A 54,340-nucleotide genomic window follows, 5' to 3' on the forward strand; every position below is an offset into this window, starting at 1 on the left:
CAGTGGAGTTCCACCCGTGGAACTCGCGGCGCGCCGACACCGAGAAGCCCGACGAGTGGCGCATCGACCTCGACCCGATGCCCGGCTGCGGCTTCGACCGCGTCCGCCGGGTCGCGCACGTGGCCCACGAAATCCTCGACGAGCTCGGCGCGGTCGGCTGGCCGAAGACCTCCGGCGGCCGCGGCCTGCACGTCTACGTCCGGATCGAACCCCGCTGGGGCTTCTCCGACGTCCGCCGGGCGGCGCTGGCCTTCGCCCACGAGGTCGAGCGGCGGGCCCCGGACGACGTCACCACCACCTGGTGGCGCAAGGACCGCGACCCGCGGCTGCTCTTCGTCGACTACAACCAGAACGCCCGCGACCACACGATCGCCAGCGCCTACTCGGTCCGCGGCAACCCCGAGGGCACGGTCTCGACGCCGATCCGCTGGGAGGAGATCGACGACGCCGAGCCGGGCGACTTCACCATCGCCACCGTCCCGGCCCGCTTCGCCGAGCTCGGCGACCTCCACGCCGGCATCGACGACGCCGTGTTTTCCCTGGACCCGCTGCTGGAGTGGGCCGACCGCGACGGCGTCGAGGAACCACCCGACCCGGACTGACGTATTTCCGCGCCCGCCCGCGGCTCTGCACGAGGTGAAGGTCGTGCTGTCGGGTTTGGACGCGGGCGCGTGGAGCCTGGTCGCGTTGCAGGTGGTCCTCGAACGCGAGGGCCACGAGGTGTGCGTGGCGGCCGAGGTGCTCGGCGCGTGCCGGCGCGAGCGCCCGGATTGCCTGGTGCTGTCCACCGTGTTCGGCGCGCCGGGTGTGGACGTGCTGCGCCGCGTGCGCGCCGACCCCGCACTGGCGGGCCTGCCGGTGGTGATCGGCGGCCGGCTGGGACGCCCGCGCGCGGAACTGCTGGCGCAGGGCTTCGACGAGGCGTTCCCGGTCGCCGCCGCGGATCCCGGGGGAGCAGTGGCGGCGCTCCGGTCCTACCTGGCTCGGGTGGTCGTGAGTGGTAAGGCGGGTTAGAACCCGCCTTACCACTCACGACGGCCCCGCCCGTACCGCAACGGGAATTCACGGCGCCGGGCCCGATCGGCGAAATCGGGCCCGGCGCCGTTATCCATCCGCGACAACGCAGGAGACGGTCCGCCCATGACGGCGGCCCGTCCACGGTCCTAGGCTGACGGGCGCTTCCCCCGACAGTCCACGAAGGGACCCCGCATGTCCGACCCCGTCGTCCCCACCACGTCCGGCGCGGTCCGCGGTCAGGTCACCCCCGCCGGCGTGGTGCTCTTCCGAGGTATCCCGTACGCCGCCGCGCCCGAGGGCGAGCTGCGCTTCGCCGAGCCCGTCCCGGCGCAGCCGTGGGAGGGCGTCCGTGAAGCGCAGAGACCCGGGCCGACGGCACCGCAACGCCGTCACGACGTGCCCGGGGTCGACCAGGTTCCGCTCACCGGCACCGGCTGGCGGCCGGGCCCGGAGTACCTGACGGTGGACGTCTGGACCCCGCAGCCGGGCGCCGCTTCGCTGCCGGTGCTGGTGTTCGTGCACGGCGGCGCGTTCCTCGGCGGCACGGGGTCCGCCGCGGTCCACGACGGCACCGCGTTCGCCCGGGCCGGCGCGGTGCTGGTGACCGTCCAGTACCGGCTCGGCATCGACGGGTTCCTCCCCCTGGACGGCGGCGCGACCAACCTCGGCCTGCGCGACCAGCTCGCGGCCCTGCGCTGGGTCCGGGAAAACATCGCCGCGTTCGGCGGCGACCCCGCCAACGTCACGCTCTTCGGCTCGGCTTCCGGTGCCGTCAGCGTCGCCTGCCTGCTGGGATCGCCGCTGTCGCCGGGGCTCTTCCACCGCGCCATCGTCCAAAGCGGACACCCGGACATGGTGCGCGACGGCGTCCAGGCGCGCCGGCTCGCGAGGGTGGTCGCCGACGAGCTGAAGGCGGAACCGACCGCGGAGGCGTTCCGGAAGGTGTCGACCGAGCAGCTGCTCGACGCGCAGGACGCCGTCCTGCGGCCGGGCGGCGCCCCCGATCTGCGCGACGCGCTGGGGTACGACCGCGGGTACGGGTTGAGCCCGTTCCTCCCGGTGGTCGGCGACGACGTCCTGCCGCAGCACCCGGGCAAGGCGATCCGGGCGGGCGCGGGCCGCGACGTCGACCTGATCGCGGGCAGCTGCAGCGAAGAGATGCGGCTCTACCTGGTGCCCACCGGCGCGCTCGAAGCGGTCACCGACGACCAGGCCGTGGCGTCGCTGGCGGTGTCGCACCCCGACCCGGCCGGCGTGCTGTACGCCTACGGCCTCGGCTCCGGCCGGACGGCGGGCGAGGTCCTCGTCGAGGCCCTGACGGACCTGGTCTTCCGCGACGGGGTGCGCGACCTCGCCGAGCACCACACCGGCCGGACGTTCCGGTACGAGTTCGAATGGGGTTCGCCCCTGCTCGAGGGCCGCCTGGGCGCGTGCCACGGGCTCGAGCTGCCGTTCGTGTTCGACGCGCTGGACGTGGTGTCCGGGCCGCGCGGCCTGCTCGGCGAGAACCCGCCGCGGGAGCTGGCCGCCGACCTGAACGGCGCTTGGCACCGCTTCGCCACCACGGGTTCGCCCGGCTGGGCGGAGTACACGGGCGAGGACACCCTGTACCACGCGTACTGACCGCAAAGCCGGGCCCGCGGCCGGCCGGATCACGAACCGGTGGCGGCCCCTTGCTCCAGCGGGCTGGCTCCGGGCCGGGACGGTTGACTAGCCCCCCGCCGCGCTGCCAGGCTCAGGCCGCCCGGACGGCCGGATGAATGGGGACCACCGATGCCCGAGGCGGGCTCCGCCGCACCGCCACGCGCGTTCGTCCGCACGCTGCTGCGCAGCGGCACCCCCGCGGAACCTGCCGAGCCCGTTCCCGACAGCGGCGACCTCACCGCGGTCGGCGACGCGACGCTCGCCCGCGCCTCGCGCTACTGGGTCCTGGTGCCGCTGGCGTACCGCATCGCGGCGTTCGTCAAGGTGTTCATCGGGTTCGCCGCCGCGAACGGCGGCCTCGGCCTCGGCCCGGTGCTGGGCGCCACGGTGTTCGCCGTCGCGGCCAACACCGCCGCGGCGGCCTGGGTGCTGCGTTCGGGCGGGTTGCGGGCCCGGGTCACCGGCCGCGCCCTCGGCCTGGACCTGGCCATCGGCGTGGCGCTCAACTTCGTGGTGGCGATGACGGCCCCGGCCGTGGTGCAGCCGTTCGCCGTCGACGTCTCCTGGACCTGGCTGGTCGGCTCGGTCGCCATGTGGGCGGGCACGACCGGGCTGCCCGCGGCGCTGTGGCTGTTCGCGGCGGCCGTCCCGCTCCGGGCGGCGCTGACCCTGGCCGGCGGCCTGCCGCTGGACCACCAGCTCGCCGTGACGCGCTCGATCGGCTGCATGGTGGCGCTGGCGGTGGCGATCGTGCTCGCCGTGGCGATCCTCATCCTGCTCGGCGTCGGCACCCGGTTCGCGGTGGACATCGGGCTCCGGCGCGGGCGCGAGGCCGAGCGCCACCGGACCCGCCGCATCATGCACGACAGCGTGCTGCAGACGCTCGAAGCGCTGGCCATTTCGGCACCGGGCGACGACGCTCAGGCCGTGAAGCGCCTGTCGGAGCTGCGTTCGGTGGCCAAGGCGGAGGCGGCCGAGCTCCGCCGCCGGATCACCGAGCCCCTGCCGTCGGGGCCGACGCGCAGTTTTGCGGTCGAGCTGGCCGACGTCGCCACCGAGCTGGCCCGCGACGGCCTGCGCACACAGCTCGTCGCGGCGGACTTCGCCGACGACCACAAGGTCTCGCAGGACCGGCGCACCGCGTTGTGCGAAGCGGTCCGGGAGGCGTTGCGCAACACGGTGAAGCACTCGGGGACGAAGCAGGTGGTGCTGCGGGTGGAGGAGCGAGACGGCGGCATCGCGGTCGTGGCCCGCGACCAGGGCCAGGGCTTCGACGTCCGCGACCGGCCCCCGGGCTTCGGCATCAGCCAGTCGATCGTGGCCCGCTTGGCCGAGGTGGGCGGCCACGGAACGGTGGACTCCCAGCCGGGCCGCGGCACCCGAGTCACGATGTGGGTACCGGGCTAGGCGGCTGAACCGCCACCGCGAGCGGCACCCGGACCGCCACGAAGTCCGGCCGCTGCCGCAGGGCGAACCCGAGGGACAGGTAGAGCCGGATCGCGGCGGTGTTCCCCGCCGCCGCGTGCATCAGCGGGATCTCGCCGCGGTCGCGGATGCCGGCGGCCACCGCGAGCACCAGCCGCGTCGCGAGGCCCTGCCCGCGGTACGCCGGGTCCGTGCAGACCGCGCTGATCTCCGTGTGGCCCGGCGGGTGCAGCCGCTCGCCGGCCATCGCGACCAGCGCGCCGCCGCGCCGGATGCCGAGGTAGGTGCCGAGTTCGACGGTCCGCTTCCGGAACGGCCCCGGCCGCGTCCGCTCGACGAGGTCCAGCATCTCCGGCACGTCCGCGGGACCGAGCCGCACGGCTTCCGGCTCGGGCGCGGCCGCGACCCCCGCGTCGACCAGCTGCACGCCGGGGATCTCGTCGAGCACCTCCCACCCGGACGGCGGCCGCGCGGCGGTCGCGGCGAGCACGAAGGTCGCGCCCGGCCCGGCGAGCTCGGCGACGTCCAGCCAGTCCTGCTCATCCGGGTCGTCGGGCAGGGCGAGGAACGGTGCGACGTCCTCCGGGTAGCGCAGGACGCGCCCCTGCCGTTCGGCGAAGCGGGCGTGCGGGCCGGTCAGTGCCGCCCGGGTCGGGTTGTCCAGCGGAGAAGCCATGGCTCCAGCATGCGGACGCGGGGCGAGTGGCCGCCGCCACTCCCACATCCTGGGTAGGGTGCGCACGTGGGTTCCCAGGTCCCGGTGTGGATTCCGATCGTCGTCGCCCTCCTCGGCCTCGCCGGGGTCATCTTGACCCAGGTCCTTTCCGGACGGCGGGAGGCCCGGCGGATGCTCGAAGAGGCCGTCCGCGAGGAGCGCCGGTGGCAGCGCGAACGCGAAGCCCGGACCCACGAAACCCGCGCCGACGCCTACGCCCAGCTGATGGGGGTCCTGGAAGCGTTCGACGGCGTGCTCTTCCAGGCCCGGGCAGTCCTCGAAGGGGGCGGCGAACTCGACGAACCCCAGATCGCCGAGCTGCGCGCGGTGCGCAGCGAGACCCAGCACGCGCTCGGGCCGGTTGTGCTGCACGCGCCGGAGGCGGTCCGGCGGCTGGTCAGCGACGCCACGCTGCCGCGGATGCGCCTGGCCGCGATGCTGCTGGACCCCGACGACGACCACACCCGGCTCCGGCCCGCCTGGGACGCCGGCCAGCGCGGCTACCGCGTCATGCGCGCCCGGATGCGGGCCGACCTCGGGTTCGACGCGGAGCCGGTGGACGAGCTGTTCGGCGCTCAGCCGACCGTGGTCAGCTCGTCGTCGGAGAGCACATCGGACCCGGCCGAGACGACCAGCCTGCCGCCGTCGACCCGGTAGCGGTAGTCGCCGTTCACCGCGACGAAGCCGCCGCCCTCGGCCTGGGCCGGCAGCACGATGTGGGTGTCGTCGGAGGCCGCCTGCCCGCGGGCCTGCCCGTCGTAGAAGATCCGGCCGTCGGGGATCCGGCAGATGGTGATCAGCGACTTCGCGGTCTGTGCTACGAGCAGCGCGGTCCCCGTGCCGCCGGGCAAGTAGCGCGCGGCGTCCGGCGGGCACGGCTTCTCCGTCGCCGTCGCCGTTGCCGTCGACGTGGACGGCGTGCCGGGCGGGGTGACGGCGTTCGCGGTCGTCACCACGGTCTTCGTGGTCGGCAGCGCGGGCGTCGTGTAAGCGGGGAACGGTCCCGACGCGGACGGCGGGGGCTCCGGGTCCCCGGTGAACAGCAGCACCCCGCCCACGGCCACGCCGGCGACCACCATCAAGGTCAGCAGCACCCACAGCGCCCGCGCGCGGGCCCGGCCCGGGGCGAGGCCCGCGCAGGTGCCGCAACGCCGGGCGGCGGGATCGTTGACCGCGCCGCACTGCGCACACGTCCAGGGAAAACCCGCCATCGGGCCTCCTTCGGCCCGGCGCCACGCCACGCCGGTCCCTCCATCGTCACCGACGGGGGCACCGGCTGCAACGGCTCGTGGTCAGCCGTGCACGACGTTGACCATCCAGGGGATGCCGAACCGGTCGACGCAGGCACCGAATTCGTCGCCCCACATCTGCTTTTCGAACGGAACCGTGACGGTGCCGCCGTCGCTCAGCTTTTCCCAGTAGCCGCGCAGGTCGTCGGCGTCGTCCCCGCTGAGGCTCACCGAGATGTTCGTGCCGGGGTTGTGCTCCATCCCGGCCGGCGTGTCCGACGCCATCAGGGTGAAGCCGTTCCCGGCCTCCAGCTGGGCGTGCATGACCTTGTCCGCGTCCGCTCCTTCGGGAGAACCGAATTCCCCGAACGTGTTCAGCGTGAGCGTGCCGCCGAAGACACCCTTGTAGAACTCCATGGCCTGCCGCGCGTCGTCGCGGAAGCTCAGGTACGGGTTGAGACGAGAAGCCACGGTCATCTCCTTCGATCGGGCGAGAGCAGCATCCTCGCAGACCGCCCGGCCTGCGCCAATCGGCGGATTTTCAGGGACGGCTCAGCGCACGAACCGCCGCTGCGCGACGGGTTCCAGCGGCAGCGCGCCGCGCAACGCGGCCCGGGCGCGCAGTTCCAGTGCCTGGTCCAGCGGCCGGGCGCCGGGTGCGGCGGTGTGGAACGTGCCGCGGTCGAACAGGTACACCAGCGCGAGCTTCCCTTCGCGGCGCCCGGCCGGCTCGGCGAACTCGACGGTCGCGAACCGCAGGCAGCCGCCGTAACCCGCCCTGGCCAGCCGGTCCGCGACGTCCACCAGGTCGCCGGTCAGCACGCGCAGGTCGCGGTCGCGGCGCCAGCACCGGACCGTCGACCGGCCGTGGAGGTCCTGCGTCACCAGCGGGTGCACCGGCAGCCGCGCCGACGTCGCGGCGATCAGCTCCGCCGCGGTGCGGGCCAGCGCGTCCCCGTCCACTTTGAAGTCGACCGTGCCACCGCCGGTCGGCGTGAGGCCGAGCGCGGCGCGCATCCGCGGGGCGGCCGCGGCGAGGGTGTAGAGGGACTGCAGGTGCGGGCGGGAGGTCCAGCACCGGACGAGCTTGCTGTCCAGCAGGGTCACGAACGTTCCTATCCTGATCTCGAGAAGACCGCCGGACCGGGCGCACTGGCAGTGTCCACTGTGGACGTCAGGCGCGGGGACGCGGGGCCGGAAGGGACAGCATGCGCCCACCCCGGCGATTCCGGACCGCAGCCGCGCCGCCACGCGGCGAACGGCACCGGCCCGCCGCCGAACGGTCGCCGGTGAAACAGTTCGGCCGATCAGCGGTATCCCCCTCGTCTCGCGCGGCCCGGAGGAGGATCTTCCGCCCCGATTCCCCCGTTTCTCGCCAACCAGACATTTAGCGTTGCTAAAGACTCTGGCGCAGAGCTACTTTGGCGGCATGACCGATCTCGCCGACCGGCTGCTGGGCACCGTCCAGGGCATCCGCCGGGTGCTGCGCCGCCGGGTCCGCGCCGGCGTGCCGGGCACCCCGCTGCCCGGCGCCCAGGTCGAGCTCCTGCGTGTCGTCGCCGACCGGCCCGGCATCGGTGTCGCCGCGGCCGCGCGCGAGCTGCACCTGGCGAACAACTCGGTCAGCACGCTGGTGAACCAGCTCGCCGACGCCGGCTTGCTGCACCGCGAGGCCGATCCCGCCGACCGGCGCGCGGCCCGGCTGGAGATCACCGCGGCGGCCGCCGCCCGGATGGCGGCCTGGCGCCGCGCCCGGACCGGGCTCGTCGCCGATGCTCTCGCGGAACTGTCCGAAGAGGACACCACGGCGATCGAACAGGCGTTGCCGGCACTGGAGAAACTCCTGGGCATCCTGAAGGAGCAGCCATGACCGAACCCCCGGCGGTGCGCTGCACCGGCCTCAGCCACTCGTTCGGCACCACCCGCGCGGTGGACGGCGTCGACCTCGAGATCCACCCGGGCGAGGTGTTCGGCCTGCTCGGCCCGAACGGCGCCGGCAAGACCACCACCCTCCGGATGATCACCACGCTGCTGCCCACCGGCCCGGACCGCATCACGGTCTTCGGCGTCGACGTCGCGCGCCGCCGGATGGCCGTCCGCCGGCTGATCGGGTACGTCCCGCAGCAGCTGTCCGCCGACGGTGCCCTGACCGGCCGCGAGAACGTGGCGCTGTTCGCGCGGCTCTTCGACGTGCCTCGCCGCGGACGGGCCGGACAGGTGCGGCTGGCACTGGAGCTGGTCGGGCTGGCCGACGACGCCGACCGCACGGTCAAGACGTACTCCGGGGGCATGATCCGCCGGCTCGAGCTCGCCCAGGCCCTGGTCAGTGCGCCGCGGCTGCTCATCCTCGACGAGCCGACGATCGGGCTCGACCCGGTCGCGCGGTCGTCGGTGTGGGACCGCATCGGCTCGATCCGCGCGGCGACCGGGATGACCGTGCTCGTCACCACGCACTACATGGACGAAGCCGAGCAGTACTGCGACCGCGTCGCCCTGATGCACACCGGCCGGATCCGGGCGCTGGGCACCCCGGCCGAGCTGGAGGCCGGTCTCGGCCCGGAGTCCACTTTGGACGACGTGTTCCGCGCGGTGACCGGCAACCGCCTGGAAAGCGGCGAAGGAGGGATCCGCGGTGTCCGTGCCACTCGCCGTACCGCCCGCCGCCTCGGCTGACCCCGGCCCGCTGCGCCGGCTGCGCGTGCTCGGTGCCCGCGTCGGCGCGATGTGCCTGGTGGAACTGCAGAAGCTGCGCCGCGACCAGACGGAACTGCTGACCCGGGCGATCCAGCCCGCGCTGTGGCTGCTGATCTTCGGGGAGACGTTCACCCGGCTGCGCGCCATCCCGACCGGCTCGACACCGTACCTCGACTACCTGGCGCCGGGCATCCTCGCCCAGTCGGCGCTGTTCATCGCGATCTTCTACGGCATCCAGATCATCTGGGAGCGGGACGCCGGCGTGCTCGCCAAGCTCCTGGTGACCCCGACCCCGCGCGCGGCGCTCGTCGCCGGCAAGGCGTTCGCCGCCGGGGTCCGCGCGCTCGTCCAAGCGCTGATGGTGCTGGTGCTGGCCGCGATCCTCGGCGTCGAGCTGACCGCGAACCCGCTGAAGCTGCTGGCGATGGCCGTCGTCCTCGTGCTCGGCTCGGCGTTCTTCTGCTGCCTGTCCATCGTGATCGCCGGGATCGTGCTGTCGCGGGAACGGCTGATGGGCATCGGGCAGGCGATCACGATGCCGCTGTTCTTCGGCTCGAACGCGCTCTACCCGGTGGACCTGATGCCGTCGTGGCTGAAGGTGCTCAGCCACGTCAACCCGCTGAGCTACCAGGTGGACGCGCTGCGCGGCCTGCTGATCGGGACCCCCGCGCACCTCGGGACCGACTTCGCCGTGCTGGCCGCGGCGACGGTGGTGGCCGTTTCGGTCGCCTCGGCACTGCTCGGCAGGTTGGCCCGGTGAGGCACATCTCTCACCGAACGGAAGCTTTATCGCCCGATGCCTAATCTCGCATTTGTGAAACGTCGCCAGGGTGTGGTCCTTTTTGCCGGGTTGTGTGTGCTCGCCGGAATTTTGGTGGCCGGAACGGTGGCGCCCGCCGCCATCGGGGCAGGCCTGCTGTCGAATCAGGTCAGCGATTCGGTGGACGCCATTTCCGCCCGGCTCGCCGCGGCCGACCTGCCGCTGACCACGACGGTGACCGACCGCGACGGCACCCCCATCGCGACGCTCTACGCGCAGTACCGCCTGCCGGTCACCGCGGCCGGGATCGCGACCACGATGAAGGCGGCGATCATCGCGATCGAGGACCGCCGGTTCTACACCGAAGGCGGCGTCGACCTGCAGGGGATGCTCCGCGCGGCGGTCAACGACAGCGCCGGCGGCGCGCTGCAGGGCGCGTCGACGATCACGCAGCAGGACGTCAAGAACTACCTCATCAACGTCGTCGACCGGACCGACCCGGCGGCCCAGCAGGCCGACCGCGAGGACTCGCTCGCCCGCAAGCTGCGGGAAGCGAAAATGGCCGTCGAGCTCAACAACACCATGAGCAAGGACGACATTCTGGCCAACTACCTCAACGTGGTCGAATTCAGCGGAACCGTGTACGGGGTCGGCGCGGCGGCAAAGGCGTATTTCGGGACGACGGCGGACAAACTGACCGTGCCGCAGGCCGCGTTGCTCGCCGGAATGGTGAACAACCCCACCGTCTACAACCCGTACACGCACCCGGGCAAAGCACTCCAGCGGCGCAACCTCGTCATCGACGACCTGGTCACCAACGGCTCGATCCCCGCCTCGTACGCGGCGACGGCGAAGGCGGCACCACTCGGCCTGCTGCCGGACGGCCCCGTCACGCCGTCCGGCTCCTGCCTGGGCGCGGCGCCGGACGCGGGGTTCTTCTGCGCCTACGCGGAAAGCTACCTGGTGCACGCCGGGTTCACCGCGGACCGGCTGGCCACCGGCGGTTACACGGTCAAAACCACCCTCGACCCGCGCGTTTCGCAGGTGACCAAGGACGCCGTCGACACGAACGTGCCGACCACGCAGGACGGGGTGGCCAACACCTTCGCCGTCGTCCAGCCGGGCCAGGACGGGCACCAGGTGCTCGCCATGGTCGCCAACCGCGACTACGGCACCGACCCGGACCGGGGCGAGACGTCGACCGACATCGTCGCCGACACGAGCAACGAGTTCGGCGCCGGTTCGTCGTTCAAGATCTTCACCTCGGCCGCGGCGCTCGTCTCCGGCAAGGCGGGCCTGGACACGCCTCTGCCCAACCCGGACAGCCAGTGCTTCCCGGGGCCGGACGCGCATTCGTCCTGTTACACCGTCCACAACGACGGCCACTACGCGGACCCGATCACCCTCGCCGACGGGCTGGCGACGTCGCCGAACGTCGCGTTCGTGGGGCTCGAGAGCCAGGTCGGGATGCCCGCCGTGCTCGACATGGCGGACAAGCTCGGGCTGCGGAACACCCTGGCGACCAACGACGCCGGCCGCACGCCGGACCCGGAGTCGGGCAATCCGCAGTACAGCGAGCCGCAGTCGCAGTACTTCCGGAACCTGCTGTCGTTCACCCTCGGCAACAGCCCGGTGAGCCCGCTGGAGATGGCGAACGTCTCGGCGACGCTGATGAGCGGCGGCGTGTGGTGCCCGCCGAACCCGATCCTGTCGGTGACCGACCGGAACGGCAACGCGGTGCCGGTCCGGCAGCAGGCGTGCGAGCGGGTGATCCCGGCGGGCGTGGCGGACACGCTGGAAGCGGGGCTGAGCAAGGACACCACGAGCGGCACGTCCGCCCAGGCGGCCCACGCGGCCGGCTGGACCCGGCCCGACATCGGCAAGACGGGCACCACCCAGCTGAGCGAATCGGTGGCGTTCGTCGGCGGTGTCGACGACTACGCGGTGTCGTCGATGGTCTTCGCCGACGGGCCGCACCCGCGCGAGATCTGCCCGGGCACCCCGGTGCACCTGGGCAGCTGCGGCCACGGCGCGTTCGGCGGCACGGTCGCCGCGCCGCCGTACTTCCACGCCATGAGCCAGTTGCTGGCCGGGGTCCCGGACCGGCCGATCCCCGCGCCGGACCCGGCGTACCTGGCGGCGCGGTCGTGAACTACCGCGGTTCGAGGAAGACGAGCGGGATCTCGCGCTCGGTCTTCGTCTGGTACTGCGCGTAGTTCTTGAACTCGGCGGTGATCTTCGGCCACAGCCGCGCCCGTTCGTTCGCGTCGGCGATCCGGGCACGCATCGGCCGCTTCGGCCCGCCCTTCAGCGAGACCTCGACGTCGGGGTGGTCGCGCAGGTTGAGGAACCACGCGGGGTGCGTGTCGTCGCCACCCCGCGACGCCACGACGACCACGGCGTCACCCTCCTGGTGGGGCGAGGTCAGCAGCACCGACCGCGGCTGCCCGCTCTTGCGGCCGACGGTGGTGAGTTCCAGGACGGGCATGGCGGCCTGCCAGCCCACCCGTCCACCCGTGAGCTTGATCAGGCCGCGGTGCACGGCATTCATCGTCTTCAAGGCGAAGTCGCTCGGCATGATCCCAATCTAGCCCCGGTGCGGCCGGGTACGAGTCGAATGTCCCGTTTGCCGCTTGCCGGCCGGGACGAGTTCCCGGAAACCGCCCCGCCGAGCGGCAACGGTGTGCAAGGCTGCGCGGCGAACGAAGGACCGGAAGAGAGAAGACCGATGCTGATCTGGGGCTGGCGTACCCGCATCTACGTGCTGGCGATGACGACTTTCCTGTGCGGCCGCTGCGGCAACCCCGCTTCGCACGCGGTGCGCAAGGCGGTCACGAAGTTCACGCTGTTCTTCATCCCGTTGTTCCCGATCAGCGTCAAGTACACCGCGCAGTGCACGTTCTGCGGGATCGAGAACCGCATCCCGAAGGAGGACGCCCTCCGCTTGCAGCAGCAGGACGAGCAGGGCCAGGCCCCCCAGGCGGCGACGGGCTACCCGCCGCACCCGTCCCAGCCGGTCCACCCGTCCCAGCCGGCTCCGCAACCGGGGTTCCAGCAGCCGCAGGGTTTTCCGCAGCACCCGTCCCAGCCGCAGGGGTTCCCGCAGCAGGGCCAGTTCCCGCACCAGGGCCAGTAGGAACCGACGAGCGCGGCGGTCCGGCGAGCGAGCCGGACCGCCGTCGCACCTTCCGGGCCAAGGCAGCTGGCGTGGGACGCCCGCCGCCGCGAACCCGCTTTTGGAGGCCCCCGAGCGCCCCAATGTGGCGTTCGGTGCGTCCAACGCACCCAATGTGGCGTTCGGTGCGTTGGACGCAACCAACGCCACATTGGGGCGCTCGGGGCGTTTTGTGCCGTGGGTGCTGTCGCGCCGCCTCGGCCGCCGCAGCCGCAATCCGCGCCTGACCGCTAAGCCCCCACCGCCGCGAACCCGGCAGCCCGCCGGCCAACCCGGACCGCCGTAGCGTGAACCGCCCGTAAACCGCTGCGAGCAAAGCAAGCTCGACCGCCACCCCCTCACATCGGTCCGCCCCACGCGCGCAACTCCCCTCCGGCCGCCCCGGCGAGCGCCACCGCATCACCGAGCCGCGAGCCGTCGCCGCCCACCAGCAGTTCCCGCAACGCCCGCGCGGCGGCCACCGCGTGCCCACCTAGCCGGGCCACCGCAGGCCGCGCGTCCGGCGGCACGGGTCCCCGCGCCTCGGCGCCCTCCCGCGCAAGACCACCCATCCGAGTGAGATCCGCGGCGGCGTGAACCGCGGCCACAACGGCCTTCACCTCCCCTCCCGCGGCGCGTGCAGGACCAGCAGCGCACCCGCCTGGTCCTCGCACGCGGCCCCGAGCCCGGCCACCGCAGCGGCGCACATCCGCCCAGCGTGAGGTCACTTTCCAGCACGCAACGCAGAGCGTGCTCGCGACGAGGTCGCCCAGGTCCCCGGCCGGTGGGCGAGCGTGGCCAGTTCCGTCTGAACCGCCGTCGGCATGGCCGCGCGAAACCAGCCCGGCCGGGTGCCGGCATCCCGTCGCCGGGCCCGGAATTGTCGGACCCCCGTGCTCTCCTCATCGGCGAGACCGGTGCACCCCGCACCCGGAGCAGAAGGAGAGCCCGATGGCAGGCGAAACGACGGTCACCGTGGTCGGCAACCTGACGACCGACCCCGAACTGCGGTTCACCGCCGCCGGCGCGGCGGTCGCGAACTTCACGGTCGCGAGCACCCCGCGGGTGTTCGACCGCGAGTCCGGCGCCTGGCGCGACGGCGACGCGATGTTCCTGCGCTGCAGCGTGTGGAAGCAATACGCGGAAAACGTCGCGGAGTCGCTGGTGCGCGGGGCTCGCGTCGTCGTCCACGGCCGGCTGAGACAGCGGTCGTACGAAACGAAGGAGGGTGAGAAGCGCACCGTGACGGAGCTGGAGGTCGACGAGGTCGGCCCGTCCCTGCGGTACGCCACGGCCAAGCTGACCAAGCTCAGCCGCGCGACGGGTGGCGAAGGGAGCAGTTCCTGGACCCCGGAACCGGTGGCGGCGGGCAGCCCGCCGTTCTGATCCCCATCCGTTCACGGCCGGCCTCCGAACGCCCGTCGACGGGGATTCGACCCGTGCTGGATCGCCTGCGGTGAGGATGAGGGGACGCTCCGGCCCGGCCTGCGGTCGAAATCCCGCCCACTGATTCGACGCAGGGGTAGACGAGGCCGAACCACGAGCGGGAGGGACCGACATGAACGGGAACGAGAAGACCGGCACACGGCCAGCACACCCGGCGGTCAACCACCGGATGCGTGCGATGCTCCGCGCAGTCGGCGCCGGCCGCGGCCGCGTCTCCTGCAGCAGCGAACCGGACCTCTTCATCGACGGCCTGTCGTGCGGCGACCAGTTCGCCGCGCACGCATTGGCCCACCAGGGACTGGTGCGCGCGGCCCGCCCGGGCCGCCCCGGTGAGCTGGTCCCGGCGATCCTGACCCCGGCAGGCCGGGCGATCATCGCCCCCGAACAAAGATCGGCCGCCTGACCCGGCGACCGGCCGATGTTTGACAACTCCACAACGCCGACCACCCGGCTGCACCGGCCCGGGGGCAGCGCCCGCCGAACGGGTGCCCAGCCGCACCAGTGCTTGGCCGCCCGCAACCGGACTCCGCTCCACCCGGGTCCACCGCGATCCCACCCGGCGGCCGTGACCCCGCCCACCCACGACCCGGCGGCAATCGCGACTACCGTGGCGGGCATGAGCAACACCGAGGCCGCTCCCGCCGAGCTCGCCTGTGGCGACCGGCCGGCGGCCACCGACCCCGACCGGCCGGCCGTCGAGGTCCTCACCCCGCGCGAGGTGCCGCTCGGTGGTCCCCGCGCGATGCGGGTCCGGCGCACCCTCCCCCAGCGGTCCCGGTCGCTGATCGGCGCGTGGTGCTTCGCCGACCACTACGGCCCGGACGAGGTCACCGGGCCCGGCGCAATGGACGTGGCCCCGCACCCGCACACCGGCCTGCAGACGGTGAGCTGGCTGTTCGAGGGCGAGATCGAGCACCGCGACAGCCTGGGCACGCACGCGATGGTCCGCCCCGGCGAGCTGAACCTGATGACCGGCGGGCACGGCATCTGCCACTCGGAAGTCTCGACCGCGGCCACCAAGACGCTGCACGGCGTCCAGCTCTGGGTGGCCCTGCCCGAGCGGCACCGCCACACCGCACGAGCCTTCGACCACTACGTCCCCTCGGTGAACCGGATCGAGGGCGCGGAAATCCGGGTGTTCCTCGGCTCGCTGGCCGGCCGGACATCCCCGATCCCGACGTTCACCCCGCTGCTGGGCGCGGAGGTCGTGCTGGGCCCGGACGCCCACATGTCCCTCGGCGTGGACCCCGGCTTCGAGCACGGCGTCCTGGTGGACACCGGCGACGTCGTGGTGGCCGGCACCCGCGTCCGCGCGGCGGAGCTGGGCTACGTCGGCACCGGCGTGCGCTCCCTGACCCTGAGCAACCGCGGCACCGTCCCCGCGCGCTTCCTGCTGCTGGGCGGCACCCCGTTCGACGAAGAGATCCTGATGTGGTGGAACTTCGTCGGCCGCACCCACGAGGAGATCGCCGAGTTCCGCGAAGCGTGGGAAGCCGGGTCGGATCAGTTCGGGAGTGTCGCGGGCTACGCGGGCATGCGGCTACCGGCACCGGCCTTGCCGGCCGTCCGCATCAAACCCCGCCGCAACCCCGGCCAGGAATCCGCCCACCGCTGACCCGAACGCGGGCGCGTCGTCCAGCCACGGGTAGTGCGCGGTCCCGGGCAGCACGACGGCGCGGCCGTCCGGGAACAGCCCGGCGAAGCGGCGGGCGACCGCCGGGCTGGCGATCCAGTCCAGTTCACCGGCGAGCACCAGCACCGGAGCGGTGACGGCCCCGAGCGCGGCACGGGTCGTCCCGGGCTCGAAGGCCCCGGCGGAGTTGTAGATCCGCGCGGCCGCCCCGTTGCGCTGGCCGCGTTCGCCGGCTTGGTGCCGCCGGGCGGCGTCGTCCCAGCGGCCGTAGTACAGCGGCGCGGCGGCGGCCCAGTCGGCGCTGGTCGCCGTCTTCGCGGCGATCGACCCGTAGGCGGCGGCCGCGGCGGCGAACCAGGGAGCACCCGCCCGCCGGGCGACGATCCGCTGCCGTTCCTCGGCCGGCAGTTCGAAGCCGACGGCCCGCGGGCTCGGCGCGATCAACGCGAGCCGTCGCAGGCGCTGCGGGTACCGCGCCGCGTAGAGCACGGCCAAGCTCGCCCCGGCCGAGTGCCCGAGCAGGTCGAGCCGGTCGAGGCCGAGGTGCTTGCGCAGCGCCTCGACGTCCTCGACCTGCCGGTCACACCGGTAGGTGCCGACGTCGGCGGGCGTCTCGGAATCCCCGGTTCCCCGCAGATCGAGGACGGCGGTGCGCCGCCACCCGCCCAGCCCGCCGAGATCCCCGAGATAGGCGCCGGCCCGCATCGGCCCACCGGGCAGGCACACCACCGGAGGCTCGGCCCCGGAACCGGAGAGGTGGAAGGAAAGCCCGGTTCCGTCCGGCGCGGAGAAGATCGGCACGCCCCGACCCTGGCATCCCCCGGCCGGCGGAACAAGCGCCGGCCGGCCATGGAAGCCCGGTGGGAGAAACGGCTCCCTACCGGGGCGAGGCTTACCGGCGGCCCACTTCGGATCACCGTGCCCTCGCACCGAGGGCACTGCAGCCCGCGCGCATTCACGCCACAGGGCCACCCCGCGCGAGCTCCCACTCAAGCGCGCCACTCATTGCTGCCGAAGCGAAGCCTGCCCTGCAGCACCGGGGGTTCCCCACTCCCGCGCAAGTTAGCCCCACAGCGCCCCGGTCACCGCTCCCGGGCGAGGTAAGCCTCCAGCGTCGCCATCCGGTGGCCCCGGGCGAACCGCTCGACCTCCTCCGGATCGCTCCCGCCCTCGATCAGCGCGAGCAACCGCTCGTGCTCCTCGACCGACTCCGGTGCCCGCCCCGGGACCGTCGTGAACGTGCTGTCGCGGACCGCGGCCAGGCGGGTCCAGCACCGCTGCACCAGGTCGACCAGGTTCGGGTTGGGGCAGGCGCTGAACAGCACCTCGTGGAACTCGGCGTTCAGCGCGGTGAACGCCAGCGGGTCGAACTCGGCGAGGCTGCGGCGCATCCGGTCGTTGAGCTCGCGGGCGCGGGCCAGCGCGTCCGCCGTGAGCAGGGGCGCGGCCAGGCCGGTGGCCGCGCCCTCGACGATCGCCACCGTCTGCATCGCGTGCTGGTAGGCGGTGAGGTCGATGGCCACGACCCGGGCGCCGACGTTCCGCTCGAACTCGATCAGCTCCTCGGCCTCCAGCCGGCGCAGGGCTTCGCGGACCGGCACCGCGCTGACGTCGAGCTCGCGGCCGATCTGGTCGAGCACCAGCCGGTAGCCGGGGCCGTAACGCCCGGCGAGGATCCGGGCCTTGATCGTGTCGTAGGCCAGCTGCGACTTGGTGACCGGTCTTCCCGCGGACGCGCCAATCATGTAGGAAACCATATATGGTCCGCACTCAGGAGGCCGCGCCGATGCCGAGTTCCCCGCCGTTCCCGACCGCGGCCGACCTGATCGTCGACGGGCTGCGGGCCCACGGCGTGGACACCGTCTTCGGCCTGCCCGGGGTGCAGACCTACGACCTGTTCGACAGCCTCGCCCGCACGGACGGCGAGATCCGCGTGATCGGCGCGCGGCACGAGCAGACCGTCGCCTACATGGCGTTCGGGTACGCCCAGGCGACCGGCCGCACCGGCGTCTGCACCGTCGTGCCCGGCCCCGGCGTCCTCAACGCGTCGGCCGCGCTGCTGTCGGCGCACGGGGCGAGCGCGCCGGTGCTGTGCCTCACGAGCGAAATCCCGCGCGCCTACCTCGGCCGCGGCCTCGGGCACCTGCACGAGATGCCGGACCAGCTGGCGACGCTGCGCACGATCACGAAGTGGTCCGCGCTGGTCGAGCACCCGGCGGAGGTCCCGGACGCACTGGCGACGGCGTTCCGCGAAGCGGCGGGCGGGCGGCCGCGGCCGGTCGCGCTGGCGGTGCCGTGGGACGTGCTGGGGCTGCGCGCCCCGGCCGGAGCCGCCGGCCCGCTGCCGCTGCCCCGGCCGGCCGTCGACCCGGTCGCCGTCGAGAAAGCCGCCGAGCTCCTCGACGGCGCGAAGCACCCGATGATCATGGTGGGCGGCGGCGCCCGGCACGCCGCCGCCGAAGTCCGGGCGCTGGCCGAGCGGCTGCAGGCGCCGGTGGTGCCGTTCCGCGGCGGGCGCGGCATTGTGGGCGACGACCACCCGCTCGGCTTCACGTGCGTCTCGGGCTTCGAACGGTGGGCCGAGACCGACGTCGTGGTCGGCATCGGGTCGCGGATGGAGCTGTCCTGGTTCCGCTGGCCCGAGAAGCCCGCCGGCCTCAAGACGATCCTGCTCGACATCGATCCGCGGCAGGCGACCCGGCTCGAAGCGGACGTCGCGATCGTCGCCGACACCGCCGACGCCACGGCGGCGCTCACCGGCGCCGTGGGTCCACAACGGACGGACCGGACGGCGGAATTCACGGCGCTGAAAGCCACTGTGGCGGAGCGCTTCAGCGACGTCGGACCGGAGCTGGAGTACCTCCGCGCCATCCGGGACGTGCTTCCCCGCGACGGCTTCTTCGTCGAGGAGATCTGCCAGGTCGGCTTCGCGTCCTACTTCGGCTTCGAGGTCTACACCCCGCGCACGTTCGTCACCTGCGGCCACCAGGGCACGCTCGGCTTCGGCTACCCGACGGCCCTGGGCGTGCAGGCGGCCTTCCCCCGCCGGCCGGTGGTTTCGGTGGCCGGGGACGGCGGCTTCATGTTCGCCGCGCAGGAGCTCGCCACCGCCGTCCAATATGGACTCAACGTGGTGGCGGTGGTGTTCGACAACGGCAGCTACGGCAACGTCCACCTCGACCAGGAGCGGCTGTTCGAGGGCCGCGCGCTGGGCGGGCGGCTGCGGAACCCGGACTTCGCCCGCCTCGCCGAGACGTTCGGCGCGCTCGGTTTGACCGCGCGCACCCCGGACGACCTGCGCGGTGCGCTGGACAAGGCGTTCGCGGCGGGCCGGCCGGCGCTGGTGCACGTGCCGTGCGAGCTCGGCGTCGGCGCCTCGCCGTGGAAGTACCTGATGCCGAAATCGGACCGCAGCTAACCGGCGGCGAGGCGCTCCAGCACGGCGAAGACCCGGTCGACGTCCGCCGTGGTCGTCCGCCTGTTGCTGAAGGCGGCGCGCAACGCCGGACGGCCGTCGTACACCGTCGGTGTGAGGAACGTGGTCCCGTCCTCGGCGATGGCGCGCACGAGGGCGTCGATCCGGTCCTGCGTGACCTCGCCGGCCGGGGTGAAGCAGACGACGTTGAGCCGTACCGGCGCGAGCAGCTGCCAGCGGGGTGAGCCGTCGATCCGCGTGCCCAGGTCCCGGGCCAGCGAGACGCAGCGCTCGACGATCTCGCGGTGCCCGGCGCGGCCGTACGCCACGAGCGAGAACCAGGCCGGGAGCGCGCGCAGCCGCCGGGAGTTCTCCGGCGTGAGGTGCAGGAAGTCGGGGGTCTCCCCGATCTCGCCCAGGTAGGCCGCGTTGTTGCTGAAGACGCGCAGCTGCAGGTCGCGGCGGCGGGTGAACTGGACGGCCGAGTCGTAGGGCACGTTGAGCCACTTGTGCAGGTCGACGACCACCGAGTCGGCTTGCTCGAGGCCGGCGGTGAGCGCCGCGTGCTCCGGGGCCAGCGCGGCGAACCCGCCGAACGCGGCGTCGACGTGCAGCCAGAAGTCGTACCGCTGTTTGAGCGCGGCGATCGCCCGCAGGTCGTCGAAGTCGACGGTGTTGACGGTCCCCGCGTTCGCAACGACGATGGCCGGGCCGTCGAGCGTCTCGAGCGCTTCGGCGAGTTTCGCGACATCGACGGCTTCGCGGCCGGGGAGCACCGGCACCTTCCGCAGCGCGGAGCGGCCCATGCCGAGGAACGACAGGGCCTTCAGCACGCTCGAGTGCGGCGAACCGGACAGCACGGTGACGGGACCGAGCGCGGCGGCGCCTTCGGCGGAGACGCTCACCCCCGCCCGTTCGCCGAGCCACTCTCGGGCGATGGCCAGGCCGGTCACCGTGGACATGGTGGCCCCGGTGACGAACGCGCCGGAGAAGTCCGGCCCCAGCCCGAACAGTTCGGCCAGCCAGCCGACGGTCTCGCGTTCCAGGTCCTGGGCCGAGGAGTCCATCCCGCTGGCGGAATTCTGGTCGTAGGCCGCGGTGAGCCAGTCCCCGGCCAGCGAGGCCGGCGTCGCCCCACCGGTGACGAAGCCGAGGTACCGCGGGCCGGCGCCGGCGGCGAAGCCGGGTTCCCAGCGCCGCGCGAACTCCTCCAGCGCACCCCGCGCCCCGGTGCCATCGAGCGGCAGAGGAGCCGGCTCCACGGCCACGGGCGGAACGGCGGCCGCCCGCTCGCCCAGCCCGGCGAGCGCCTCACCCGCGAATTTGCTCGCGGCATCAAGAAGATCGGGCAGGGAGTTCAGATCATCGGCAAGCCTCGGGTCCATGCCCCGACGCTAGGCGCGCCAACGCCCGCCTGTCGCGGGCCAATCCCCCAAAACTGGCCCGTTCCCCCAGGCCGTGATGCCCGCCCAATCACGCGTGATGCCCCCGCAATCACGCAAGATGCCCCGCCAATCACGCGAGATGCCCCGCCAGGCACGCGAGATGCCCGTCCCCGCACACAAACTCCGGGATCGACCTTCACCCTCCGCAGTGGTCGCGGAGGCCCGGGTGTAGATGCGGGCGCGGCCGCTCGGCGTGCGTCCGGTCACCGTCGCCGGAGGCGGCGGACGCGGCTCTCGGCCGGGTCGAACGTCACCCGGCGCAACGGTCCCGTCAGCAACAGCACCACCGCCATCGCCGACAGCCCCGCCAGCACCATCGCGGCGACGAACTGGGCCGCGCCCGACGTCGCCGTCGACAGGACCGCGAAGCCCGCCAGCACCAGCGCCGGTGGGGCCAGGAAGCCCGTCGACACCGGAACCCACGGCACCCGGTCACCGTCGGGGCGGCGGGCGGACACCACCGCCGCCCCGGCGCAGGTGACCGCCGCGACCAGCAAGCAGCCGCCGACGGTGTCGCTCAACCGGTGCCAGCCCAGGGCCACCGCTGCCGCCGAGACCCAGGCGACGCCGAAGCCGCCCGTCACCAGGGCCGGCAGGCGGTACCTGCGGGGCAGGACGATCGCGAGCGCCACCAGCACGGCCATCGCCGCGCTCACGTGGCCGCTCGGGAAGCTGTTGTGGCCCGCCACGCCGAGGCGGTCGCCGGTGCTCGGCCGCTCCAGGACGTACAGCTTGAGCAGCTGCGCCACCACCAGAGGCGCGGCGAGCAGCACCAAGGCCATCACGCCGAGGGCGAGCCGCCGCCGCACCAGGGAGATCACCACGAGCAGCACCGCCACCCCGCCGAGCACGACCACCAGGTCGGCCTCCCGCAGCGGGGCCGCCCAGTCCACTGTGGTCCCCGCGGACTGGGCACTGCGGACGACGCCGTTCTCGACGCCGCGGCCGGCCTCCGTGCGGACGAAGAGCAGGTAGGCCGCGACGAACGCGAGGGCGAACCCGGCCGCGCTCGCGGCGAGCACCGCCGTGCGGGACGCCGCGCGGGTCACCGGCGCGGAGCCGGCCGGGCGGGCGGCGGGGGGAGCCTCGAAGAAGATCACTGCCATGTCCCCGAGTCTGGGACGCGGTTTTCGAGATCCCGTCAGCGCGATGTCATGGTTTTGCTACAAGATCCGCCCGGGTCGCCATGACGTGCGCTTTTCCGAATAATGGCGCCGTGGCCGAGGTACTGGTGGTAGAGGACGACGCGGCGGTGCGGGAAGGGCTGCAGCTGGCCCTGCGCCGGCAGGGACACGTGGTGCACACCGCGGAATCGGGCGAGCTCGGCATCGAGGTGCTCGTGCACCAGCGGCCCGACATCGTCGTGCTCGACCTGATGCTGCCCGGCATGGACGGCTTCGAGACCTGCCGCCGGATGCGGGCGGCGGGTTCGATCCCGATCATCATGCTCACCGCGCGCAGCGACGACTTCGACGTCGTGGCGGGGCTCGAAGCGGGCGCGGACGACTACGTCGCCAAGCCGGTCGAGCCGCGGGTGCTGGACGCGCGGATCCGGGCGGTGCTGCGCCGGGCCGTCGGCGACCGGCCGGGCGAGCCGGCGGCGGCCGAGGAACGGCACGGCGATCTGGTGATCGACCGGGCCGCGCTCGAGGTCACAAAAAACGGTGCGCCGGTTTCGCTGACCCCGACCGAGCTGAAGCTGCTGCTGGAGCTCTCGCGCACGCCCGGGCAGGTGTACAGCCGCCAGCAGATCCTCTCCGCCGTCTGGGACCACGACTACCTCGGCGACTCCCGGCTCGTCGACGCGTGCGTGCAGCGGCTGCGCGCGAAGATCGAGGACGTGCCGGCGAAGCCGGAGCACGTGCAGACCGTCCGGGGGTTCGGCTACCGGTTCGGCCGGTCGTGACCGCGCCGCAGATCCGGTCGTGGCTCGCCGGCCTGCGGCCCCGGCTGGTCGCCGCCTTCGCGGTCATCATGATCCTCGGCGCCACCACCGCGGCCGGCGCGAGTTACGTCTTCGCGCGCCGGGCCATCCTGGAAGGCGTCCAGGACCAGACGATGCTGAAGCTGCGCGACCAGATCGTCGCGTACCTGCCCACCGTGTCGCTGCCGCCGTCCCAGGCCACGCTCGACGCCTTCGCGACGGCCCTCAAGTCCAGCAACGCGCTCGTCGTCTACCGCGACCTGCACTCGTCGACGGGCCTGTCGATCGACGACGTGCCGGGCGATCTGCGCCAGGCCGTGGCGACGACCACCACCATCCAGTTCCAGCGCGTCGACGTCCAGGGCTTCCCGCTGTTCTACGTCGGCGTCCCGGTGCAGACCGGCAGCGGCAGGCCCAGCGGCCTGGAGGTCTACGCGATGGCGCGGCTGACCGACCAGCAGGAGGCGATCGACGAGCTGGCCCGCAACGCCTGGTTGTACTCCGCGCTCGTCCTGCCGTTCGCGGTCGGGGTCGCGCTGCTCGCGGCCCGGCAGGTGCTGCGGCCGGTGCGCGCGCTGAACACCGCGGCGAGCCAGCTCGGCCGCGGGCGGCTGGACGTGCGGCTGCGCGCGAAGGGGTCCGACGAGCTCGCGCAGCTGGTCACGACGTTCAACCACACCGCCGCGGAGCTGGAGCGCACGGTGGGCACCCTGCGCACGATGGAGGCCGACGCGCGGCGGTTCGTCGCCGACGTCTCCCACGAGCTGCGGACCCCGCTGGCGGCGATGAACGCGGTCACCGACGTCCTCGACGAGGACGCCGAACAGCTGCCGCCGGACACCGCGGTCGCGGCGCGGCTGGTGTCGGCCGAGACGCGGCGGCTGACCCGGCTGGTGCAGGACCTGATCGAGATCTCCCGGTTCGACGCCGGGCGGGCGGAACTGCGCCGGGAGGAGCTCGACGTCGCCGCGGCGATCACCGACAGCCTCGCCGCCCGCGGCTGGGAACCCGGAGCCGACCTGGTCGCCGACTTGCCGCCGGGGATCATCGCCCGGCTCGACCGGCGGCGGCTCGACATCGTCGTGGCGAACCTGGTCGGCAACGCGCTGCGGCACGGCGCGCCGCCGGTCGAGGTGGTGCTGCGGCGGGACCGCGGTGACGTCGTGTGCACCGTCACCGACCACGGGCCGGGGATCCCCGCCGACGTCCTGCCGCGGGTGTTCGACCGCTTCACCAAGGCCGACACCGCCCGCGCCCGGTCCGAGGGCAGCGGCCTCGGGCTCTCGATCGCGCGGGAGAACGCGCGGCTGCACGGCGGCGACATCGTCGCGGCCAACACCGGCACCGGCGCCCGGTTCGAGCTGCGCCTGCCCCGGGAGGCACCGTGAAGAAACTCGCCGTCCTCGCGGTGCTGCTGCTGGTGAGCGCGTGCGGGATCAAACCGACGCCGGTGCTTCAAGCCGGCCCGGCGCCGACCCTGCGGAGCCCGGCGAGCGAGGGCCGCGGCACCGACCTGATCCTCTACTTCGTGCTCGCCGACCGGGTGACCCCGGTGGTGCGGCCCTCCGCCGGAGTGGTGGGCATCGAGTCCGCGCTGACGATGCTGCTGGACGGACCGTCCACCGACGAGGAGGCCGGCGGGTACGAGACGGCGCTGCCCCGCCTCTCCGGCGCGATCACCTCGACCCCCGGCCCGCCGACGACGATCACCGTCCCGTTCCCGCTGCGGCCGATCACCGGCGCCGGGATCAACCAGCTGGTCTGCACCGCGTTCGCGGCGCTGGCCGCCCAAGGCGGGTACACCGTCGACGGCACCGTCGCGCTCGCCGGGCCGGACGTCCTGCTGCCCTATCAGACGTGTCAGGCCTGAGCGCGGATGTCGACATAGCGGCAAGCCGCCTCAGCCGGGGTAGGGCCGCGCCGCCCGGGCCTCGGTCAGCGACCGGGCCCACCAGCCCAGCTGGTCGAGCAGCGCCTTCGCCGCGACGCCCGCCGCGTCGTCGTCCGGCAAGCCGTCCTCGCCGAACCGGGCCTGGGCGCCGTGGAAGCTGACCGTTTCGCGGATGGTGACCGCGTGGAGCTCCGCGAAAACCGCGCGCAGGTGCTCGACCGCGCGCAACCCGCCGGAAATCCCGCCGTAGGACACAAAAGCGACCGGCTTGGCCCGCCATTCGGGCCGGTGCCAGTCGATGGCGTTCTTGAGCGAGGCCGGGTAGCTGTGGTTGTACTCCGGGGTGACCACGACGAACGCGTCCGCGGCTTCCAGCCGCGGGGCCACCTTCGCGACTTCGGCGACGACTGCCGCCGGCGGCGTGGCGCCGAACGCCGGCATGACCAGCGGGAGATCGGGCTCGGCGAGGTCGACGACGTCGACTTCGAAGCCGCCGTGCGCGTCCGCGACACCGGCCAGCCAGTCCGCCACCACCGGACCGAACCGTCCTTCCCGGACACTTCCCACGATCACCGCGACCCGCACCGGTACTTCCGACACACTTCCTCCTCGGCACGCAGGCGTTGTTGCCTTCCGCACCAGGATGAGACTTCAAGTTCGCTTGAAGTCAAGCGTGCCGCTGTGGTTGGGTGTCGGCCATGGTGAACGCCACGGCCCGGCCGCTGCCCGACCTGACGGTCGGCGAACTCTCCCGGCGCAGCGGAGTACCCGCGTCGGCCCTGCGCTTCTACGAGGACGAGGGCCTCATCAACAGCCGCCGCACCGCGGGCAACCAGCGGCGCTACTGCCGGGACACGCTGCGGCGGGTGACCTTCATCCGGATGTCCCAGCGGGTCGGCATGCCGCTGTCGAAGATCCGGGAAGTGCTTGCCCTGCTGCCCGACGACCGCACGCCCACCCGCGCGGACTGGGCGCGGATCTCCCGCTGCTGGCAGGACGACCTGAACGCGCGGATCCGCCAGATGCAACAGCTGCGCGACCAGCTGGACGACTGCATCGGCTGCGGCTGCATGTCACTGGCCAAGTGCCGGCTCGCGAACCCGGGCGACCGGCTCGGTGCCGACGGCCCGGGTCCGCAGCGGCTGGCCGACCACCGCGGCGAGGGCTACGAGGCCTGCTGAGCTACCGGTGCTCGAGCAGGCCGCGGACGTACATCGCCTGCCCGGCGTGCTGGATGTCGTCGTCGAGGACGCTGATCAGGCGCACGCCCAGTGACACCGGCGGGTCCCAGGCCTCGTCGACGATCCGGTCGAGCGCGTCGGCGTCGAGGCCGGAGACGAACCGGACGGTCTGCTCGTGCACGGCGTCGTAGTAGCCCGTGAGCAGGTCCGGCTCGTCGACCCGGACCGCTTCGACGTCGGCCGGGCGGTGGCCGTAGCCGGTGTCCCCCGCCGGGAACGGGAGCCCGAAGCGGGAAAGCCAGTCCTGGCCGGTCCAGACCTGCTCGGTCCCGGCCGCGTCGGCGACGTGGTCGTCCTGGACCCGGGTCAGGTGCCACACCAGCCAGGCGATCGAGTTGGCTTCGCCGGCCGGCCGGGTCCGGAGCTGCTCGGCGGTGAGTCCTCCCACCGCCGAGTGCACCGTGCCCCGGACCCGGCCGAACCCGTCGACGAGCAGATCGGCCACGTTCATTCGGCTGCCTCCCGTTGCCGGCAAGTTCCCCGGCGTGCTACCCGATCATGCCCGCCGCCAAACGTCGCCCGCTACCGCGGCAGCAGCTGGTCGAAGAACGAGCGGTAGCGGCGCAGCGCGATCCGCAGCTCCTCGGTGGCGGGTTCGCCCTGCTGCCACTGGGATTCCAGCTCGCTCTTGTGCTCGGCGAAGGTGGTGGCCAGTGCGCTGATCACCGCGGCGACCAGTTCGTCGGCCTGCCGGACCGCCTGCTTCGGGTCGTCGACGAAGCCGGTCTGGACGTTCTGCCAGCGGTCGCGGAACCCGGTGACCTTCTCCTCGTCGATCAGCGCCGGTGTCTCCACGTCCCCGCCCGATTCCGCGGGCCTCTCCACGTCGCCACCCGACTCCTGGGGCGTCTCGATGTCGCCACCCGACTCCCGGGGCGTCTCGATGTCGCCACCCGACTCCTGAGGCGTCTCGATGTCGCCACCCGATTCGGAAGGCGCTTCCACGTCGCCGCCCGATTCCTCGGGACCGGTGGTGTCGTGCCGCCCGGCGGAGGCCAGGTCGGCGGTGCTCAGGTTCTGGTCGTCGCCCGCCGTGCCCGGCTCGCGGAAAGCGGCCCGGCCATGGCCGGGGACTTCAGCGGTGCTGTCCCCCGCGTAACCGCCGGCCTCGCGGCCCGTCAGGTCCCGGTCGTCCTCGGCGTCGTGCCGCGTCAGGTGATCGGTCATGGTCAACGTCCTCCATTCGACTCGGTCCGCGGGCTCGCGGACGCCTGGCGCTCGGTCTCGTGACCGTCGGTCTCGCGACCGTCGGTGTCGCGCTGTTCGGCGCGGTCGTGGTCGTGCCCGTTCCGGCGGCCGTCGTGGTCGTGGTGCTGCTCGTCGTCGGCACCGTCGGTCAGCAGGTCCTCGAACACGGTGCGGTAGCGCACCATCGCCTCACGCAGGTCCTCAGTGGACGCTCCGTCGCGCTTCTGCTGCGTGGTGTGCGCGGCCCGGTAGTGCTCGAGGGTCTTGGCGTGCCGCACGGAAAGGTCGGCCGCCTGCTGCTCGTAGCCCTCGGTCGGGTACCCGCGCTCGGCCATCAGCGAGTTCAGGAGCTGGTCGGCCTCGGCGACCGCGGCGGCCGGCTGGTCGACGAACTTTTCCTGCACCTGCGCCCATTCCCGGGCGTAGCGCTCGCGCGCCGACGCCGAAAGCGGCCGGATGTCGAGCTCCTTGTGCCGGCGTTCCCGCTCGGCGAGCTCGCGCTGCGCGGCACGGGGGCTGTCCTTCTCCGCGACCGTGCGGTCGTACTCGGGACCGAACCGCTGCTGCAGCCGTTTTCGTTGCATTTCCTGTGTCACCAGCCAGATCACGGCGCCGAGCACCGCGACGGCCACGACGACGATCAAGACGATCAGCCATGTGGGCATTGCGCAAACTCCTTCAAGGATGTCAAGCCCCCGATGCGAGCGGTGTTCCCGGATTAACGCGCCCGAAAACGGGCACGGCCCGCCCGGCCGCCGGATTCGGCCGACCGGCGGCGCCGGTACCGCCGGATGCCGTGCCCCGGGAGGTGATGTAACGACGGTAACAACACTTCGCTAGCAGTGTTACCACTTGCGTGCTATCGTTGATAACAGATCATCAGGAGCGGTGATACGAACCGCCCGGACCGGAAGAAGGAACCGATGAGCACTCCCCACACCCGCGTCGCGATCGTCACCGGCGGCTCCCGCGGCATCGGCCGCCAGGTCGCCGAGCGCCTGGCCGCCGACGGCATGGCGGTCGTCGTCAACTACGCCGGCAACGAGAAGGAGGCCGCGGCCACCGTCGAGGCCATCACCGCGCGCGGTGGCCGGGCGATCGCCGTCCGCGCCGACGTGGCCGACCCGGCCGCGGTCGCGGAGCTGTTCGACACCGCGGAACGCACCTACGGCGGCGTGGACGTCGTCGCCCACCTGGCCGGGGTGATGAACCCGCCGACACCGATCGCCGACACCGACTTCGAGGTCCTCGACCGGGTGCACCGCACCAACATCCGCGGGACGTTCGCGGTGGCCCAGCAGGCCGCGCGGCGGGTGCGCGAAGGCGGCGCCGTGATCACCACCTCGACGTCGGTGCTCGGGCTGAACCTGCCCGGCTACGGCGTCTACAACGCGACGAAGGGCGCGGTCGAGGCGATCACCATGATCCTGGCGCGCGAGCTGCGCGGCCGCGACATCACGGTGAACACCGTGGCACCCGGCCCGACCGCGACCGCGCTGTTCCTCGACGGCAAGGACGAGGAGACCATCACCCGGATGGCCAAGCAGCCGCCGCTGGAGCGGCTCGGGCAGCCGGAGGACATCGCCGAGGTCGTCGCGTTCCTCGCCGGTCCGGCGCGCTGGGTGAACGGCCAGGTGCTGCGCGCCAACGGCGGCATCGTCTAGCGGGTGAACCGGCTGACGATGAGGTGGTCCTTCGTCGGCCCGCGCACCGCCCACTCCTGCCGCCACCGCGCGGCGCCGGTGACGCGGTACTCACCGCGGTAGTGGTCGGCGCGGCAGGGGTGGTCGGCCGTCCAGCAGCCTTCGCGCAGGTCGAGGTCGTGGAAGAAGCCGCCGTGGTCGAAGTGCACCGACGCGCGGCCGGGACCGGCCGGGCGGTAGTGCAGGGTCCGCGTGACCGGCCCGGTGTGACCGCCGAGCCGGAGCTCGCCCTCCTCGTGGTAGACGAGGACGCCCCCGGCCTCGATGAAGGTGGCGGTGCCGGTGACCTCGCCCGCCTGCTCGCCGTCCGCGGTGAGGATTTCCCGGTCCAAGCGCCATTCGCCGCCGAAATACGCGGCGAGATCGGGAACCGGCCAGTGCTGCACGCCCCCAGTCTGCCACCCCGGGGCGGGGCGGGCCGGAACTGTCGGACCCCCGCTCTATAGTCGGCCGGGTGGCAGAGACCGACCTCGCACCCGCGTCCGACGCGCTGGAGATCCTCCGGCGCGTGTTCGGCTACGACAGCTTCCGCGGCGACCAGGCGGCGATCGTCGAGCACGTGATCGCCGGCGGCGACGCGCTCGTGCTGATGCCCACCGGTGGCGGGAAGTCGTTGTGCTACCAGATTCCCGCGCTGGTGCGGCCCGGCGTTGGCGTGGTGGTCTCGCCGCTGATCGCGCTGATGCAGGACCAGGTGGACGCGTTGCGCAACGCCGGTGTCCGCGCCGGTTTCCTCAACTCCACCCAGGACTACGCGGCGCGGCAGGAGGTGGAGTCGGCGTTCCTGAGCGGCGAGCTCGACCTGCTCTACCTGGCCCCGGAACGGCTTTCGGTCGAATCCACCGTGCGGCTGCTCGACCGCGGCAAGATCTCGCTGTTCGCGATCGACGAAGCGCACTGCGTCGCCCAGTGGGGCCACGACTTCCGGCCCGACTACCTCCAGCTCTCCGCGCTGCACGAGCGCTGGCCGGACGTGCCGCGGATCGCGCTGACCGCCACCGCGACCGAAGCCACGCACAAGGAGATCGCCGCGCGGCTGCGCCTCGACGAGGCCCGGCACTTCGTCGCGAGCTTCGACCGGCCGAACATCCAGTACCGCATCGTCGGCAAGAACTCGCCGCAGCGGCAGCTGCTGGAGCTGCTGCGCACCGAGCACCCAGGGGACGCGGGGATCGTCTACTGCCTGTCGCGGAACTCGGTGGAAAAGACCGCGGAGTTCCTGGTGCAGAACGGGATCCCGGCGGTGCCCTACCACGCGGGGCTCGACGCGCGAACCCGCGCGAAGCACCAGTCGCGGTTCCTGCGCGAAGACGGGCTGATCGTCGTCGCGACGATCGCGTTCGGCATGGGCATCGACAAGCCGGACGTCCGGTTCGTCGCGCACCTCGACCTGCCGAAGTCGGTCGAGGGCTACTACCAGGAGACGGGCCGGGCCGGGCGGGACGGGCTGCCGTCCACCGCCTGGCTCGCGTACGGGCTGCAGGACGTCGTGCAGCAGCGCAAGATGATCGACACGTCCGAAGGTGACGAGGCGCACCGCCGCCGGCTGGGCGCGCACCTGAACGCGATGCTCGCGCTCTGCGAGACGGTGGAATGCCGCCGGGTGCAGATCCTCAACTACTTCGGCCAGCAGGCCGGCCCTTGCGGCAACTGCGACACGTGCCTGAACCCGCCGGAGAAGTGGGACGGCACCATCCCGGCGCAGAAACTGCTGTCGACCGTCGTGCGGCTGCGCAACGAACGGCGGCAGAAGTTCGGCGCCGGCCAGGTCATCGACATCCTGCTCGGCAAGTCGACGCCCAAGGTCACGCAGTTCCAGCACGACACCCTCAAGACGTTCGGCATCGGCACCGAGCTGCGCGAGCCGGAGTGGCGGGCGGTGGTGCGCCAGCTGCTGGCCCAGGGCTTGCTCGCCGTCGAAGGCGACTACGGCTCGCTCGTGCTCACCGAAACCAGCGCGGAAGTGCTGGGCGGCGATCGACAGGTGCTGCTGCGCCGCGAACCCGAGCGGGCCGCCGCCGCGAAGGTCCGCAGCGCCCGGAAGGCCACCGCCGTGGTGGACATGCCCGCGGAGGCGGCCCCCCTGTTCGAACGCCTGCGGGCTTGGCGCGCCGGGGTCGCCAAGGAGCAGGGCGTGCCCGCGTACGTCGTCTTCCACGACGCGACCCTGCGCCAGATCGCCACGCAACGGCCGACGTCGCTGGCGGATCTGGGCACGGTCAGCGGGGTCGGCGAGAACAAGCTCGCCAAGTACGGCGAAGGTCTTCTGGAGGTCCTGACCGACGGGTGAGCTACCGGCCGGACGGCCCGGGGTGGCCCGGCTGCCCGGTCACCGAGTTGACCTTGCGGACCGCGCCGGCGATCTGCTGGCGGTACTTGCCCTTGGTCCGGTCATCGACGAACTTCGCGGCCTTGCCGACGACCTGGTTCACCTTTTCGGGGTTCTTCTTGGCGTAGGCACGAGCCGAAGCGGCCGCGCCGGCCAGCATGGTCAGCTTCTTCATCAAAGGCACGGTGGCCCTCCCTCATCTGTTCCGGTCATCCTGACAACGCGGACGAACCACCCGGAGGTTCCCCGTGTGACGCGGGCCAAAACCTCGGGGCGGAGCGTGCCGCGGCGGGAACGCGCCGTGGCGGCCGCCGGAAATTGTCGCGCGGACCGCCGCCGCGCCGCTCTAGGCTCGCGATCATGCGCGACCTCGCCGCCCTGCCGAAGGCCCACCTGCACGTCCACCTGGAGAGCACGATCCGCCCGGCCACGCTCCGCGAGCTGGGCGCAGCGAACGGCGTCGACGTCCCGGGCGAGCCGCCGGTGTTCGACGGCTTCCGCGCCTTCGCCGACTACAACGCGCTCATCCGGTCGTGCCTCCGGCGTCCCGGAGACTTCGAGCGCATCGCGCGGGAATACGCCGAAGACGAGGCCGCCCAAGGCACGCGCTACGCCGAAGTCACGTTCACCGCGGCCTCGCACGGGGAACGGCTGGGCGACCCGGAAATGCCTCTGACATCTGTCCTGAAAGGACTCTCGCAGCACCCGGACCTCGAGTGGCGGCTGCTGCTCGACCACTCCCGGCGCCGTTCGGTCGAACGCGCCGAGCGCACCCTCGAACTCGCGCTGAAGTACGAAGAAGTCTTCGCGATCGGCATGGCGGGCGAAGAGAACCACTCGCTGCGCCCGTTCGCGACGCTGTTCGAGAAGGCCCGCGCCGCGGGCATCCACCTGCTGCACCACACCGGCGAAGACGCCGGGCCGGACAGCATCCTCGAGGCGCTCGAAGTGGGCCGGACCGAACGGCTCGGCCACGGCATCCGCGTCCTCGACGACCCCTCGCTGGTCGCCGAAGTGCGGGACCGGGGACTGGCCCTGGAGGTGTGCCCGTCGTCGAACGTGACGCTGGGGCTGGTGCCTTCGCTGCCCGAGCACCCGCTCCCCCGGCTCCTCGACGCGGGACTGACCGTCACGCTCAACACCGACGTCCCCTCGGTCACGGGCGCGAACCTGGCCGAGGAGTACCGGCGCGTCCAGCAGGCCTTCGGCTACGACGACGCCACGATGGCGGGCTTCGCCCGTGCGAGCGTCACGGCGTCCTTCGCGCCCGAAGCGACGAAGCAGGCGATGCTGCGCGACATCGACGCGTGGCTCACACCGGCAGCAGCCGGGTGACCAGGGTGCCGAGCTGGTGCACCGTGCGGCACTCGTGCATCTCGACGACCTCGGCGTACTCCAGCGCCGCCGAGTCCCCGGTGGACCACAGCGACCGCCGCTCCGGGTTGAGCCAGTGGACGTGCCGGGCGCGGGCCTTGATCGCGCGGACGGCGTCGAGGTTCGGGTCGCCGCCGTTGGTGCGGGCGTCGCCGAGGATCAGCACGGACGTCCGCGGGCCGACCGCGTCGAGCCAGTTTTCGGTGAACTGACGGAGGGAGCCGCCGTAGTCGCTGTGGCCGTCCCAGCGCACGAGCGCCGCTTCGGACAGCATGCGCGCGCCCAGGTGTTCCGGGTCGGCCGCGCCGGTGGTGACCAGGTGGGTGACCTCGTCGGTGCTGTCGACGAAGGCGAACACGCGGATCTTGCTGAACTGGTCGCGCAGCGCCTGCACCAGCAGCATGGTGAAGTTCGCGAAGCCCGCCACCGAGCCGGAAAGATCGCACAGCAGCACGATTTCCGGCCGGCCGGGACGCCGGTGGCGGTAGGCCGGGCGCAGCGGCACCCCACCGGTCGACAGCGACCGCCGCAGCGTGCGGCGCAGGTCGATCTGCCCGCGCGTGGTGCGCTTGCGCCGGGCGGCCAGGCGCGTCGCCAGCTTGCGGGACAGCGGCTGGACGGTGCGCCGCAGCTCGGCGAGCTGGTTCCGGCTGGCGATGAGGAAGTCGACCCGGTCGGGTGCGGGGGCGATGGCGTGCTTGGCGACGCGCTCGCGGCCGCGGACCTCGGCCGCGCGGCGACGCGCCTCCGTGCGGATCTGCCCGCGGAAGCCCTCGACGCGGCGGCGGATCTCGTCGCGGTCGAGCCGGTCGGTGAACTCGCCACGCGCGCCGCCGCCGCGGACCGCGGCCAGCACCCGCGCGATCAGCGTCTGCGGCTGGAGCCGCTCCAGGGTCTGGTGGGCGGAGAAACCGCCGCCCGGGCCGGACGCCGAGCCGTACTGGCCCAGCATGTCCACCGCGAGCCCGGCGAGCTGGGACAACGCCTGCTGGTCACCGTCGGCCAGCGCCGCCGCCAGCTCCTCGCGCAGCTCCTCCAGCGTCGACGGCGGATCTTCGCGGGCCCGCTCGGGCGCACCGACGCCGGCCGGGAAGTACAGGTCGAACGCGGCGTCGAAGACCGCGCGCTGCCCGCCGCGCCGGACCAGGGCGGCCGCCAGGCCTTCCCGGACGAGCGAACGGTCGTCGAAGCCGAGCATCTCCAGCGCCGCGGCGGCGTCGACCGTCTCGCTCGGCCCGGCCGGGATGCCCTGGGCCCGCAGGGCCTGGACGAAGGCGGCGAGCCGCTCCGGCACGCCGCCGGTCACGACGCGTCCAGGACCTGTTCGAGCTTCAGGCCGGCGCCCGCCTTGGTGATGTCGTCCTGGTGCTTGAGCACGACGCCGAGGCTCTCCCGCACGACCTGCTCGTCCAGGGTGGACGCCCCGAGCGCGAGCAGCGTGCGCGCCCAGTCGATGGTCTCCGCGACCGACGGCAGCTTCCGCAGGTCCATCGCGCGCAGCGCGGCGATCACCCGGACGACGGAATCGGCGAGCGCCGCGTCGAGGCCGGGGACCTTGAGCCGGACGATGTCGCGCTCGAGGTCCTCGTCCGGGAAGTCGATGTGCAGGAACAGGCACCGGCGGCGCAGCGCCTCGGACAGCTCGCGCGTGGCGTTGGACGTCAGCACGGCGAAGGGCGCGCGCGTGGCGGTGATGGTGCCCAGCTCCGGGACGGTGACCTGGAAGTCGCCGAGCACCTCCAGCAGGAGGCCCTCGACCTCCATGTCGGCTTTGTCGGTCTCGTCGATGAGCAGCACGGTCGGCTCGTCGGAGGAGATCGCGGTGAGCAGCGGGCGGCGCAGCAGGAACTCCTCGCCGAAGATGTCGGTGCGGGCCTGTTCCCACGTCTCGTCGCGGCCGGCGGTGATCCGCAGCAGCTGCTTCGCGTGGTTCCACTCGTACAGCGCGCGAGCCTCGTCGATGCCCTCGTAGCACTGCAGGCGCACCAGCCGCGAGCCGCTGACCTGGGCGACGGCCTTGGCGAGCTCGGTCTTGCCGACCCCGGCGGGCCCCTCGACCAGCAGCGGCTTGCCGAGCCGATCGGCGAGGAACACGGTGGTCGCCACCGCCGTCGACGCGAGGTAGCCGGCGCCGGCCAGCTTGGCCGAGACGTCGTCGACGGAGGTGAAGAATCCGGTGCCCACCACGTGCCTCCTAAGCGGTTGCTCACCCGGAGCGTACCCGACCTTCGGGCTAGCATCGGCCGCGTGACCTACGTTGCCGCTCCCGGCCGATACGACTCGATCCCCTACCGGCGCTGCGGGCGTTCCGGGCTCAAGCTGCCCGCGATCTCGCTCGGGCTCTGGCACAACTTCGGCCACGACCGGCCCCTGGAGACCCAGCGCGCCATCACCCGCCGCGCCTTCGACCTGGGCATCACCCACTTCGACCTGGCCAACAACTACGGCCCGCCCTACGGCTCGGCGGAGGAGAACTTCGGGCGGCTGCTCGCCACCGACTTCAAGCCGTACCGCGACGAGCTGGTGATCTCCAGCAAGGCCGGCTACGACATGTGGCCCGGGCCGTACGGCGAGTGGGGCTCCCGCAAGTACCTGCTGTCCTCTCTGGACCAGTCGCTCGGCCGGCTCGGCCTGGACTACGTCGACATCTTCTACTCGCACCGCTTCGACCCCGAGACGCCGCTGGAAGAGACCGTCGGGGCGCTCGACGCCGCCGTCCGCGCCGGAAAGGCGCTCTACGTCGGGATTTCGTCGTACAGCTCCGAGCGGACGGCCGAGGCGGCGCGGCTGCTGCGCGAGCTCGGCACGCCGCTGCTGATCCACCAGCCGTCGTACTCGATGCTCAACCGCTGGATCGAGGAGGACGGCCTCCTGGACACGCTCGAGCAAGCGGGCGCCGGCTGCATCGCGTTCTCCCCGCTGGCGCAGGGCCTGCTGACGGACAAGTACCTCAAGGGCGTCCCGGCGGATTCGCGGGCCGCGCAGGGCAAATCGCTGGACCCGGACACCCTGGACGAGAACCGGCTGGGCCGGGTCCGCGCGCTGAACGACGTCGCCGCCCGCCGCGGGCAGTCCCTGGCGCAGCTGGCGCTGGCGTGGGCGCTGCGCGACAGCCGGGTGACGTCGGTGCTGATCGGCGCGAGCAGCGTGCGGCAGCTGGAGGACAACGTCGGCGCGCTGGGCAACCTCGAGTTCTCGTCCGAGGAGCTGACCGAGATCGACGGCCACGCGACCGACGCGGACATCAACCTCTGGAAGCGTTCCTCGGACGCCTGAGCCGCGGGGGCGCCCCGCGGGGGCGCCCCCCGTTTTCCACGCTACCGGCGGGCACCGACAGTTTCGGCCGGGGCCGCGCCCTGCGCCTCCGCCGACAGGTCCTGCCATTCGGCCCAGGTCGCCAGCCGGTCCGCGTAGACCTGCTGGATCATCGGGTAGAAGCCCTGTCCGAAGAGCACCCGCAGAGGCGGGTTGGCCGAGTCGACGACCTTGAGCAGGGCCCGGGCGGCGGCGGCCGGGTCCCCGGCGGGCTGCCGGCCCGCGACGTCGGCCAGCCGGCGGCGGAGCCCGTCGTAGACCGGGCTGGTTTCGGCGACGTGCCCGTTGGCGAGGGGGTCCGGGTTCTTGCCGTCGCGGGTGGCGTAGCCGCCGGGCTCGATGATCGTGACCTTGATGCCGAAGCCGGCGACCTCCCGGGCCAGGGTTTCGTTCAGGGCTTCGATCGCCCACCGGGACGCCTGGTACGCCCCGCCGAGCGGCATCGCGATGATGCCCGCGGCCGACGACAGCTGGACGAAGTGGCCGGAGCGCTGTTCGCGCAGGTAGGGCAGGGCGGCCTGGATGACCCACACCGGGCCGAACACGTTGGTCTCGAGCTGGTCGCGCAGCTCGGGCTCGGCCAGCTCCTCGATGGCGCCGATCTGCGCGTAGCCGGCGTTGTTCACGACGACGTCCAGGCGGCCGAAGTGCTCGGCGGCCCGCTTGACGCTGTCGAACACGGCGGCCTTGTCGGTTACGTCCAGCTCGAGGGGGAGCACCGCATCGAAGTTTGCTGTAGCCGCGCGGTGGCCGCCACCCGATCGCCTCGGGAGAGGGCGGCCTGACGAAGCAGCGCCCCAAGCCGCGCGACGAACCCGTCACGAACCAGACCTTGCCCATGACACCCCGACACTGGACCAAGCGACGTTTGACCAAATTTCGAATTTGGTCATAAGATGGCACCATGCCCCCAGCCGAAGACCGCGCCGAACGTGCCGAGCGGATCCTCGACGCGGCCGCCGGGCTGCTGCTGCGCGCGGGTTACCGGCGGACGACGATCGAGGACGTCGCCGAGCGGGCCGACGTCGGCAAGGGAACCGTCTACCTGCACTGGAAGAACCGTGAGGAGCTGTTCCTCGCCGTGCTGCTGCGGGAGTCCGTCCGGACCCTCGAAGACCTCGTCCACACCCTCGCGGCCGACCCGCTCGCCGCCCGGCTCTCGCGGCTGACCGAGATCCAGTACGCCAACGTGCTGAAGCGCCCGCTGCTGCGGGCCGGGTACGCCGACGACGCCGACACGCTCGGCAAGCTGCTGCCCAAGCTGCACGGCAAGCTGGATCCGCGCCACGCGGGCGCCTTCGTCGACTACCTGGAACTGCTGGCGTCGAACGACCTGCTCCGCACCGACCGGCCGGTCGGTGAGCTCGTCGTCGCCTACCAGGCCGTGCTGAACGGATTCCTCGGCCGCACGCCCCCGCCCGAACCCGCCTTGATCGCCGACATCGTCGCGCACTCCTTCGAGCCGCTCGCCGTGTCGACGAGGCAGCTGCGCGCCGTGGCGCCGCGCGCGCTGGAGCTGTTCACCGAAGCCGTCGCGCTCGACCGCAAACAGCTCGAACGCGCGTACTGAACCTTGGAGGTCCCATGCGCACCGGAATCCTGATCGACGAGCTCGGCGTCGGCTTCGACGCCATGACGGCACAAGCCCGCGAAGCGGCGAAGCTCGGCTACGGCACGCTCTGGGTGGCGCAGCGCGGCGGCTGGGACGCGCTCACGGCGCTGCCCGCGCTCGCGGCCGCCGCCCCGGGCGTCGAACTGGGCACGTGCGTCGTGCCGACGTACTCGCGGCACCCGATCACCATGGCGGCGCAGGCCCTGACCGCGCAGGCGGCGGCCGGCGTGCCCGTCCACCTGGGGGTCGGGCTGAGTCACAAGTTCATCGTCGAAGGCGAGTTCGGCTACTCCTACGACCGCCCGATCCGTCATCTGCGCGAGTACCTCCAGGCCCTGAACCCGTTGCTACGCGGCGAAAGAGCGGACGTCCACGGTGAGTCGCTGACGGCCGCGGGTGCGGTGAACGCCCCGGGCACCCAGCGGCCCGCGGTGCTGGTCGGCTCGGTGAGCCCGCAGTCGACGCGGCTGGCCGGCGAGCTGGCCGACGGCGTGATCACGACGTGGGCGGGCCCGCGGGCGATCGGCGAGTTCGTGGTGCCGGCACTCGGGCGCCCGGCCCGGGTGGTCTCCGGCCAGCTGATCTGCGTGACGTCCGAAGTGGACGAACGCCGCGCGTGGCTCGACGAGACCTACGGCGGGGTGGCGGGCATCCCGGCGTACCGCGCGATGCTCGACCGCGAGGGCCACGAGCGGGTCTCGGACGGCGCGATCATCGGCGACGAGGAAACCGTGCGCCGCCAGGTCAAATCACTGGAAGACGCGGGCGCGACGGAACTGCTGGTGATGCCGATCGGTTCGGCGGAGGAGCAGGCCCGCACCCGCGAACTGCTGGCCACCTAGCGCTGCCCCGGGCTCCCGGCACCTCTGATCGAGGTCCCGTGCCATGCCGGTACCGGGAACGACGGTGGATCTCGGCGGTCACCGGGCTAACGCGGCGCCGGCAGGTGGGTCGCCTCCGGGAAGAGGTTCAACGCCCGCAGCGCCGCGCCCAGCTCGGCGATGTCCGCCGGGTTCGTCAGCGACCGGCCCAGTTCCTCCGTGATCCGCTTCAACCGGTGGCGGATCGTGTTGGGGTGGCAGAACATCCGCTCCGACGTCAGCTTCGTCGAACCCTGGCAGTCGAACCACGCGCGCAGCGTCAGCAGCAGCACGTTGCGGTCGTCGCCCGGGAGGTCCAGGACCGGCTGGAGCACGTGGTGGGCCAGCTGCACCGACGCCTCCGGGGCGCTGGCCACCAGGCCGGCCAGCGGTGACTCGGTGAACTGCACCAGCCCCGGCGTGCCCGGCGTCATGCTCGACAGCGCCACCCGCGCGAGGTGCAGCGCGCGGGCGGTGTTGCCGAGGCCGGTGAACACCGGGCTGATCCCGACCCGGCCCACCGGGTGCTCGCGGACCAGTTCCACGATCGCCTTCGAGGCCTGCGGGTCGCGCAGGGAGACCACGCCGACCTGCAGGTCCGGCGTCAGGCGCCACGCCGACGCGTGGTGGCGCGAGCGCAGCCGGGTCTCGATCTGCGGCAGCGGTTCCTGACCCAGCCGCGGGGTTTCCGCCGCGACCACGACGAACGTGCCGTCCAGGGACAGGTCGAGCACGCGGGCGATGTCCCACAGCGTGCCCTCGGTGGCCGCGCCGCCCGCGAACAGGGCCTCCACCAGCGCCGAGCGCCGGTTCTGGTGCGCCACCATCATCTCCGCGGTCGTGTCGCGGTAGGACGTCGTGAGGGCTTCGGCGAGGTCGTCGATCAGGGCCCAGATCGCCGACGTCGCGGCCACCAGCGCGGCGAGGTCCTGCTCGCGGGCGGTCAGCTCGACGAACCGGTGCCACACCTCGGTGAGCCCGATCCGGTACGCCCGCAGCAGCTCCGGCAGCGGCGCGCCCTGCAGGGCGCGGGCCCGCCCGGTCGCGCTGGCCTGGGAGAGGTCCGGGACGTCCGCGCCGCGCAGCGTGCGCATCACGTGTTCGAGGTTGACGCGCACCGAGCTGCGCAGCTCGGCGAGGGAGACGAACCGGGCGTCGGCGTAGACCGGCATTTCGGCGCGGATCTGCCGCACGGTGCTTTCGACGAGTTCCGGCAGCTTCCGCTCGACCTCGGCGGCGAGGACGCCGACGCGCGGTGCCCGTCCGTCGGACAAAAGCGCCTGGTAGTGCATGGTGCCCTCCGGTCCCCGACCTCCTCGTCGAGGTCCGAGACCGACATCTAACCCGACCGCACCGGCCACGGACGGGTGAACTTTCTACAGGAACCGCGAATGCGGAGGTTCATCTGTAGAACCTCCGCATCCGCGGCCCGCACTTTCACGTGAAAGTGCGGGGTGGTCAGGCCAGCTTGGCCGCGGCGCTCTTGATCGCCTCCCGGATCCGGAAGTAGGTGCCGCAGCGGCACACGTTCTGGATGGCGTCGATGTCGGCGTCGGTCGGGTTCTTCGTCTTCTTCAGCAGCGCGACCGCCGCCATGATCTGACCGGGCTGGCAGTAGCCGCACTGTGCGACGTCCTGCTCCAGCCAGGCCTCCTGGACCGGGTGCAGCTCGTCGCCGTCGGCCAGTCCCTCGATCGTGGTGACCTCGCGCCCGGCGCACTCCGACACCGGCGTGACGCAGGGGTTGAACGCCTCGCCGTCGAGGTGGCTGGTGCAGGCCTTGCAGACGTTGATGCCGCAGCCGTACTTCGGCCCGCGGACCTTGAGCTTGTCGCGCAGCGCCCACAGCATCGGCAGGTCGGCGGGCGCGTCGACGGTGACGGTCTTCCCGTTCACCACGAAGGTGTAGTTCGGCATGGGGGCTCTCCTCAGCGCGGGAACGGGTCGAAGTCGACCGGGAAGGTGATCGGGAAGCTGCGCGGCTTGATCCCGGTGGCCCGGGCGTAGGCGTTGGCGATCGCGCCGACCGGCGCGGGCACACCCAGCTCGCCCGCGCCGCCGATGTCCGCCCCGGTGGCCGGCATGACGTGCACGGTGACGTCGGCCGGCGAATTCTTCTGCCGCGCGTAGTGGAACTGCGAGTAGCTGCCTTCCAGCGGCAGGCCCTGGTCGATGTGCAGGCCCGCGGTGAGCGTCGTGGAGATCGCGTCGGTCAGGCCGCCGAGCATCTGCGCCTGGATCCCGCGCGGGTTCACCGGCTTGCCCACGTCGACGGCGATGGTCGCCTTGGTGACCCGCGGGTGCTTCGGGTCGCGCGCGTCCAGCTCGACCAGGCACGCGGTGTAGGACTTGTACTCGCCGTGCACCGCGATGCCCTGCGCGAACCCGGCGGGCATCTTCTTGCCCCACTCGCCGAGCTCGGCGACCTTGTCGAGCACCGCGCGCTGCCGTGGCTCCTTGATGAACTCGCGGCGGAACCGCACCGGGTCCTTGCCGAGCTTCTTGGCGATCTCGTCGACCATGATCTCCTCGGCGCCGCGGGTGTTCGCCGAGTAGACCGACCGCCACGCCGAGGTGTGGAACTTCAGCGGCACCTCGTTGAGCAGCTGCGTGGTGACGCCGAAGTTGTACGGCGACTTCACCGTCAGCAGGAACACCGTCTGCGCGAAGCTGAGGTTGCCGCCGACGGGCAGCTTCGCCGCGAACGCCGTGAGGATCTCGCCGAGGCCGTGGCTCCAGTCGGTCTCGACGCCGGCGACGCGGTGCTCGAAGGTGAGCACCTGCCCGAGCGCGAAGGTCGCGCGAATCCGGTGGTAGCTCGCCGCGCGGCCGCGGCCGTGGCGCATGTCGTCGATCCGGCTCCACATCAGCCGGACGGGCTTCTTCATCGCCTTCGAGATGTGCGCGGCTTCGAGGGCCGCGTCGAAGAACAGCCGCCGCCCGAAGGACCCGCCGCCCTGCTGGACGTGCACGGTCACCTTGTTCTCCGGCAGCCCCAGCTCCTGCGCGATGGTCTGCTTCGCCACGATCGGCGATTTCAGCCCGGCCCAGATGGTCGCGCTGTCCTCGCGGACGTCAACGACCGCGGAGTTCGACTCCATCGGCGCGTGGCTGGCGAAGGCGAAGTCGAACTCGCCGTCGACGTACTGCGTCAGCAGCGGCGGCACCACGAACGGCAGCGCGGCGGCCCGCAGCTTCTTCTTGATCGTCTCGTTGTTCTCGCCGTCGACCGTGCCCGGCCCCCAGGTGACGTCGAGGGCGTTCTTGCCGTCGAGGGCCTGGCCGAAGGTCTCGGCCATCACCGCGACGCCGGTCTTCACGACCGCGAGGTCGATGATCCCGGGCATGGCGCGGACGGCGGCCTCGTTGTTGACCTTCTGCACCGTGCCGTTGATGGTCGGCGGCCGGCGCACCATCACCGGGTTGGCGCCCGGGACGTCGAGGTCGAGCGTGTAGACCTGCCTGCCGGTGACCATCGCGCGGGCGTCCTTGCGCGAGGTCGGCGTCCCGACGAGCGTGTGCGCCGACTCGGCCTTCGGCCGGATCGCGCCGACGCTCAGGCCGGAGCGCGACGCGGGCCCAGCGAGGACGCCGTAGGAGGCGCTGCGCCCGTCCGGCGCCCACACCGCACCGTCGCGTGTGGACAGCCGCGAGGCGTCGGTCCCCCACTGCGCGCCGGCCGCGGCGACCATCCGGGCCCGCGCGGTCGCCGCGGTCCCGCGGACCGGGTCGTAGAGCGAGCGCATCGTGTTGGAGCCGCCGGTGAGCTGGTTGAACAGCAGCTCGGTGCGGGCGTCGGAGAGCACGACGTCGACGCGGTCGAGCGGCAGGTCCAGCTCTTCGGCGACGAGCATGGCGGCCGCCGTCGTGATGCCCTGGCCGACCTCGGCGCGCGGCAGCTGCAGCCGCGCCCGGCCGTCGGCGGTGATCTCCAGGACAAGCATCCCGGCGGTCGGCGCGCAGGACAGCGTCAGCACGTCGCCGAGGTCGAGGATCTCCGCCGGCTGCGGCAGCGTGGGGACGACGGCTTCGGCACTGGCCGGGGCGACCGCGTCGGCGGTCAGCTTCGTGGCGACGGTGAGCGTGGGCGCGGCGACCAGGTAGGTCAGGAAGCGGCGGCGGCCGACCTGCCCGGGCTCGGGCTGTTCGGTGGTGGGACTGGCCATCGGGAATCCCTTGCTGGGTGGTGGCGGGTGCGCGCCACGCTAAGGACCCCTTGACAGCCCGTCAACGCGCAGTAGCCGCGTTCGCCCATCTCTGTGACGAGATGACAGCCGAAGCCGCCGAATGTGTGCGCCGCCACAGCACCGGACGGCGGAACGGGCTGGTTCAGCCGGCGCCACGGGCACGCCGCGCCTGGATCAGGTCCTCCCGGGCCCGGGCGACGCGGGAGCGGACGGTGCCGACCGGGCAGCCGCAGACATCGGCCGCCTCGGCGTAGGACAGGCCCAGCACCTGGGTCAGGACGAGCACCTCACGCCGGTCCGGCTCCAGCCCGTCGAGCAGCAGGCGCAGTTCGACGAGGTCCTCGAAGCCGGCCGCGGGGTCGCGGGTGCGTTCGGCGGCGGCTTCCCAGTCGGCGTCGGCGATCTTCGGCCGCGCCGCGGCGGCCCGGATCTGGTCGACGACGACCCGGCGCGCAATGGACAACAGCCACGTCCGCGACGACGAGCGCCCCGCGAAGCGGCGAAGGCTGCTGAAGGCGCGAAGGTAGGTCTCCTGCGTCAGGTCGTCGGCCGCGGCGGCGTCGGCGAGGTGGGCGAGGAAGCGCCAGACGTCGACCTGGGTGGCCCGGACCCACTCCTCGAGCGCACGTCGATCGCCCCGGCCCGCCGCCATCGCCAACGCCGTGACGCGTTTGTCGTCCTCACCGCGAGTCATGATCGGTAATCTAGCAGTGACCGGTTCCCGCCGGTCCACTATGGACCCGCAACGTATAGGTCGTTATACGCGGTTCAGGCGAACTTCGTCTTCGGGCGCTCCTGCCGCACCCCGTCGACGTGGACGTCCACCTTCTCGTCGAGGAACGCCACCAGGCCGGCGACGCGGGTGCTCTCGGGCAGCGGCGCCGGGTAGCTCCAGGCGAGGTCTTCGTGCCCGGCCACGTCGAAGTGTTCGGCGGCGCCCTTGTACGGGCAGTGCGTCACGACGTCGATCTTTTCGAGCAGGTCCATCCGGACGTCCACGCGGGGCAGGTAGTACCGGGTCGGCAGGCCCGTCTCGAACAGCAGGTGCGGGCGCACCGAGTCGGCCACCGTCACGCCGCCCACTTCGATCCGCACGTGGCGGGAGCTCGGCAGGATGTCCACGCGGACGCCGGGGTCGCGCGGGTGCGTGAAGATCTGTTCGTCCTCTTCGAACCAGTCGAACGCGCCGAACTCGAACCGGACGTGGCCGCGCAGCTCTTCGATCGGCGAATCCGGGTACTCCAGCGCGCCGTCCACCGCCTCGGCTCGGCCACCCTTTATCGTCGACAGAACAGCTTCTCCGCGACTCGGCGAGTGCGTCGTCCGGCCGGAGGGGGTGAGAACACCGCTCACGACGTCCGCGCGCGGGATGTAGTACGTGGGGTAGTACGGAACTTCCCACACCAGGAGGGGGTGCACCGTGTCCGCGACGACCTGCCCGCCGAGGAACACCCGTACCCGTTTCGCGCCGTGTGCCACGCGGACCCGGCCGCGTACCGGAGTGCTCATGCTCCGGTCAACGGGCCCCGAAGTGCGGGTATTCCGGCGGACTCAAGGGCGGGACGGCTAGCGTGGCGGGCAGCACGAGGACGACAGGAGGCGGGCACCGGTGGCCGGCGTAGAAATCCCCACGGTCGGTACCCCCGCCGGGATGCGCAAGATCAACCAGCGGGCGGTGCTGGACCTGCTGCGCCGCGGCGGACCGGCGACCCGGCCGCAGGTCGCGAAGGACACCGGGCTGTCGAAGCCGACGGTCAGCCAGGCGCTGCTGGCGCTGGAGGCGGCCGGGCTGGCGCGCCCGACCGGGCAGACGTCCACCGGCACCGGGCGATCGGCCGTGCTGTACGAGGCCGACCCCACCGCCGGGTACGTGCTGGGGGTCGACATCGGCCGCGAGCACCTCCGGGTCGCGGTCTCGGACCTCGGCCGCGCGCTGGTGGCGCGCCGCGACGAGCGCAACACGGCCCGCTCCGGCGCGGCGCTGGTCACGGCGGTCGGGAAGATCGCCGCCGACGCCGTGGCCGAAGCGGGCCTGACAGCTTCCGACATCGTTGTCCGCGTGGTCGGCTCCCCCGGGGTCGCCGATCCGGACAAGCGGTGCTTCCGGCACGCGCCGAACCTGCCGGGCTGGGGCCGTGCGGGGCTGATCGACGACCTCGAAGCGGCGCTGGGCCCGGACCTGATGGTCGAGAACGACGCGAACCTCACCGCCGTCGGCGAGTGGGAGAGCGGCGCGGCGCGCGGCGCGTCGGTGTTCGGCTGCATCACGATCGGCACCGGCGTCGGCATGGGCCTGATGGTCGACGGCCGGGTGTTCCGCGGCGCGACCGGCGCGGCGGGCGAGATCGGCTACCTCCCGTACGGCCGCACGCGCGCGGCCGACGAGCCCGGCACCCCGCCCGCGCGCGGGCACCTCGAAGAGGCGACGGCGGCCCAGTCGGTCGTCCGCGGCGCCCGCGAACTCGGGCTGGGCACGGCAAAATCGGCCCGCGAGGTCTTCCGCTTGGCCCGCGAAGGCGACGAGCTGGCCCGGCGCGCGGTGGAGACCGAAGCCGATCGCCTGGCGTACACGGTGGCCTCGGTGGCGGCGGTGATCGACCCGGAGCTGATCGTCCTGGGCGGCGGCATGGGCACGGCCGCGGACCTGCTGCTGGAGCCGATCGACCGCGCGCTGCGCGCGTTCACGCCGCTGGTCCCGAAGGTGGTGCAGGGCGAACTGGGCGAGGACGCGGTACTGACCGGTGCGATCAGCGTCGGTCTGCGGGCGGCCGAAGGCCTGGTCTTCGACCGCCGCGTGGGTGCCGCCTAAGCCGCCCGCCAGGCTTCGCCGCCCGTCGACAGGCGCCAAGGCGTCAAGCGCAGCACCGTGATCTTCGGGTCGCGGTAGTCCTCGCCGCCCAGGATCTTCGGGTCGTAACCCAGGGGTTCCGGCGTGGCCGCGAACAGGTCCCACAGCTCCTTGCGCGTCTGCTCGTCGTCGGCGAATTCCGCCCGGCACTCCGCCACCGCCACTTCGTGCTGCGCGTCCCAGTACGAGCACGAAACGTACGGCGACGCCGCCAGGTGCGCGAGCTTCAGCGGCGTCGGGCGGGTGAACAGCCGGCCCGTCAGTCCGTCCGGGCCCTGCTCCCAGATCGGGTGGACGACCCGCGAGCGCGGCCGGCCCCGGCGGTCGACCGTCGCCAGCGTGCACCAGACGATCCGGTGCGCCACGCGCACGAACGCTCCGGCCAGTTCGGCCGGCACTGTGCTCGATTCCACCACGATGCTAGATTCCACAACCATGGTTGTGCATCCTAGCACCCTCGACCTGTCCCTGACCGCGCTCTTCGCGGGCTGGGCGATGACCGACGAGGTCCAGCGGCGGCTCGCGACCCAGGGCTTCGGCGACCTGCGGTTCAACGACGGCGTCGTGATCCAGCACGTCCTGGCCGCGCCGCTGTCCATCACGGCGCTGGCCGAGCGGATGGGCGTCACGCAGCAGGCGGCGTCGAAGGCGGTCGCGGACCTCGAACGCCGGGGACTGCTGCGGCGCGAGGCCGACCCCGCCGACGCGCGCACGAAGCTGCTGCACCTCACCGCCCACGCGGTCGCCGCCGTCGAGGCGACCCGGGTGCTGCGACGGGAACTCCAGGAGGAACTGGTCGCGGAGCACGGCGCCGGACGCGTCGAGGACGCCCGGGCCCTGCTGGCGGCGGTCATCGGCCGTTACGGCGGCGACGACGCGATCCGCGCCCGCCGGGTCCGGCCGCCGCGCTGATTACCTCCGGCGTAATCGACGCCACTGCCCGGACGGCCGACCATCGGCAGCATGAGCGAATCCGCGAAGAACCGCATCATCGTCGCCGGCTGCCTGGAAAACCTGTTCGTGCACCAGGACTTCGACGCCGCGAAGGCCGCGCTGCACCCCGATTTCGTCACCCACAGCCCCGGGCTGCCCTCCGGCCGCGAGGCGTTCACCGAGGCCGTGAAGAACTCTCCGCTGGCCGGCGCGAACGCGGAGATCAAGCAGATCGTCGCCGAGGACGACCTCGTTGTGGTGCACCTGCACGTGGCCGGGCTCGCCGTCGTCGACATCCTGCGCGTCGAGGACGGCCTGCTCGTCGAGCACTGGGACGTCAAGCAGCCCGTCTAGCGCGTGATCACACAGGTCCCCGACGCCGTGGCCAGCAGTTTGCCCTCGGCGTCGCGGATCTCGCCTTCGGCGAACGCGATCCGCGAACCCTCCTTCACCACGCGGCCCGTCGCCCGGATCTCGCCGCGGCCGGCGTGGATCGCGCGCAGGTAGCTCACCTTCAGCTCCACCGACGCGTAGCCGACGCCGGCCGGCAGGGTCGTGTGCACCGCGCAGCCGACCACCGAGTCCAGCATCGTGGCCGCGACGCCGCCGTGGACCATGCCGATCGGGTTGTACAGCGACTCGTCCGGCTCGACCACGGCGACGACCTCGCCGGCCTCGACCCGCTCCCAGCGCATGCCGAAGTGCTCGGCGATCGGCGCGCCCGGGATGCGGCCTTCGGCGATCGCCGTCATGTACTCCAGACCGGACATCGTGGCGCCGAGCCGGGCCGTCTCCAGCGGGTCCTGCCACGTGATGGTCTTCGAACGGACCGGTGCTTCGACGTCGGTCATGCGGTCTCCTCGATTATGACAGCTGTCTTAACGACAGCGTCGTCCGCGGGAGGAGCGATCGTCAAGCGCGGCGTGACCCAGACCACCGGTGGTCCGCCCGCGCCGCGGGTGGAATCATCCGGGGGTGGACACCGACCGCAAGCTGATCGACCCGGAGCGCGTCGCGGCGGCGGTCGACGGGCTCGGTGACCGCGCCGTCATCGACGAGTGGGCCCGGCGCTTCTCCGTCGTCGCCGACCCCTCGCGGCTGGCACTGCTGGTCTCCATCCACTACGCCCGCGAGATCAGCGTCACCGACCTCGCCGCGGCCACCGGCATGACCGACACCGCGGTCTCGCAGGCGTTGCGGCTGCTGCGAGCGCACGGGCTGGTCACGGCGCACCGCACCGGCCGGGTGGTGCGGTACCGGCTCGCGGACGCGACCGTGCACGAACTCATCCACCGGGTGCGCCCGCACCCCGGACAAACTGTGGAGGACAGCGAACACCGGTAGCGTGCGGGCATGACGGGATTGCCCGAGACCATCACCGCCTGCCTGTTCGACCTCGACGGAGTATTGACCGGCACGGCGATCCTCCACCGCGAGGCCTGGAAGCGGACCTTCGACGAATTCCTCCGCGTCCGCGACGGCGCCGGGTTCGCGGAGTTCACCGACCACGACTACGCGGCCTTTGTGGACGGCCGCCCGCGCGCCGACGGCGTGCGGGAGTTCCTGCGGTCACGCGGGATCGTGCTGCCCGAGGGCGAGCCGGACGACCCCGTGGACGCCCCGACCGTCAACGGCGTCGGCAACCGCAAGAACGAGCTGGTCCTCAAGATCATCGACGAGCGCGGCGTCAACCCCTACCCGGGTTCGGTGCGCTACCTCGAAGCGGCCAAGGCGGCCGGCCTGCGGATCGCGGTCGTGACGTCGTCGGCCAACGGCGCCAAGGTGCTCGACGGGGCCGACCTGAGCAAGTACGTCGAGGCGCGCATCGATGGCATCGTGCTCCGCGAACAGCACCTGCGGGGCAAGCCGGCCCCGGACACGTTCCTGGCCGGCGCCGCGGCGCTCGGCGTCGAACCCGCGCACGCGGCCGTCTTCGAGGACGCCCAGTCCGGCGTCCAGGCCGGGAAGGCGGGGGGCTTCGGGTACGTCGTCGGCGTGAACCGGGCCGACCAGGCCGAAGAACTGCGGGCCCACGGGGCCGACATCGTCGTCGACGACCTCGCCGACCTCCTGGAGGACCGATGACCGAACGGCACGGCTACGAGTGCGCGCCCTGGGAACTGCGGTGGCGCGGCATGGACGTCGACGCCCTGCAGCGCACCGAATCGGCGTTCGCGCTGTCCAACGGCCACATCGGGCTGCGCGGCACCCTCGAGGAGGCCGAGCCGCGCGGGCTGCCGGGGACGTACCTCAACGGCTTCTACGAACAGCACGAACTCCCCTACGCCGAAGCCGGCTACGGCTACCCGGAAGAGGGCCAGACCGTCGTCAACGTGACCGACGGCAAGATCATCCGGCTGCTCGTCGAGGACGAACCGCTCGACATGCGCTACGGCGCGGCCACCGCGCACGACCGGGTGCTCGACTTCCGCAAGGGCACGCTGAGCCGGACCACGGAGTGGTCGTCGCCGACCGGGCGGCGGGTCCGCGTGCGCACCGAACGGCTGGTGTCGTTCACCCAGCGCGCGACCGCCGCGATCCGGTACGAGGTCGAGCCGCTCGACGAGGACCTGCAGCTGGTCGTCCAGTCCGACCTGCTGGCCAACGAGCCGATCGAGTCCGACACCAGCGACCCGCGGGTGGCCGCCGCGCTGGAATCCCCGCTGGTCAGCGAGTTCCACCGCGCGTCGGAGTACAACGCCGTGCTGGTGCACCAGACCCGCCGGTCCGGGCTGCGGATGGCCGCGGCGATGGACCACAAGATCGAGGTGGACGACGGGATCCGCGCCCGCATCCACGCCGAGGAGGACCTCGCGCGGCTGACCGTCGCGGTCGACGTGCCCAAGGGCGGCCGGCTGCGGATCACCAAGTTCCTCGCCTACGGCTGGTCCGCGCAGCGCTCGGTGCCCGCGCTGCGGTCGCAGGTCGAGGCGGCGCTGGCCGGCGCCCGCCAGACGGGCTGGAAGGGTCTGCTCACCGAGCAGCGCGAGTTCCTGGACGACTACTGGGCCACCTCGGACATCGAGATCGAGGGCGATCCCGAATTGCAGCAGGCCGTTCGCTTCGCCCTGTTCCACATCCTGCAGGCCGGGGCCCGCGGGGAGAGCCGCGCGATCGCCGGCAAGGGGCTGACCGGGCCCGGCTACGACGGGCACGCCTTCTGGGACACCGAATCCTTCGTCCTGCCGGTGCTCACCTACACCGTCCCGGACGCGGCGCGCGACGCCCTGCGGTGGCGGCACTCCACAATGGACAAGGCGCGGGAACGCGCGCACCAGCTCGGCTTGCGGGGCGCGGCGTTCCCGTGGCGGTCGATCAACGGCGCCGAGTGCTCGGCGTACTGGCCGGCGGGCACGGCGGCGTTCCACGTCAGCGCGGACATCGCCGACGCCGTCCTGCGTTACCTCAACGCGACCGGCGACGAGCAGTTCGAACGCGACTACGGCACCGAGCTGCTGCTGGAAACCGCGCGGCTGTGGGCGTCGCTCGGCCACCACGACCGGCACGGCGCGTTCCGCATCGACGGCGTCACCGGACCGGACGAGTACTCGGCGGTGGCGGACAACAACGTCTACACGAACCTGATGGCGCGGCGGAACCTGCAGGCGGCGGCGGAATCGTGCGAGCGGCACGCGGGAGTGGCGGCGCGCTTCGGCGTCGACACCGTGGAGCTGGACTCCTGGCGTGCGGCCGCCGCGGCGATGTACCTGCCCTACGACGCGGAACTCGGGGTGCACCCCCAGTCGGAGGGGTTCCTCGACCACGACGAGTGGGACTACGAGGGCACCGATCAGGCGCACTACCCGCTGCTGCTGCACTTCCCGTACTTCGACCTCTACCGCAAGCAGGTCGTGAAGCAGGCGGATCTGGTGCTGGCACTGCACTTGTGCGGCGACTCGTTCAGCCCGGAGGAGAAGGCCCGCGACTTCGCGTACTACGAAGCGAGGACCGTGCGCGACTCCTCGCTGTCGGCGGGGACGCAGGCGGTGGTCGCGGCCGAGGTGGGGCACCTGGAGCTGGCCTACGACTACCTCGCCGAAGCCGCGCTGACCGATCTGCACGACGTGCACAACAACGTGCGCAACGGCCTGCACATGGCGTCGCTGGCCGGGGCGTGGCAGGGCACCGTGGCCGGGTTCGGCGGTCTGCGCGACCACGGCGGGACGCTGGCGTTCTCCCCGCGGCTGCCGCCGCAGCTGGGCCGGATCACCTTCCGCCTGATGTTCCGCGGCACCCGGTTCCAGGTCGAGATCGACCCCGACCAGGCCACCTACCACGTGGTCGCCGGTGCGCCGCTGGAAGTGCTGCACCACGGCGAGCGCATCACCGTCACGGCGGAGCCGCAGCGGTACGCGATCCCGAAGATCGACGCGGGCACCCCGCCGAAGCAGCCCCCGGGCCGGGCGCCGATGCGGCGTGACTCGGAAGAAGTGCGTCAGTACGCGGAGCCGGCCAACCCGATCACCGAGGAAGGTCGCTAGCGGCGTCTCGCCCGGGCGGGGCCGGAACCTCTTCGGTCCCGCCCGGGCTCACGTCCGGGTCCGGCGCCGTCGGCACGTCGTGGGTCAGCTTGCCGGAGGTCGGCAGCTTCGGGAGCTCTTCGTCTTCGTCTTCGCGGCCGTGGAGGCGCTGCTGCTCGCTCATGCTTTCCGGAATACCCGGTTTTCCCGGTCGGGGCCAGCAGGTCAGGCCGCGTGCTTCCCGGCTGCCGCCCTCGCCTTGTCCTGCAGGGTGAGCAGCAGGCCGTCGCGGGTCGACCAGGGACAGATCGTCACCTTGCCGCCGGCGACCGTCAGCAGGGCTTCCGCGACGACCGCGCCCGCGAGGGCCTGGTGCGCACGGCTGCGGGAGATGCCCGGCAGTTCCGCCCGCTTCGACGGCGGCAGCGCGGCCAGCCGCGGGATCCAGGCGCGCAGCTCGTCGAGCCGCAGTTCCTTGCACTTCCCCGGACGGGCGCCGGCCAGCCGGGCGAGCTGCTGCAGCACCTTCGAGCAGCCGACCACCCGCGGGTCGTCGACGTCGGCGGCACCCAGCGTGGTCGTCACGACGTCGAGTGCGTGCGTGCGCAGCGCCCTGACCTGCTTGTTCGAGACGCGTTCGGACGGCAGCCAGTCCCGCGTCATCGACCGGGCGCCCAGCGGGAGCGAGCGCGCGAACGTGGCCTTCTCGCCGGAACCGGCGGCCAGCTCGACCGTCCCGCCGCCGATGTCGAGCACCAGCATCGGCCCCGGTTCCGCGGCGTACCAGCGCCGGGCCGCCAGGTAGGTCAGCTCGGCCTCGCAGCGGCCGGAGAGGAACCGCAGCTCGACACCGGTTTCGCCGGCGACGTGCCGGACGACGTCGGCCGCGTTGGCCGCGTCGCGGATGGAGGAGGTCGCGAGCGGGTAGACGTCGCTGACGCCGTGGCGGTAGGCCGTCGTCATGCCCGCCGCGACGGCGGTCGTGATGGCCTCGATGCCGCGGGCGCTGAGCCGGCCGCGGTCGTCGAGTTCGCGATCGAGGCGCAGCCGGGTCTGGTGGTTCACCAGCGGCTCGCGCGGAGAGCCGTCGACCGGCACCACCACGAGCCGGGCGCTGAACGAACCGACGTCCAGCACGCCCACCGCGGGCTCTTTCCCTTTTCGCACAGCTCGGCGTACCTCCACTTCCGCCTGGTGAATATCCCCAGTTCGACGGCTCGAAACCAGCAATGATGGCCCATGTCACCGGCGAGCGCCGCTCATTTCCGGTATTGGGGCCCTCCGGACGCGTCGTTCTGCCGCGAAGGTCACAGTGAGATAACCCGATCGAGTGAACCGGAGGGCAACCGGACACGATTCGGTAACGCCAGGCCGCGCGCTGCGATCAATCGGATATCGGAACCGGCGTGGAGCAGGGGAAAGAGATGCAACGGCCCGAGCGGCGAGCCGAGCTCGTGCGGCCGGCCGTCGTCGTGCTCGCGGTCGTGGCCGGGCTCGGCTGCGTCCTGCTCGGCGTCACCTCGGTGCTCGCCCCGGCCCCGGCGATCACCCCGGCCACGGACCGGCCCGCAACGGCAGGAGCCCCACCCGCGGCGGTGCTGATCCCCGACCTCGGCTTGACGCTGAACAACGTGCTCGGCCTCGGCCACATCGACGGCCGCCGAGAGCAGCCGGGCACGGCCCGCGGCATCGGCTGGTTCGCCGACGGCCCGGTCCCGGGAGCCCCCGGCGTCGCGGTGCTGTCGGCGCACGCGGGCTTCGGCTATTCCCCGGGAGCGTTCGGCCGCTTGGGCAAGCTGAAGCCGGGCGCAACGATCACGGTCCGCGACACGGGAGGGCACGAGACGCGGTTCACGGTCCGCCGGACGGCGGTGTTCCCACCGGACGAGCCGGACAGCACGCTGCTGGCGGCGGAGGGCCCGGGTCCGCAACTACGGCTGATCACCAGCGATGGAACGTACGACGGCGCTGGGCTGAGCGAGCCGCGGGTCGCGGTGTACGCAACTCCGGCCTGACGTGCGGCGGCCTGGGGTCGCGCCACGGGAGTCCCGGGTCGGAAGGGTCGCAAGCCGGCGGGTCGCGCCACGGCGAGTCCCGGGCCGGGCCGAAAGGGCGCGGCCTAGCGACTCCCGGGTCGGAAGGGTCGCGAGCCGCCGGGTCGCGGCACGGCGAGCGCCGGGCCGAAAGGTCGCGAATGACTCATTCGCGACCTCGGAGGTCTCGAATGAGTCATTCGCGGCACTGCGATGAGGTGGGCCGGCGGTCTGCAGCTCGGCCCGCACAGGCGCAACAGCCGCCGCACGAGTGCCTCGGCAGACCGGCGGCGGCTCAGCCGATCAGCTCGCGCAGGTGCGACACCGCCGCCACGCGGGCTTCGCGGCCCGGCTGCAGCGGGTTGACCACCAGCGTCGTCGCGCCCGCCTCGGCGAAGGCCGCGAGCCGCTCCTTCACGTAGCCCGCCGGGCCGACCAGGGAAATCGCGCGCAGCAGGTCGACCGGGACCGCCGCCGCCGCTTCGTCCTTCTTGCCGTCGAGGTACAAGTCCTGGATCAGCTTCGCCTCGGCCTCGTAGCCGTAGCGGCGGGCGAGGTCGTTGTAGAAGTTCTTGCCCCGGGCACCCATCCCGCCGATGTACAGGGCCAGGACCGGCCGCAGGTGGTCGAGCAGCGGCTCGACGTCGTCGCCGATGGCCAGGGCCACCGTGACGAACGTGTCCAGCTCGCCCAGCGCCGCGTCGCGCTTGGCCTTGCCCTCGGCCAGGGACGCGCCCCAGACGTCGGCGGCCTTCTCCGGGTGGAAGAAGATCGGCTGCCAGCCCTCGGCTATCTCCGCCGTCAGCGCGACGTTCTTCGGCCCGATCGAGGCCAGGAGCACCGGGATCCGCTCCCGCACCGGGTGGTTGATCAGCTTGAGCGGCTTGCCGAGGCCGGTGCCCTGCTCCGGCGGCAGCGGGATCGTGTAGTGCTTGCCCTCGTGCACCACGCGCTCGCGGCGCCACACCTGGCGGCAGACCTCGACGATCTCGCGGGTGCGGCCGAGCGGCGCGTCGTACTTCACGCCGTGGAACCCCTCGATGACCTGCGGACCGGACGCCCCGAGCCCGAGGATGAACCGCCCGTCGGAGACGAAGTCGAGGCCGGCCGCGGTCATCGCGGTCAGCGTCGGCGTGCGGGTGTAGATCTGGAAGATGCCGGACGCCAGCTGGACGCGCTCGGTCTTCGCCGCGAGGTAGCCGAGCTGGCTGACCGCGTCGAACGAGTACGCCTCGGGCACGAAGACGACGTCGAGGCCGGCCTTCTCCAGTTCGACGACGTCGGCGACGCTCTCGGCGAAGCCTCCGGCGTAGCTGATTCCGGTTCCGATCCTCATGGGCGTCCTCCCGTGATGAGCAAGCGCTTAGTCGCCCGTCATTATGCGGGAAACCCGGCGCCGACCGGTGTGCGCACCGCCACTTCCACCCGGTTCAGCCCGGCACCACCGTCCCCCGCACCTCGCCGAAGCCGATCCGCGCCCCGCCCGGACCGGGGGCCGTCGCGCTGATGACGACCTCGTCGCCGTCCTCGAGGAACGTCCGCGTCACCCCACCCGGCAGCTCCAGGGGTTCCTGGCCGCCCCAGGACAGCTCCAGGAACGAGCCCCGCTGGTCACGCTCGGGGCCGGTGACCGTGCCCGACGCGTAGAGGTCGCCCGTGCGCAGGCTCGCGCCGTTGACCGTCATGTGCGCCAGCTGCTGCGGCGCCGTCCAGTACTGGGTCGCGAACGGCGGGCTCGACACGAGGTGGCCGTTGAGCCGGATCTCCAGCGCCAGGTCCAGCCCCCACTTTTCGCCGGTCCGGAGGTACTCGAACGGCTCCGGGTCCTGCGGCGGGCCGTCGACGCGCGCGTGCTCCAGCGCGGC

General features: G+C 72.5%; 61 protein-coding genes (2 of these 61 cut by a window edge). 31 read left to right on the plus strand and 30 right to left on the minus strand.

All coding sequences use genetic code 11. The features are described 5' to 3' along the window. The 4 genes from ligD to Q5425_RS12795 form a co-directional block, all read left to right on the plus strand. Positions 1-602, plus strand: partial view of a non-homologous end-joining DNA ligase gene (gene ligD, locus Q5425_RS12780; RefSeq protein ID WP_308672396.1) — the 3' portion only. The gene continues 343 nt to the left of window position 1, outside the view; the window shows 602 of its 945 coding nt (coding positions 344-945); the start codon falls outside the window, past its left edge; the stop codon is at positions 600-602. Between the two features lie 43 nt (positions 603-645). Beyond that, a complete protein-coding gene (locus tag Q5425_RS12785; protein WP_308672397.1) occupies positions 646-1,014 on the plus strand; it encodes a hypothetical protein in 369 nt (122 codons plus the stop codon). A gap of 195 nt (positions 1,015-1,209) precedes the next feature. Continuing rightward, positions 1,210-2,640 (plus strand): carboxylesterase family protein, encoded by a 1,431-nt coding sequence (locus Q5425_RS12790; protein ID WP_308672398.1) that lies wholly within the window; start codon positions 1,210-1,212, stop codon positions 2,638-2,640. A 150-nt stretch (positions 2,641-2,790) separates the two neighbouring features. After that, positions 2,791-4,068 (plus strand): ATP-binding protein, encoded by a 1,278-nt coding sequence (locus Q5425_RS12795; RefSeq protein ID WP_308672399.1) that lies wholly within the window; start codon positions 2,791-2,793, stop codon positions 4,066-4,068. On the opposite strand, the gene Q5425_RS12800 is transcribed toward Q5425_RS12795, so the two are convergent. After that, complete coding sequence (locus Q5425_RS12800) at positions 4,046-4,762, minus strand: GNAT family N-acetyltransferase (protein WP_308672400.1); 717 nt, start codon at positions 4,760-4,762, stop codon at positions 4,046-4,048. The two genes, Q5425_RS12795 and Q5425_RS12800, sit on opposite strands and share 23 nt — an antisense overlap. Before the next feature lie 66 nt (positions 4,763-4,828). Here Q5425_RS12800 and Q5425_RS12805 point away from each other — a divergent pair, with 66 nt between their 5' ends. Further along, positions 4,829-5,458 carry a hypothetical protein gene (locus Q5425_RS12805; RefSeq protein WP_308672401.1) on the plus strand — a complete coding sequence of 210 codons (630 nt, stop codon included), beginning with the start codon at positions 4,829-4,831 and terminating at the stop codon, positions 5,456-5,458. Here the strand turns inward: Q5425_RS12805 and Q5425_RS12810 are convergent. From Q5425_RS12810 to Q5425_RS12820, 3 genes are all read right to left on the minus strand, one after another. Next, on the minus strand, positions 5,377-6,012 hold the full coding sequence (locus Q5425_RS12810) for a hypothetical protein (protein ID WP_308672402.1): 636 nt from the start codon (positions 6,010-6,012) through the stop codon (positions 5,377-5,379). The two genes, Q5425_RS12805 and Q5425_RS12810, sit on opposite strands and share 82 nt — an antisense overlap. Positions 6,013-6,093: 81 nt before the next feature. Then, positions 6,094-6,501: a VOC family protein gene (locus Q5425_RS12815; protein ID WP_308672403.1), complete on the minus strand. Its 408-nt coding sequence runs from the start codon at positions 6,499-6,501 to the stop codon at positions 6,094-6,096. A gap of 81 nt (positions 6,502-6,582) precedes the next feature. Further along, positions 6,583-7,137 (minus strand): PspA-associated protein PspAB, encoded by a 555-nt coding sequence (locus Q5425_RS12820; protein WP_308672404.1) that lies wholly within the window; start codon positions 7,135-7,137, stop codon positions 6,583-6,585. A gap of 322 nt (positions 7,138-7,459) precedes the next feature. Between Q5425_RS12820 and Q5425_RS12825 the strand changes: the two genes are divergently transcribed. The 4 genes from Q5425_RS12825 to Q5425_RS12840 are packed head-to-tail and all read left to right on the plus strand — an operon-like array spanning position 7,460 to position 11,635. Beyond that, the gene (locus tag Q5425_RS12825; RefSeq protein WP_308672405.1) at positions 7,460-7,900 is read left to right on the plus strand and encodes a MarR family transcriptional regulator; all 441 of its coding nucleotides are present in this window, start codon (positions 7,460-7,462) and stop codon (positions 7,898-7,900) included. Further along, entirely contained in the window at positions 7,897-8,703 is an 807-nt protein-coding gene (locus Q5425_RS12830) for an ATP-binding cassette domain-containing protein (RefSeq protein ID WP_308672406.1), read from the plus strand. The genes Q5425_RS12825 and Q5425_RS12830 overlap by 4 nt, the downstream gene beginning before the upstream one ends. Beyond that, positions 8,663-9,484 carry an ABC transporter permease gene (locus Q5425_RS12835; protein ID WP_308672407.1) on the plus strand — a complete coding sequence of 274 codons (822 nt, stop codon included), beginning with the start codon at positions 8,663-8,665 and terminating at the stop codon, positions 9,482-9,484. Before Q5425_RS12830 ends, Q5425_RS12835 begins: the two co-directional genes overlap by 41 nt. A 36-nt stretch (positions 9,485-9,520) precedes the next feature. Then, on the plus strand, positions 9,521-11,635 hold the full coding sequence (locus Q5425_RS12840; protein WP_308672408.1) for a transglycosylase domain-containing protein: 2,115 nt from the start codon (positions 9,521-9,523) through the stop codon (positions 11,633-11,635). A gap of 1 nt (position 11,636) precedes the next feature. Here the strand turns inward: Q5425_RS12840 and Q5425_RS12845 are convergent, their stop codons facing one another. Further along, a complete protein-coding gene (locus tag Q5425_RS12845) occupies positions 11,637-12,062 on the minus strand; it encodes a nitroreductase/quinone reductase family protein (RefSeq protein ID WP_308672409.1) in 426 nt (141 codons plus the stop codon). Positions 12,063-12,212: 150 nt separating this feature from the next. Here Q5425_RS12845 and Q5425_RS12850 point away from each other — a divergent pair, with 150 nt between their 5' ends. Further along, the gene (locus Q5425_RS12850) at positions 12,213-12,620 is read left to right on the plus strand and encodes a zinc-ribbon domain-containing protein (protein WP_308672410.1); all 408 of its coding nucleotides are present in this window, start codon (positions 12,213-12,215) and stop codon (positions 12,618-12,620) included. Positions 12,621-12,997: 377 nt separating this feature from the next. Here Q5425_RS12850 and Q5425_RS12855 read toward each other — a convergent pair whose 3' ends face one another. Next, positions 12,998-13,210, minus strand: a complete 213-nt coding sequence (locus Q5425_RS12855; RefSeq protein ID WP_308672411.1) for a hypothetical protein — start codon at positions 13,208-13,210, stop codon at positions 12,998-13,000. A 379-nt stretch (positions 13,211-13,589) separates the two neighbouring features. On the opposite strand from Q5425_RS12855, the gene Q5425_RS12860 reads away from it, so the two are divergent. The 3 genes from Q5425_RS12860 (at position 13,590) to Q5425_RS12870 (ending at position 15,699) form a co-directional block, all read left to right on the plus strand. Then, positions 13,590-14,024, plus strand: coding sequence for a single-stranded DNA-binding protein (locus Q5425_RS12860; RefSeq protein WP_308672412.1), 435 nt, complete (start codon positions 13,590-13,592; stop codon positions 14,022-14,024). Positions 14,025-14,196: 172 nt separating this feature from the next. Then, a complete protein-coding gene (locus Q5425_RS12865) occupies positions 14,197-14,487 on the plus strand; it encodes a hypothetical protein (protein ID WP_308672413.1) in 291 nt (96 codons plus the stop codon). Positions 14,488-14,700: 213 nt separating this feature from the next. Beyond that, on the plus strand, positions 14,701-15,699 hold the full coding sequence (locus tag Q5425_RS12870) for a pirin family protein (RefSeq protein ID WP_308672414.1): 999 nt from the start codon (positions 14,701-14,703) through the stop codon (positions 15,697-15,699). Here Q5425_RS12870 and Q5425_RS12875 read toward each other — a convergent pair. After that, a complete protein-coding gene (locus tag Q5425_RS12875; RefSeq protein WP_308672415.1) occupies positions 15,625-16,518 on the minus strand; it encodes an alpha/beta hydrolase in 894 nt (297 codons plus the stop codon). The two genes, Q5425_RS12870 and Q5425_RS12875, sit on opposite strands and share 75 nt — an antisense overlap. 281 nt (positions 16,519-16,799) lie before the next feature. After that, entirely contained in the window at positions 16,800-17,474 is a 675-nt protein-coding gene (locus Q5425_RS12880) for a GntR family transcriptional regulator (RefSeq protein ID WP_308672416.1), read from the minus strand. Between the two features lie 2 nt (positions 17,475-17,476). Here Q5425_RS12880 and Q5425_RS12885 point away from each other — a divergent pair, with 2 nt between their 5' ends. Continuing rightward, entirely contained in the window at positions 17,477-19,135 is a 1,659-nt protein-coding gene (locus tag Q5425_RS12885) for a thiamine pyrophosphate-dependent enzyme (protein ID WP_308672417.1), read from the plus strand. Here the strand turns inward: Q5425_RS12885 and Q5425_RS12890 are convergent. Beyond that, on the minus strand, positions 19,132-20,517 hold the full coding sequence (locus Q5425_RS12890) for a pyridoxal-dependent decarboxylase (protein WP_308672418.1): 1,386 nt from the start codon (positions 20,515-20,517) through the stop codon (positions 19,132-19,134). The two genes, Q5425_RS12885 and Q5425_RS12890, sit on opposite strands and share 4 nt — an antisense overlap. Before the next feature lie 263 nt (positions 20,518-20,780). After that, positions 20,781-21,683, minus strand: a complete 903-nt coding sequence (locus Q5425_RS12895) for a phosphatase PAP2 family protein (protein ID WP_308672419.1) — start codon at positions 21,681-21,683, stop codon at positions 20,781-20,783. A gap of 110 nt (positions 21,684-21,793) precedes the next feature. Between Q5425_RS12895 and Q5425_RS12900 the strand changes: the two genes are divergently transcribed. Genes Q5425_RS12900 through Q5425_RS12910 form a run of 3 tightly spaced genes read left to right on the plus strand, consistent with a single transcriptional unit; the run spans position 21,794 to position 24,371 of the window. Further along, positions 21,794-22,483: a response regulator transcription factor gene (locus Q5425_RS12900; protein WP_308672420.1), complete on the plus strand. Its 690-nt coding sequence runs from the start codon at positions 21,794-21,796 to the stop codon at positions 22,481-22,483. Then, a complete protein-coding gene (locus Q5425_RS12905; RefSeq protein ID WP_308672421.1) occupies positions 22,480-23,889 on the plus strand; it encodes a HAMP domain-containing sensor histidine kinase in 1,410 nt (469 codons plus the stop codon). The genes Q5425_RS12900 and Q5425_RS12905 overlap by 4 nt, the downstream gene beginning before the upstream one ends. Next, positions 23,886-24,371, plus strand: coding sequence for a hypothetical protein (locus Q5425_RS12910; RefSeq protein ID WP_308672422.1), 486 nt, complete (start codon positions 23,886-23,888; stop codon positions 24,369-24,371). The genes Q5425_RS12905 and Q5425_RS12910 overlap by 4 nt, the downstream gene beginning before the upstream one ends. A 30-nt stretch (positions 24,372-24,401) precedes the next feature. On the opposite strand, the gene Q5425_RS12915 is transcribed toward Q5425_RS12910, so the two are convergent. Beyond that, positions 24,402-24,992, minus strand: coding sequence for an NAD(P)H-dependent oxidoreductase (locus tag Q5425_RS12915; protein WP_308672423.1), 591 nt, complete (start codon positions 24,990-24,992; stop codon positions 24,402-24,404). Positions 24,993-25,090: 98 nt separating this feature from the next. Here Q5425_RS12915 and soxR point away from each other — a divergent pair, with 98 nt between their 5' ends. After that, the gene (gene soxR / locus Q5425_RS12920; RefSeq protein WP_308672424.1) at positions 25,091-25,573 is read left to right on the plus strand and encodes a redox-sensitive transcriptional activator SoxR; all 483 of its coding nucleotides are present in this window, start codon (positions 25,091-25,093) and stop codon (positions 25,571-25,573) included. Position 25,574: 1 nt separating this feature from the next. Here the strand turns inward: soxR and Q5425_RS12925 are convergent, their stop codons facing one another. From Q5425_RS12925 to Q5425_RS12935, 3 genes are all read right to left on the minus strand, one after another. Further along, entirely contained in the window at positions 25,575-26,084 is a 510-nt protein-coding gene (locus tag Q5425_RS12925) for a mycothiol transferase (protein WP_308672425.1), read from the minus strand. A gap of 71 nt (positions 26,085-26,155) precedes the next feature. Further along, a complete protein-coding gene (locus tag Q5425_RS12930; RefSeq protein WP_308672426.1) occupies positions 26,156-26,800 on the minus strand; it encodes a hypothetical protein in 645 nt (214 codons plus the stop codon). Positions 26,801-26,802: 2 nt separating this feature from the next. Next, positions 26,803-27,486: a hypothetical protein gene (locus Q5425_RS12935; protein ID WP_308672427.1), complete on the minus strand. Its 684-nt coding sequence runs from the start codon at positions 27,484-27,486 to the stop codon at positions 26,803-26,805. 258 nt (positions 27,487-27,744) lie between these two features. Between Q5425_RS12935 and Q5425_RS12940 the strand changes: the two genes are divergently transcribed. Then, positions 27,745-28,485, plus strand: coding sequence for an SDR family oxidoreductase (locus Q5425_RS12940; RefSeq protein ID WP_308672428.1), 741 nt, complete (start codon positions 27,745-27,747; stop codon positions 28,483-28,485). Here the strand turns inward: Q5425_RS12940 and Q5425_RS12945 are convergent. Next, positions 28,482-28,910 carry a DUF6314 family protein gene (locus tag Q5425_RS12945; RefSeq protein WP_308672429.1) on the minus strand — a complete coding sequence of 143 codons (429 nt, stop codon included), beginning with the start codon at positions 28,908-28,910 and terminating at the stop codon, positions 28,482-28,484. The genes Q5425_RS12940 and Q5425_RS12945 overlap by 4 nt on opposite strands. A gap of 68 nt (positions 28,911-28,978) precedes the next feature. On the opposite strand from Q5425_RS12945, the gene recQ reads away from it, so the two are divergent. Continuing rightward, positions 28,979-30,814, plus strand: a complete 1,836-nt coding sequence (gene recQ, locus Q5425_RS12950; RefSeq protein WP_308672430.1) for a DNA helicase RecQ — start codon at positions 28,979-28,981, stop codon at positions 30,812-30,814. Between the two features lies 1 nt (position 30,815). Here the strand turns inward: recQ and Q5425_RS12955 are convergent, their stop codons facing one another. Continuing rightward, positions 30,816-31,037, minus strand: coding sequence for an antitoxin (locus Q5425_RS12955; RefSeq protein ID WP_308672431.1), 222 nt, complete (start codon positions 31,035-31,037; stop codon positions 30,816-30,818). A gap of 176 nt (positions 31,038-31,213) precedes the next feature. Here Q5425_RS12955 and add point away from each other — a divergent pair, with 176 nt between their 5' ends. Continuing rightward, entirely contained in the window at positions 31,214-32,188 is a 975-nt protein-coding gene (gene add, locus Q5425_RS12960; RefSeq protein WP_308672432.1) for an adenosine deaminase, read from the plus strand. Here add and Q5425_RS12965 read toward each other — a convergent pair. Together Q5425_RS12965 and Q5425_RS12970 are read right to left on the minus strand one after the other, a co-directional pair. Continuing rightward, positions 32,166-33,533, minus strand: coding sequence for a VWA domain-containing protein (locus tag Q5425_RS12965; protein WP_308672433.1), 1,368 nt, complete (start codon positions 33,531-33,533; stop codon positions 32,166-32,168). The genes add and Q5425_RS12965 overlap by 23 nt on opposite strands. Beyond that, complete coding sequence (locus tag Q5425_RS12970; RefSeq protein ID WP_308672434.1) at positions 33,530-34,411, minus strand: MoxR family ATPase; 882 nt, start codon at positions 34,409-34,411, stop codon at positions 33,530-33,532. The genes Q5425_RS12965 and Q5425_RS12970 overlap by 4 nt, the downstream gene beginning before the upstream one ends. Before the next feature lie 63 nt (positions 34,412-34,474). Here Q5425_RS12970 and mgrA point away from each other — a divergent pair, with 63 nt between their 5' ends. After that, positions 34,475-35,503, plus strand: a complete 1,029-nt coding sequence (gene mgrA, locus Q5425_RS12975; RefSeq protein ID WP_308672435.1) for an L-glyceraldehyde 3-phosphate reductase — start codon at positions 34,475-34,477, stop codon at positions 35,501-35,503. Between the two features lie 41 nt (positions 35,504-35,544). Here mgrA and Q5425_RS12980 read toward each other — a convergent pair whose 3' ends face one another. After that, positions 35,545-36,261, minus strand: a complete 717-nt coding sequence (locus Q5425_RS12980; RefSeq protein WP_308672436.1) for an SDR family NAD(P)-dependent oxidoreductase — start codon at positions 36,259-36,261, stop codon at positions 35,545-35,547. A gap of 185 nt (positions 36,262-36,446) precedes the next feature. Between Q5425_RS12980 and Q5425_RS12985 the strand changes: the two genes are divergently transcribed. Both Q5425_RS12985 and Q5425_RS12990 read left to right on the plus strand, forming a co-directional pair. Then, positions 36,447-37,112 (plus strand): helix-turn-helix domain-containing protein, encoded by a 666-nt coding sequence (locus Q5425_RS12985; protein ID WP_308672437.1) that lies wholly within the window; start codon positions 36,447-36,449, stop codon positions 37,110-37,112. 14 nt (positions 37,113-37,126) lie between these two features. Beyond that, positions 37,127-37,996: a TIGR03564 family F420-dependent LLM class oxidoreductase gene (locus tag Q5425_RS12990; RefSeq protein ID WP_308672438.1), complete on the plus strand. Its 870-nt coding sequence runs from the start codon at positions 37,127-37,129 to the stop codon at positions 37,994-37,996. Between the two features lie 86 nt (positions 37,997-38,082). Here the strand turns inward: Q5425_RS12990 and Q5425_RS12995 are convergent, their stop codons facing one another. The 5 genes from Q5425_RS12995 to Q5425_RS13015 all read right to left on the minus strand — a co-directional run bounded on the left by Q5425_RS12995 (position 38,083) and on the right by Q5425_RS13015 (position 43,710). Further along, entirely contained in the window at positions 38,083-39,306 is a 1,224-nt protein-coding gene (locus Q5425_RS12995) for a helix-turn-helix domain-containing protein (protein ID WP_308672439.1), read from the minus strand. Between the two features lie 166 nt (positions 39,307-39,472). Further along, entirely contained in the window at positions 39,473-39,931 is a 459-nt protein-coding gene (locus tag Q5425_RS13000; protein ID WP_013224858.1) for a (2Fe-2S)-binding protein, read from the minus strand. Between the two features lie 11 nt (positions 39,932-39,942). Further along, entirely contained in the window at positions 39,943-42,180 is a 2,238-nt protein-coding gene (locus tag Q5425_RS13005) for a molybdopterin cofactor-binding domain-containing protein (RefSeq protein WP_308672440.1), read from the minus strand. Positions 42,181-42,343: 163 nt separating this feature from the next. Continuing rightward, complete coding sequence (locus tag Q5425_RS13010) at positions 42,344-42,895, minus strand: sigma-70 family RNA polymerase sigma factor (RefSeq protein WP_308672441.1); 552 nt, start codon at positions 42,893-42,895, stop codon at positions 42,344-42,346. Positions 42,896-42,969: 74 nt separating this feature from the next. Next, positions 42,970-43,710, minus strand: a complete 741-nt coding sequence (locus Q5425_RS13015; RefSeq protein ID WP_308672442.1) for a DUF427 domain-containing protein — start codon at positions 43,708-43,710, stop codon at positions 42,970-42,972. A 100-nt stretch (positions 43,711-43,810) separates the two neighbouring features. On the opposite strand from Q5425_RS13015, the gene Q5425_RS13020 reads away from it, so the two are divergent. Further along, positions 43,811-45,010 carry an ROK family protein gene (locus Q5425_RS13020; protein WP_308672443.1) on the plus strand — a complete coding sequence of 400 codons (1,200 nt, stop codon included), beginning with the start codon at positions 43,811-43,813 and terminating at the stop codon, positions 45,008-45,010. Here Q5425_RS13020 and Q5425_RS13025 read toward each other — a convergent pair. Further along, complete coding sequence (locus Q5425_RS13025) at positions 45,007-45,486, minus strand: pyridoxamine 5'-phosphate oxidase family protein (RefSeq protein ID WP_308672444.1); 480 nt, start codon at positions 45,484-45,486, stop codon at positions 45,007-45,009. The genes Q5425_RS13020 and Q5425_RS13025 overlap by 4 nt on opposite strands. On the opposite strand from Q5425_RS13025, the gene Q5425_RS13030 reads away from it, so the two are divergent. Both Q5425_RS13030 and Q5425_RS13035 read left to right on the plus strand, forming a co-directional pair. Continuing rightward, positions 45,485-45,961, plus strand: a complete 477-nt coding sequence (locus Q5425_RS13030) for a MarR family transcriptional regulator (RefSeq protein WP_308672445.1) — start codon at positions 45,485-45,487, stop codon at positions 45,959-45,961. The two genes, Q5425_RS13025 and Q5425_RS13030, sit on opposite strands and share 2 nt — an antisense overlap. Positions 45,962-46,012: 51 nt before the next feature. Continuing rightward, a complete protein-coding gene (locus Q5425_RS13035; RefSeq protein ID WP_308672446.1) occupies positions 46,013-46,336 on the plus strand; it encodes a nuclear transport factor 2 family protein in 324 nt (107 codons plus the stop codon). Here Q5425_RS13035 and Q5425_RS13040 read toward each other — a convergent pair. Continuing rightward, positions 46,333-46,833 (minus strand): PaaI family thioesterase, encoded by a 501-nt coding sequence (locus tag Q5425_RS13040; RefSeq protein ID WP_308672447.1) that lies wholly within the window; start codon positions 46,831-46,833, stop codon positions 46,333-46,335. The two genes, Q5425_RS13035 and Q5425_RS13040, sit on opposite strands and share 4 nt — an antisense overlap. 124 nt (positions 46,834-46,957) lie before the next feature. Here Q5425_RS13040 and Q5425_RS13045 point away from each other — a divergent pair, with 124 nt between their 5' ends. The 3 genes from Q5425_RS13045 to Q5425_RS13055 are packed head-to-tail and all read left to right on the plus strand — an operon-like array spanning position 46,958 to position 50,463. After that, positions 46,958-47,326, plus strand: a complete 369-nt coding sequence (locus Q5425_RS13045) for a metalloregulator ArsR/SmtB family transcription factor (RefSeq protein WP_308672448.1) — start codon at positions 46,958-46,960, stop codon at positions 47,324-47,326. Between the two features lie 9 nt (positions 47,327-47,335). Then, positions 47,336-48,067 carry a beta-phosphoglucomutase family hydrolase gene (locus tag Q5425_RS13050; protein ID WP_308672449.1) on the plus strand — a complete coding sequence of 244 codons (732 nt, stop codon included), beginning with the start codon at positions 47,336-47,338 and terminating at the stop codon, positions 48,065-48,067. Further along, complete coding sequence (locus Q5425_RS13055; RefSeq protein WP_308672450.1) at positions 48,064-50,463, plus strand: glycosyl hydrolase family 65 protein; 2,400 nt, start codon at positions 48,064-48,066, stop codon at positions 50,461-50,463. The genes Q5425_RS13050 and Q5425_RS13055 overlap by 4 nt, the downstream gene beginning before the upstream one ends. Here Q5425_RS13055 and Q5425_RS13060 read toward each other — a convergent pair. After that, a complete protein-coding gene (locus Q5425_RS13060) occupies positions 50,444-50,626 on the minus strand; it encodes a hypothetical protein (RefSeq protein ID WP_308672451.1) in 183 nt (60 codons plus the stop codon). The two genes, Q5425_RS13055 and Q5425_RS13060, sit on opposite strands and share 20 nt — an antisense overlap. A gap of 41 nt (positions 50,627-50,667) precedes the next feature. Next, positions 50,668-51,585 (minus strand): Ppx/GppA phosphatase family protein, encoded by a 918-nt coding sequence (locus Q5425_RS13065; protein WP_396135158.1) that lies wholly within the window; start codon positions 51,583-51,585, stop codon positions 50,668-50,670. A gap of 263 nt (positions 51,586-51,848) precedes the next feature. On the opposite strand from Q5425_RS13065, the gene Q5425_RS13070 reads away from it, so the two are divergent. After that, the gene (locus Q5425_RS13070) at positions 51,849-52,457 is read left to right on the plus strand and encodes a class F sortase (RefSeq protein WP_308672453.1); all 609 of its coding nucleotides are present in this window, start codon (positions 51,849-51,851) and stop codon (positions 52,455-52,457) included. 313 nt (positions 52,458-52,770) lie between these two features. On the opposite strand, the gene Q5425_RS13075 is transcribed toward Q5425_RS13070, so the two are convergent. After that, positions 52,771-53,811, minus strand: coding sequence for an LLM class F420-dependent oxidoreductase (locus Q5425_RS13075; protein WP_308672454.1), 1,041 nt, complete (start codon positions 53,809-53,811; stop codon positions 52,771-52,773). 94 nt (positions 53,812-53,905) lie between these two features. Beyond that, on the minus strand, positions 53,906-54,340 hold the final stretch of the coding sequence (fahA, locus tag Q5425_RS13080; protein ID WP_308672455.1) for a fumarylacetoacetase. Its footprint extends 777 nt past the window's final position; only the last 435 of its 1,212 coding nucleotides appear in the window; its start codon lies off the right edge, out of view — the gene reads right to left on this strand; its stop codon occupies positions 53,906-53,908.

It is taken from the genome of Amycolatopsis sp. A133 (genome assembly GCF_031082405.1).
Classification (GTDB): domain Bacteria; phylum Actinomycetota; class Actinomycetes; order Mycobacteriales; family Pseudonocardiaceae; genus Amycolatopsis.

Bases quoted from the DNA above. Each gene is read 5' to 3' on its own strand.
- Q5425_RS12995 (WP_308672439.1), bottom strand. From the start codon at position 39,306: ATGCACTACCAGGCGCTTTTGTCCGACGGACGGGCACCGCGCGTCGGC.
- Q5425_RS12940 (WP_308672428.1), top strand. From the start codon at position 27,745: ATGAGCACTCCCCACACCCGCGTCGCGATCGTCACCGGCGGCTCCCGC.
- Q5425_RS12985 (WP_308672437.1), top strand. From the start codon at position 36,447: ATGCCCCCAGCCGAAGACCGCGCCGAACGTGCCGAGCGGATCCTCGAC.
- Q5425_RS12830 (WP_308672406.1), top strand. From the start codon at position 7,897: ATGACCGAACCCCCGGCGGTGCGCTGCACCGGCCTCAGCCACTCGTTC.
- Q5425_RS13000 (WP_013224858.1), bottom strand. From the start codon at position 39,931: ATGCCGAACTACACCTTCGTGGTGAACGGGAAGACCGTCACCGTCGAC.
- Q5425_RS12935 (WP_308672427.1), bottom strand. From the start codon at position 27,486: ATGCCCACATGGCTGATCGTCTTGATCGTCGTCGTGGCCGTCGCGGTG.
- Q5425_RS12825 (WP_308672405.1), top strand. From the start codon at position 7,460: ATGACCGATCTCGCCGACCGGCTGCTGGGCACCGTCCAGGGCATCCGC.
- Q5425_RS13005 (WP_308672440.1), bottom strand. From the start codon at position 42,180: ATGGCCAGTCCCACCACCGAACAGCCCGAGCCCGGGCAGGTCGGCCGC.
- Q5425_RS12990 (WP_308672438.1), top strand. From the start codon at position 37,127: ATGCGCACCGGAATCCTGATCGACGAGCTCGGCGTCGGCTTCGACGCC.
- Q5425_RS13075 (WP_308672454.1), bottom strand. From the start codon at position 53,811: ATGAGGATCGGAACCGGAATCAGCTACGCCGGAGGCTTCGCCGAGAGC.
- Q5425_RS12800 (WP_308672400.1), bottom strand. From the start codon at position 4,762: ATGGCTTCTCCGCTGGACAACCCGACCCGGGCGGCACTGACCGGCCCG.
- Q5425_RS12845 (WP_308672409.1), bottom strand. From the start codon at position 12,062: ATGCCGAGCGACTTCGCCTTGAAGACGATGAATGCCGTGCACCGCGGC.
- Q5425_RS13010 (WP_308672441.1), bottom strand. From the start codon at position 42,895: ATGACTCGCGGTGAGGACGACAAACGCGTCACGGCGTTGGCGATGGCG.
- Q5425_RS12885 (WP_308672417.1), top strand. From the start codon at position 17,477: ATGGTCCGCACTCAGGAGGCCGCGCCGATGCCGAGTTCCCCGCCGTTC.
- Q5425_RS13030 (WP_308672445.1), top strand. From the start codon at position 45,485: ATGGTTGTGCATCCTAGCACCCTCGACCTGTCCCTGACCGCGCTCTTC.
- Q5425_RS12810 (WP_308672402.1), bottom strand. From the start codon at position 6,012: ATGGCGGGTTTTCCCTGGACGTGTGCGCAGTGCGGCGCGGTCAACGAT.
- Q5425_RS12860 (WP_308672412.1), top strand. From the start codon at position 13,590: ATGGCAGGCGAAACGACGGTCACCGTGGTCGGCAACCTGACGACCGAC.
- Q5425_RS13055 (WP_308672450.1), top strand. From the start codon at position 48,064: ATGACCGAACGGCACGGCTACGAGTGCGCGCCCTGGGAACTGCGGTGG.
- Q5425_RS12790 (WP_308672398.1), top strand. From the start codon at position 1,210: ATGTCCGACCCCGTCGTCCCCACCACGTCCGGCGCGGTCCGCGGTCAG.
- Q5425_RS13040 (WP_308672447.1), bottom strand. From the start codon at position 46,833: ATGACCGACGTCGAAGCACCGGTCCGTTCGAAGACCATCACGTGGCAG.
- Q5425_RS13025 (WP_308672444.1), bottom strand. From the start codon at position 45,486: ATGGTTGTGGAATCTAGCATCGTGGTGGAATCGAGCACAGTGCCGGCC.
- Q5425_RS13015 (WP_308672442.1), bottom strand. From the start codon at position 43,710: ATGAGCACTCCGGTACGCGGCCGGGTCCGCGTGGCACACGGCGCGAAA.
- Q5425_RS12870 (WP_308672414.1), top strand. From the start codon at position 14,701: ATGAGCAACACCGAGGCCGCTCCCGCCGAGCTCGCCTGTGGCGACCGG.
- Q5425_RS13050 (WP_308672449.1), top strand. From the start codon at position 47,336: ATGACGGGATTGCCCGAGACCATCACCGCCTGCCTGTTCGACCTCGAC.
- Q5425_RS12855 (WP_308672411.1), bottom strand. From the start codon at position 13,210: ATGGGTGGTCTTGCGCGGGAGGGCGCCGAGGCGCGGGGACCCGTGCCG.
- Q5425_RS13035 (WP_308672446.1), top strand. From the start codon at position 46,013: ATGAGCGAATCCGCGAAGAACCGCATCATCGTCGCCGGCTGCCTGGAA.
- Q5425_RS12925 (WP_308672425.1), bottom strand. From the start codon at position 26,084: ATGAACGTGGCCGATCTGCTCGTCGACGGGTTCGGCCGGGTCCGGGGC.
- Q5425_RS12865 (WP_308672413.1), top strand. From the start codon at position 14,197: ATGAACGGGAACGAGAAGACCGGCACACGGCCAGCACACCCGGCGGTC.
- Q5425_RS12840 (WP_308672408.1), top strand. From the start codon at position 9,521: ATGCCTAATCTCGCATTTGTGAAACGTCGCCAGGGTGTGGTCCTTTTT.
- Q5425_RS12890 (WP_308672418.1), bottom strand. From the start codon at position 20,517: ATGGACCCGAGGCTTGCCGATGATCTGAACTCCCTGCCCGATCTTCTT.
- Q5425_RS12795 (WP_308672399.1), top strand. From the start codon at position 2,791: ATGCCCGAGGCGGGCTCCGCCGCACCGCCACGCGCGTTCGTCCGCACG.
- Q5425_RS12850 (WP_308672410.1), top strand. From the start codon at position 12,213: ATGCTGATCTGGGGCTGGCGTACCCGCATCTACGTGCTGGCGATGACG.
- Q5425_RS12895 (WP_308672419.1), bottom strand. From the start codon at position 21,683: ATGGCAGTGATCTTCTTCGAGGCTCCCCCCGCCGCCCGCCCGGCCGGC.
- add (WP_308672432.1), top strand. From the start codon at position 31,214: ATGCGCGACCTCGCCGCCCTGCCGAAGGCCCACCTGCACGTCCACCTG.
- Q5425_RS13060 (WP_308672451.1), bottom strand. From the start codon at position 50,626: ATGAGCGAGCAGCAGCGCCTCCACGGCCGCGAAGACGAAGACGAAGAG.
- Q5425_RS12880 (WP_308672416.1), bottom strand. From the start codon at position 17,474: ATGGTTTCCTACATGATTGGCGCGTCCGCGGGAAGACCGGTCACCAAG.
- Q5425_RS12930 (WP_308672426.1), bottom strand. From the start codon at position 26,800: ATGACCGATCACCTGACGCGGCACGACGCCGAGGACGACCGGGACCTG.
- soxR (WP_308672424.1), top strand. From the start codon at position 25,091: ATGGTGAACGCCACGGCCCGGCCGCTGCCCGACCTGACGGTCGGCGAA.